Consider the following 57,671-nt stretch of genomic DNA (forward strand, 5'->3'; position numbering starts at 1 on the left):
CTCTTCTGCTGTTGCTTTTTGCTTACATGGCATGAAAAATCCCCCTATGATGACAGTTTTATTTTTTACTGTCTCTCATAGGGGGAGCATATCATTTACGCTTGCAGGGATTTTTGCTTGCCTTACTTCAGGGCAGCAATTCTTTTCAAGGTTTCAAGAATAAGGTTCACCTGAGGCTCCACGGTAGCCAGTTCCAGCCTCTCCTTGGGGCTGTGGATATCCATGGTGGTGACGCCAATGGACACCATGTCCAGCTCGGGATTCTTGCGGAAATGCCAGCCGCACTCAAGACCGGCATGGATGGTTTCAACCTTCATGGGCTGGCCATTCTGGGCTTCAAAGGTCTCAGCCATGATCTTGGCCAGACGGCTGTCCTTGTTCTCTTTCCAGCCAGGGGACTGGGTGCCAATATGAGCAGTGAAGCCCGTAAGCTCTGCCATCTGCTGAGCCAGATGACGGAACTCGTCCAGCTTCTGATCCACGGCAGAACGGGGGAAATACTGAATGGCCACTTCCTCGCCATCCATTTCCACCACGCCCAGGTTGGCAGAGGTTTCCACCAACCCCGGAATGACCGTGGACATGGCAAAGACACCCGTATGAAGGGTAGTGAGCAGGGTCAGCAGACGCTTGGCATCCCCTGCGGTCAGCACCTCGCCAGGGAGTTCTGCCTTGACTGCCTGGATCTTCCCCTGGGGATCAACGGAGCCGTAAATCCTCCCGAAGCGTTCCTCTTCTGCAGAGAGAACCTCCCTGATATATTTTTCCGGCAAATCCGTAACCACTACTGCCACAGCACTGTCAGGGATGGCGTTGCGGGCCTTGCCTCCCCTGAAGTCTGCTACTTCCACCAGACCCTTATCCTGCAGCGCCTGCAGAGCCAGGGCCAGGGTGCGGATGGCATTGCCCCGGCCGTCGCCGATGCGCTCGCCAGAGTGGCCGCCGAGAAGCCCACTGACGGTGATCTTCCAGGCAGTCTTCCCCTGAGGCGCTGCCTTTTTCAATTTCCGGGAGAAATCAAGATTCACGCTGCCAGCGCTGCCCACGGTAAGCTCATCCCAGTTTTCCGAATCGCAGTTGATGAGGAAGCTGGCATCCTTCAGATATTTTTCCTCCAGATTGATGGCACCTGTCATGCCTCTCTCCTCATCCACGGTAATGATAAGGCGCAGGGGGCCATGGTCCTTGGCATTTTTCAGCACGTATATGCCCTCAGCCACTCCGATGCCATCATCTGCGCCCAGGCTGGTGCCCTCAGCAGAAAGATATTTATCATCACGTACAAGCTTGATGGGATCCTTCTGGGGGTCAAAGCTATAGCCTTCTTCAGCTACGCAGACCATATCCATGTGCCCCTGCAGGATGGTGAGAGGGGCTTTTTCAAAACCGGGAGATGCGGGGGCATCAGCAATGATGTTGTTCACCTTATCCTGATGAACGGAAAAGCCTGCCTCCGTGAGGTATTTTTTCAAAAAGTCACTTACTGCCTGCTCGTGGCCCGACTGGCGGGGAATAGCAGCCAGCTGCTTGAACTCATCAAGCACACTTTCAAGGATTTCATTTTTCTTAGCCATTTTGAACCCTCCAAAAAACAACATAAAAACAGGCAGCCTGCATGAGACTGCCTGATCAAAACCAAATCAAAGAATCAATAGGGCAGCGCTACGGACATGGCTTCGTCCACATCCACGCCCTCGGGGACGTACAGCACAATCTGCTCTGAAATGCGTTTGGCACAGCCGTCCAGAACATAGCAGACACCGTTGACAAAATCGCAGATACGGCGCTGCTCCTCTGCCTCAATGCGCTCGTAGTTCACCACAGCAGCCTTGCCAGCCTTCAGGTCATCGGCAATGGCGGTAACCTGGTCGAAATTGGTCGGCGCATAAATGCGCACCTTGAGGCTGGGGGTCTTGGTGGTGTGCACCGTAAGCTTGGGACGCTCCTCATGGCTGCGGGCGGCAGCCTTCTCATAACGGCTCATCCTGCCTGCACTTTCCTCACTGTAGGCGGGGGCACCGTTCACCACCTTGCGGGCACTCTGCTGCAAAGGCTGCACCTTCTCCTCAGCCTTTGCCTGCACCTCTTCTTCTTCCTGTACCTCGTCCTCGACATAAGCCTCGGGAGGCATAAGGATGTTCACCAATCCGTCAAATTTCTTTTGTACGCTAGCCCATGCACTCATTGCCATCTCGTCCTTCCAACGTTTTTGTCACAGTATCCATATATGATTCCACAGATTCTCTAATTCTAAGTCTAAGTTCACCCATAAACCTTTCTTCATGATACCATAGTTATTCGCAAAAAGCAAAAAAAATCCTGCTGGAAAATCAATTTCCCTCAGGATTTTTTCAGATTCACTTATCCAAGTTCTTACTTGCGTGCATTCTTGGCAGCGCGGCCGCGGATGGTGCGGTCAAGGATAGCCTTGCGCAGGCGCACGTGCTCAGGAGTGACCTCCACCAGCTCGTCCTTGTTGATGTACTCCAGTGCCTGCTCCAGAGAAAGGATGCGGGGCGGCACCAGGCGGATAGCCTCATCGGAAGAGGAAGTACGCATGTTGGAAACGTTCTTCTTCTTGCAGGGGTTGATGTCGATATCCATCTCGCGGGAGTTCTCGCCCACAATCATGCCCTCGTAGACATTCTCGCCCGGAGAGATGAACATGGTGCCGCGATCCTGCAGGGTGAAGATACCATAGCCGGTAGTCTCGCCCTGCTCGAAGGCAACCAGGGAGCCGCGGGTACGGCCCGGGATATCCCCCTTGTAAGGCGCATAGCCGTGGAACACGTGATTCATGATGCCGTTGCCCTTGGTGCTGGTGAGCAGTTCGGAGCGGAAACCAATCAGGCCGCGGGCCGGAATGGTGAACTCAAGGCGCATATAGCCTGCCGTCTCGGTCATGTTGGAGAGCTCAGCCTTGCGGGTGCCCAGAGCTTCCATGACAGTGCCCATGTACTCCTGGGGAACCTCTACGGTGAGGTTCTCGATAGGCTCACAGAGCTGGCCGTTGATGGTCTTGTAAACAACTTCCGGCTTGCCTACCTGCAGCTCATAACCCTCACGGCGCATCTGCTCGATGAGGATGGAGAGATGGAGTTCGCCACGGCCGGAAACCTTGAACACATCAGCAGAGTCAGTCTCTTCCACACGCATGGCCACGTTGGTCTCCACTTCCTTGAAGAGGCGGTCACGCAGATGGCGTGAGGTAACGAACTGTCCCTCACGGCCAGCAAAGGGGCTGGTGTTGACACCAAAGGTCATGGAGAGGGTGGGCTCATCAATGTTGATGGTGGGCAGAGCCTCGGGGTTCTCTGCATCAGCCACGGTGTAGCCAATGCTCACATCCCCCAGGCCGGTGAGGGCAACAATCTCGCCCATGCCAGCTTCTTCAGTCTCCACGCGCTGGAGGCCCTGATAGGTGAAGACCTTGCCGATCTTGGCCTTGTACTCCTGATCGCCGTTGGTGATGACCACATTCTGGTTCACACGGGCCTTGCCGCGGATGATGCGGCCGATAGCCACGCGGCCCACGAAGGCATCAGCCTCAAGGGTGGTGATCATCATCTGCAGGGGAGCATCAGCGTTGCCCTGGGGGCAGGGAATCTCCTTGATGATGGTTTCCATCAAGGGCTCCAGATTGTCGTTGTCATCGTCCATGTTGTACTTGGCAATACCGTCACGGGCCGTAGCGTAAATGACAGGGAAATCCAGCTGCTCATCATCAGCATCCAGCTCCATGAAGAGCTCCAGCACTTCGTCATAGACATCGTCCACGCGCTGGTTGGGCTTGTCAATCTTGTTGATGACCACGATGGGCTTCAGGCCCTGCTCCAGAGCCTTGCGGAGCACGTACTTGGTCTGGGGCATGGGGCCCTCAAAGGCATCTACCAGCAGGAGCACGCCGTCCACCATGTTCAGGACACGCTCCACCTCGCCGCCGAAATCGGCATGGCCCGGGGTATCAACGATGTTGATCTTGATGTCGTTGTACATGACAGCCGTGTTCTTGGACAGGATGGTAATGCCGCGCTCACGCTCGATATCGCCAGAGTCCATGACGCGCTCCTCCACCTTCTCGTTGGAGCGGAAAACATGGCTCTGCTTCAGCATAGCGTCAACCAGGGTAGTCTTGCCGTGGTCGACGTGGGCGATGATGGCAATGTTCCTGAGTTTTTCATTCGTGCTCATTCTTGTTAATATGCCTCCTATAAAATAGCGGGTTGATCCCTCTCGTTTTCAACAATAAATACAATATTAGCTTATGCGGTTTTTCATGTCAATAACTATTTCACATATTATTGTGGATATGTTAGTATAGTAGTATTCTAATATGAAATCTTCAAGGAGGTATCCTTTTGCGCATTCTCATAGGCAATGATGACGGGGTTGAGGCACCGGGGCTGGAGGCGCTGGTGAAAGCCCTGTGCAAGGAGCATGAAGTGATCGTATCTGCCCCCCTGCACCAGCAGAGCGGCATGTCCCATGCCCTGACCATCGGTGATACCATGGAACTGGTAAGAAATGAGCGGCTTGCATCCCTTTATGGCATTGAGGCCTGGGGTGTGGGCGGCACTCCCGTGGATGGAATCAAGCTCTACGTTGAGGAGCTGGGCAAAGACAGGCAGATAGATGTGGTGCTCTCAGGCATCAACAACGGCGCCAACCTCGCCACGGATATACTTTACTCCGGCACCGTGGGAGCTGCCCGGGAGGGCTTTTTGCACGATATCCCCTCCTTTGCCGTTTCCCTTGATGTCCACAGCGAAATCACAGCTGATGAGGCCGCGGGCATCTTCAAGGCATATCTGGAAAAAACCATGGCTGGAATGACTCATCCCTTCCTTTACAATATCAACTTCCCCAAATCCTTCCGGGGACGCCAGCCACAATTTCTCTTCAGCCGCCAGGGACGCCGTGATTACCTGAACGCCTTTATCAGGGAAGAGCGTGACGGCCGGGTCTTCTACTCAGTGGCAGGAGAAATCTACGACACGGACAAGGGCGAAGCCACAGACATCTATGCTGCAGAACAGGGCTTCATTTCCGTCACGCCCCTGATCACCGATCTGACAGATTACCGGACCCTTGACGAAAGACTTTCCATATAAGAATCAGGCATAAGAAACAGGCTTGCCTCCTTTCATCCAGGAAGCAAGCCTTTTCCTTATGCAATTTCACCCAAACAGGGAAACCTGGTCGCTTTCACTCATGCCTGCCAGGCACCCGTGGTCACGCAGGATTTCGATATTGGTCTTGGAAATGCCTGAACGGCGGCGCAGATTCTCTATGGAAGTAAAGACGCCGTTCTTCCTGGCCTCCACAATGCCCTGAGCTGCCTTGGTCCCCATGCCTGCCAAAGAAGCCAGAGGAGGCAGCAGGGAATCACCCTCGATGATGAACTTTTCCGCATCGCTGCGGTAGATGTCCACCAGCTGGCAGTCAAACCCCCGGAGATAAAGTTCCCAGGCCAGCTGCAGCACAATTAGGGTGGCGTTCTGCTTGGCATCAAGCTTCTGCTCTTTGGAGATTGCCTCCAGCTCATCGATCTGCTGCTTCACAAAGTCCTTGCCCCGGGACACCACGTTGGCATCAAACTCGTCTGCGCGAATGGAGAAATACGCTGCATAGTAAGCCAGGGGATAGTGCACCTTGCAGAAAGCTATGCGGTAAGCCATCATGACGTAAGCCGTAGCATGGGCACGGGGAAAAAGGTACTTGATTTTCTGGCAGGATTCGATATACCACTCGGGTATGCCCCCTGCCCTGAGTTTTTCCACCACATCCTCTGCTATCCCCTTCCCCTTGCGCACCTTCTCCATGGTCTTGAAGGAAAGCAGGGGCTCAATGCCATTGTGAATCAGGTACATCATGATATCGTCACGGGCCGAGATGGCGTTTTTCAGCGTGCACTGGCCGCTTCTTATGAGGTCCTGGGCATTGCCCAGCCACACATCCGTACCGTGGGAGAAACCGGAGATGCGCACCAGGTCTGAGAAACAGTCCGGATGGGTATCATCTATCATCTGCCGGGTAAAGGGAGTGCGGAACTCGGGAATGCCGAAGGTACCGGAAGTGGCCCCCAGCTCCTCCGGGGTAAGCCCCAGGGCATCCGTGCAGTTGAAGAGGGACATGGTGGCCGGGTCATCGAAGGGTATGGTCTTGGGGTCCCGGTTGGTGAGATCCTCCAGCATCTTTATCACCGTGGGATCATCGTGTCCCAGTATATCCAGCTTGACCAGACGGCTGCTGATGGAGTGATAGTCGAAGTGGGTGGTGATGATGCCGCAGTTCATATCATTGGCAGGGTGCTGGATGGGTGTAAAGAAATGCACATCCATATTGCGGGGCACAACCATGATACCCGCCGGGTGCTGCCCGGTGGTGCTCTTGACACCCATGCAGCCCTTGGCCATGCGGTCAATGTAGGCGATGTGACGCCTCTCCCCCTTTTCCTCGAAGAACTTCTTCACATAGCCGAAGGCGGTCTTGTCCGCCACAGTCTGGATAGAGCCTGCCTTGTAGACATTGTCCTTGCCGAAGAGGATTTCCGTGTACTTATGGGCCACAGGCTGATATACGCCGGAGAAGTTCAGATCGATATCAGGCACCTTGTCCCCGTCAAACCCCAGGAACACCGCAAAGGGAATATCATGGCCGTCCTTCAGGAGCCTGGTGCCGCAGACAGGACACTCCTTATCAGGCAGGTCGTAACCGCAGCCTACGGAGCCGTCATTGATGAAGTGGCTGTACTGGCAGTGGGGGCAGCGGTAGTGCGGTGGCAGAGGATTGACCTCCGTGATGCCCGTCATGGTGGCTATGAAGGAAGAACCCACAGAGCCACGGGAGCCTACCAGATAGCCGTCATCATTTGACTTCTTTACCAGCCGCTGGGCAATGAGATACAGCACGGAGAAGCCGTGGCCGATGATGGGCTTGAGCTCCTGCTGCAATCTTGCTTCCACGATTTCTGGCAAATTATCCCCATACATGTATTTGGCCTTGTTGTAGGACATGGAGCGGATTTCTTCGTCCGCCCCCGGAATCATGGGAGAATAGAGGTCATCGGGGATAGGCTTGAACTTCTCTATCATCTCGCTGATCTTCCGGGGATTCTCCACCACCGCCGCATAAGCCTCTTCTTCTCCCAGATAGGAGAACTCTGCCAGCATTTCTTCCGTAGTGCGCAGGTAAAGGGGCGGCTGCATCTCCGCATCATCAAAGCCCTTGCCCTTCATGAGGATGGCACGGTAAATGGAATCATCAGGATTCAGGAAATGCACGTCGCAGGTGGCCACCAGCAGCTTGCCGGCCTTTTTCGCCAGTTCTGCCACCTTGAGGTTGATTTTCCTCAGGTCATCATCGGTATTCACATTGGCAAATTCGTCTTTGCGCTTCAGGAAGTCATTATTGTGGATGGGCTGGATTTCCAGATAATCGTAGAACTCCACAATCTCCATGAGCTCATCATCATTGTTGCCCGCCACAATGGCCCGGATCAGCTCCCCCGCCTCGCAGGCAGAGCCGATGAGCAGCCCCTGCCGGTATTCCTGGATGATGGACTTGGGCAGCCTGGGCTGACGATGGAAATATTTGAGATGGGACAGGGAAACCAGCTGATAGAGGTTGCGCAGGCCATTGGGGTCTTTGGCCAAAAGGATAATATGGTTGGCCCGCTTCTGCTCGAAGTCGTCCCCTACCAAATAACCTTCCATGCCGTAGATGACCTTGATGTCCAGCTTGTTTTCCTTCACGGTCTTGGCAGCATCAGGGAAGGCCTGCACCACGCCGTGGTCAGTGACGGCAATGGCAGGCCAACCCCAGGAGGCAGCGGTCTTGATGAGATCCTTCACGGACACCACGGCATCCATGCTGCTCATGGTAGTATGGGCATGAAGCTCCACCCGCTTCACCTCGGCATGGTCCTCACGCTTGGCCTTGTCCTTCTTCGCCAGGCTGTCCACGAAAAGGGCATACTCATTCATGTAGGTATCAAAGCGGACAGAGCCCCGGACACGCACCTCCATGCCCTCTTTCAGGGAAGAGGCAATCTGCTCGAAGTCCTCCTCCTCGCTGTTGCCCTTCTTGGGCTTGAAGAACTTCTTGCAGCTGATGCCATTGGTGTTGTCTGCCAGGGCAAAGGTCAGCATCTTGGTGCCGGTCTTGAATTCCATGGTCTTGAGAGACAGCAGCGTACCTTCCAGGATGACGTTCTTGGATTCGCCCTCCAGCTCGGCAATGGGCATGGACTCGCCCATGACACCACGGCCAAAGATGAGCTTGCCCGCCCCCTGTATGACCACAGGCTTCTGCTGCCCAGCCCTGGGTGCAGGTTTCTTGGCAGCTTCCTTCTTCTCCTGGGGCTTGGCAGCACTGACCTCAGATGCCTTGACAGGCTGGCTGTAGCCTGTGGTACTCTCATGCACGGCAGACTCCTGCCGCTCATTTCTCACCGCCTGCACATAGTCAGGGGTATTGAAGGCGCAGTCCACCTCTATATCCGGCAGCACCTCGTCGCTGGCATTGCAGATGACATGGCAGGAAAAGCCCAGCAGCTTCTTGATGGCCTTGCCCATCATCTGGGTCACCGCATGGGCCCGCATGATTTCCCCTGCCAGCTCACCGGGTACGTCCAGCACCACCTGGCTGCCGTCCACACTGTGTTTGGAGCGCTTCAGGAGCTGGAATACCGTGGCATTGCCATCGGCAGACATATTGATGAGCTTCCCCCAGACCTTGTTCAGCTCATCTTCCAGGTTTACCACATCCTGGTAGAAGATCACTTCCCCCAACTGGCACTTTTGAGCGATATGAGCCGAAGCCTCTGCCAGAAGGCCTTCAGGTATCAGGCTCTGGGAAATCATGGCAATCTCCCAGCTGGATCCTTGCACCTCTACATGCTGTATGGCACTGTTCTTGAAGAGCTCCTTCTGCTCAGGCTCCAGCCTCATTCCCTGGACCAATTCCCAAAGGAGATTCCCCTGCTTGGGCACAATCCGATACTTCTGCATGTGCTGCCTTCCTTTCCAAAAAAACTGTGCCTCTATTTTATCTCACGCGCAGGGGGATAGCAACCAATAAAATAAAAAGACTGCGCCCGGAAGGACGCAGCCCGAAAGAAGGATTTCCTGAGGAAATCACACCATATCATGCTCAATCATGTATTCAGCTATCTGCAGGGCGTTGAGTGCAGCCCCCTTGCGGATCTGGTCACCGCAGACCCAGAAGTTCAAGCCGTTTTCCACGGACTCGTCATAGCGCAGGCGGCCCACTTCCACATCGTTCTTGCCGGAAGTATCCAGGGGCATGGGATAGACCTGCTCAGCAGTATTGTCACGGAGGATCACGCCGGGGAACTTGTCGATGGCGGCCCTGGCAGCTTCCAAAGTGACCTTCTTGTCAAACTCTACCGTGATGGACTCGGCATGGCTGCGGTAAACAGGAATGCGCACGGTGGTAGCCGTCACAGGCATGTTGGGCTCGTGGAGGATCTTGCGGGTCTCGTTGACCATCTTCATCTCTTCCTTGGTATAGCCGTTCTCCAGGAACACATCCACCTGGGGAATGGCATTGAAGGCCAGCTGATAATGCTTGGGCAGCTTGCCCACGGGGAAGATCTTAGGCTCAGTGGCCTCGCCTTTGGCCAGCTGCTGGGACTCGATTTCCAGTTCCTCCATGCCTTCCTTGCCGGCACCGGAGGCTGCCTGATAAGTGGAGATGATCAGGCGCTTCACATGGCCGATATCGTGAAGGGGCTTCAGGGCCATCAGGAGGATAGCAGTGGTGCAGTTGGGGTTGGCAATGATGCCCTTGTGCTTGGCAATATCCTCAGGGTTCACCTCAGGAACTACCAGAGGCACCTCAGGATCCATGCGGAAGGCGCTGGAATTGTCAATGACCACAGCACCAGCCTTGACGGCAGCGGGTGCGAATTCCTGGCTGGCAGCACCGCCGGCAAAGAGGGCGATGTCCACCCCCTTGAAGGAATCAGCCGTGGTTTCCTCCACAGTGTAATCCTTGCCCATGAAGTTTATCACCTTGCCTGCAGAACGCTTGGAAGCCAGCATCTTCAGCTCTGCGAAAGGAAAATTGCGTTCCTCGATGAGATTCAGGAATTCCTTGCCCACGGCGCCAGTTGCGCCCAAGATTGCTACATTATACTTTTTCATGCGGTGATCCTCCCCTAAACGATGAATACACTTCCCTGACAAATACTGCTTTTCTTGCTCAGAGCAATTTATCCAGCCCTATGGTAAGCCCCTTGAGGCTCTTGACTTTCTTGGCAGCCAGTGCCACCCCGGGCATGAAAGACTCGCGGCTGGTGGTATCGTGGCGAAGAGTCAGGGTCTGGCCCAGTCCGCCAAAGATGACCTCCTGGCTGGCGATATAACCCGGCAGGCGCACACTGTGGATGTGCATGCCCTCCTGGTCAGCACCTCTGGCCCCCTCATAGCCTTCCTTTTCCTTCTCATCAGGATTGCCCTGCACATGAGCCTTCCTGACTTCGGCAATCATATTGGCCGTCTGCACAGCCGTGCCGGAAGGAGCATCAAGCTTCTTGTCATGATGCAGCTCGATGATCTCCACCTCCGGCATATACTTGGCAGCCTGGGCGGAGAGAACCATCAGCAGCACTGCACCGATGGCAAAGTTGGGAGCGATAAAGGCAGGCGTGTTCTCTTTTTCCGCTGCCTGCCTGATTGCCTCCTGCTGTTCCTTGCTGAGCCCCGTGGTGCCCACCACAGGAGACACATGATGCTTCAAAGCCGTCATCACATTGCCATACACCACATCAGGACGGGTGAAATCAATCATCACCTCAGCCCCGGAATCCTCCAGAGCCTTCTCCAGATTGTCGCTGACAGCCACACCGCATTTCCCGGCGCCAACCACTGCGCCCACATCTTCCTGGGCCTTGATGTCAACAGCCGCGACAAGTTCCATTTCCTCATCGGCCAGCACGGTCTTGACTACCATCTGCCCCATGCGCCCACAGGCGCCATTTACCAATACTTTAAGCAAAATTAACCGCCTCCACCTGAATATTTCTGGAAGTATTGTATACTATGTCCACGCTCCGTGTCAAGTTGTTTATATTTGTATAAATACTTGCTACAACTTTTTCTTTCTATAGGAAAACACCTCGACAGCCCTGGCTGGTGAGTAGTACACTATTCAGGAAGCTCATCTGGCAATTTGGGCCACAGTGGCAGCAGTAGCTGAAACCAGATCATCTGGTTTCAGGATAATCTGCTCTCCCCGCTTGCCGGCGCTGATAGCTATAGTTTCCTGAGCCCGGGCCCTCTCATCAAGGTAAACAGGGTATTCCTTCTTGGCACCCAAAGGAGAACAGCCGCCTCGGATATAGCCGGTAAGGGCAAAGACCTCCTTCAGATGCACCATCTCTACCCGCTTGTTGCCAGAGGCTGCTGCCAGAGCTTTCAGGTCAAGTTCCAGATCTCCCTGTATGACGGCCATGACAATCCCATGCTTGTCTCCCCTGGCCACCAAGGTCTTATAGACCCGCTCAATAGGCATGCCCACAGAGGCTGCCACGTGAACGGCAGAGAGGTCTGACTCGTCTACCTCGTATTCCTTCAGTTCATAGTCAATGCCCAACCTGTCCAGGATGCGGGCGGCGTTGGTCTTTTGCTGTTTTTTCTTTGCCATTTTGTCACCATGTCTTTCTAATCATATATTATCTGATATAATTATAGCACCATTGTTCAAATTTCGCCGTAAGCAAAGGAAACACTGAATTAATCAGTGTTTCCTTAAGTCTTCATATACTTTAAGGAGTGTTTTTTGTGCTGAAAATCGCCATGGCCCAGATGGAAGTCATCCCCGGACGTCCTGACCTTAACACCGGGAAGATCCTGCAGATGATGGAAGATGCCCGCCAGGAGGGCGCCGACCTTGTGATATTCCCGGAAATGTCTGTCCCCGGCTATCTCCTGGGAGATACCTGGGAACAGAGTTCCTTTCTGGCCGACTGCGAAAGTTACGGAGAAGATATCATCGCCGCCACCAAAGACACGGAGCTTACGGTCATCTTTGGCAATATCGCCGTGGACTGGAAAAAGAAGAACAACGACGGCCGGGTGCGGAAATACAATGCTCTCTTCATTGCCCAGAGCGGCAAGCTTGTCCAGCCTGACAGCATGCCCTACCCCTTTGTCATCAAAACCCTGATGCCCAACTACCGTGAGTTTGACGACACCCGCCATTTCTTCAGCCTCCAGAAGCTGGCCCGTGAGCTGGGCACCACCCCGGGCAAGCTGCTGTCTCCCATCAGCCTGAAACTCAAGGGCAGGGATTACCAGATAGGCTGCCTGCTCTGTGAGGACGGCTGGAGCGACAATTACGAAATCACGCCGCTTTCAGAACTCACCAATGGCGAAAAGGTGGATTTCCTGGTCAATATCTCCGCCTCCCCCTACACCCTGGGCAAGAACCACCGCCGCAATGTAGTCTTCGGCAAGCAGGCGGAAGAAAACCAGGCCCCTCTTTTCTATGTGAACGCCATCGGCCTGCAGAACAACGGCAAGACCATCTATACCTTTGACGGAGCAAGCACCGCCTACAATGCCGCAGGCCAGGTAGTTGCCATGACTCCCGCATACAAAGAAAAACTCACGTTGCTGGATTTCGACCAGCTTGCAGCCATGCCTGTGCAGGAAGAAGAACAACTCACGGACATGGCCCAGATTCACCGCGCCCTGAAATACGGCGTCAGCCATTTCCTGCGCAACATCCGCATGGAAAAAGTCGTCATCGGCATTTCCGGCGGCATCGACTCTGCCGTGGCCGCCGCCCTCTACACGGAAATCCTGGGACCTGACAAGGTGCTGCTGGTGAATATGCCCAGCGTTTACAATTCCGAAACCACCAAGGGACTCTCTGCCCAGCTGGCAAAGAATCTGGGGTGCCGCTACATGGTAGTCCCCATCCAGCATTCCGTGGACCATACCATCAGGCAGCTGGAAGACACTCCCATGACCTTCCTGCAGGAAGGCACGGAAGCCAGCCTGAAAGTTTCCTCCTTCACAGCCGAAAACATCCAGGCCCGTGACCGCAGCGCCAGAGTCCTGGCAGGAGCTGCAGCAGCTTTCGGGGCAGGCTTCACCTGCAATGCAAACAAGGCAGAGACCACCGTGGGCTACTCCACCCTCTACGGTGACCAGTCCGGCTTCCTGGCAGCTCTGGCCGACCTCTGGAAGCATCAGGTCTATGCTCTGGCCTATTACTTCAATGAAGAAGTCTTCCATAAGGAAGCCATCCCCCAGGGCATCATCGATATCGTGCCCAGTGCGGAGCTCTCCAGTGCCCAGAACGTAGACGAGGGCAAGGGTGATCCTATCAAGTACCCCTACCACGATTATCTCTTCCGCTCCTTCGTAGAACGCTGGCAGAAGGCTGCCCCGGAAGACATACTCACCTGGTACAGCGAAGGACGGCTGGAAGAAGAACTGGGCTGCGAAAAAGGACTGGTGGATAAATACTTCCCCACCCCGGCTGAGTTCATTGCCGACCTTGAGCGCTGGTGGAACCTCTTCACCGGCATGGCTGTGGCCAAGCGCATACAGGCTCCCCCCATCCTGGCTGTGAGCCGCCGGGCCTATGGCTTTGACCACCGGGAAGCACAGAACGGACCTTACTATACCCGCAAATACAGGGAACTGAAAGCAAGGCTCTTGTCCTTATAACCCCCTCTCATACCAGCACATCCATCACATTCAGAACTGGCATGATGATTGCCATCACCAGAAACAACAGCAGCAACCCCATAACCAGAGTCAGCGCCGGCTCAACCAGAGCTATCATTCTCTCTGCTTCCTGACCAGCTTGTTCCTGGCAGAGGGCCGCTGACTCTGATAGCATTTCCTCCAAACGGCCTGCTTCCTCGCCTGCCGCAATGAGTTCCTGGACCTGCCAGGGAACGTACTGGCAAAGAGTCAGGGAGTCCATGAAAGTCTGTCCCTGCTCCACCTTCCGCCCTATCTTATCCAGGCAGTTCCTGAGGTATGAATTCTGCGGCACTGCCCTGACCATCTTCAAGGCTGCTGCCAGTTGTATGCCGCTTTTCAACAGCACGGCCAGCGTTCCCAAGATCTGCAGCCATTCCAAATGCACAATCAGCCTGCCCAAAGCAGGCAGAGACAGCAATGTCCTGTCAATCCGCAGCCGGCAGCGCTGTTCCTTAAGCATTGCTGCCACACCACAAACCAATGCCAGCATCAGTCCCAGGAGCAGTGCCTTCCCTTGCCAGCCACCCAGGAAATTCGCAGCTTCCAACATCAAAGCAGTAGACCAGGGCAATTCCCCCTGAAGGTTTTCCAGCAGATTCGCAAAGGTAGGCAGGACAAACACTGCCACAATGGATATTGAGATAACCATCATGGCAAGCAGGATAGCCGGATATACAAGAGCTGACTTCAGCTTTCCCCTGGCCTTGAGACTCTTCTTCAAGTACCATGACAGCTGCTGGAGTATCTCTCCCAAAGAACCGCTGGCTTCACCTGCTTTCACGCAGGCGCGCACTGTTTCCGAAAACACCTGCGGATAGCGGGCCATGGATTCCCACAGGCTCCTGCCAGCTGACACATCATGCTCCAATTGCTTCTTGAGTTTCTGATATGATTCCTGCTCCCCATATCTGCCCATGGCACAAAGTGCCTTGGGCAGGGGCAGGCCGGCTTGAAGCATAGAGGAAAGCTGGCTGAGGAAAAGGGCTTCCTCCTCCCTGCCCAAACTGGCAGAAATCCCAGGTATGCTGATGTCCTGCATCAGAAAAGCCGTCACTTTTTCCCACCAGGGACGCCGGGGCACCTCCTCTTCAAGCTGAACCACCCACAAGCCCTTGCTCCGTATCTGCATAGCCGCCGCATGGATATCTTTGGCAGTGACTTCTCCTGTAAAAAGCTCTGCATGATTATTTCTGGCACGATAATGAAATATCCCCACAATATTACCTTCCTCTTAGCAATGGTATCTTCTCCAAATCTCCTGGCTGATACGGCCATCCTGCAGCAGCTTATCCAGCGCCCTGTCTTTTGTCTGCATGCCCTGTTGCTGATGGCTGAGCATGACACTGCTCAACTGAGAATATCTGCCTTGCCTGATGATATTCCTGACCGCAGGATCTCTGAGCAAGACCTCGCTGGCATTCACCCTGCTCCCTCCGGTTCCCGGCAAGAGCTGCTGACTGACTATCCCTGCCAGCACTTCAGAGAACTCCGCCCTTACGATTTCCTGTTCCGCCAAAGAGAACAGCCCCTCCACCCTCAGGGCTGTTTCCTCCGCAGAGGGCGTATGCAGGGACGCAAGCACCAAAATGCCTGTTTCAGCCGCCATCATAGCTGTTTTCATGGTCAGGGCATCGCGAATCTCTCCCACCAATATCACATCTGGTGCCTCCCGCAGTGCACTTTTCAAAGCCTGCGAAAAATCCAGAAAATCTCTGCCCAGCTCACGTTGGCTGAAAAAGCATTTCCTGGGAGTGAAAACGTACTCTATGGGGTCTTCCAAGGTGACGATATGATACGATTTCTCCCGGTTCAGCTCCTCAATAAAGGCTGCAAGCGTTGTTGTTTTGCCGCTACCTGTCCTGCCAGTCACAAGGATAAGCCCATGGTCCACTTCCTTCAGCTTCTGCCAGGCCTTGGGTGCCCCCAGCTCCGCCAGGCTCGGAATCCTCTCCGGCAGCAGGCGGATGGCCAGAGCGGGAACCCCCTGCTGGTAGTAAGCATTGACCCGGAACCGCCGCCCCGCATAGGTCCAGGAAAGGTCAATGTCCCTGTCCCTTGCCAGCCGCTCCCGCTGACTCTCGCTTAAGATGACCGCACAAAAATCCGACATAAATCCCTCAATCAGCGGGTCAGTATCCATAGCACTCAGTATCCCCTGGCACCGCATATACGGCCTCTGCCCCACTGTCATGTGTATATCTGAGGCTTCGTTTTCTATGACTCTGCCTATGAGTCCTTGCCAATCTGCATCACTACACATACACCATCACCTCTAAATTTCTAATGATGGTGTATTTTTTCTACATACACAGCTTAATACCTGCAAAAAAATAAGCACCTCCGCCGGAAGTGCTTGTCTGTTGTTATATCATGGTCGCAGTGACAAATGCCACTATCTCAAGTGCTACAGCATCTTCGTCGACCAGGTACGCAAAGATGCCGTGTTTTTCTTTATCCCCGTAGTGCCTCGTCATACATAAGTTTCGTCTGTTCATCGAACAGCACCCACAAGATTTCATCAAACGCCTCCGGGTGCTCCTTCACTACTTCCCTGACCGTCCGCACAGCAATCTCCGCTGCCTGCTGGACTGGATAGGAATACACCCCCGTGGAGATAGAAGGAAAGGCCACGCTACGAATCCCATGCTCCATGGCAAGTTCCAGAGAGTGACGGTAGCAACCTACCAGCAATTCTGCCTCGCCCTGGCTGCCTCCATGCCAGATTGGTCCGACTGTATGAATCACATAGTCGCAGGGCAGCCTGTATGCCTTGGTGATTTTCGCCTGACCTGTACTGCAGCCATGCAACGTCCGGCACTCTGCCAAAAGCTCCGGTCCAGCCGCCCGGTGTATAGCCCCATCAACACCACCGCCCCCAAGCAGGCTCTCATTAGCTGCGTTGACAATGGCATCAGCAAAGTGCCTGACTGTGATGTCACCTAATTCAGTCCTTGAACATCTCAATTCTATAATTCTCTCACCTGCGCCATTATTTCTTCCTCACAAGTATACCTATGGATCAGTTATCAAATCATATTTTTTTGACTATTTTCATCAAACTTCTTCCTGAGGAATAGCCTCTCCTTCCTCTTGCCTGAATTATACCACAAAGACTTACCTCTATAAAACACCCAGCCCATCCCTGCCCCCTTGTAAGTAAAAAGCCCTGCTCTCTTATTTTACAAGACTTCAGAGACTTCTGTACATGTTTATTAAATCTTTGCCAGTGATTTCTTCCAATTATACAAAGTCCACTACCACACAAAAAGCCCTGCAAGAAAACTCGCAGAGCCTTGTGACAAAAGTGCCGCCGAAATTTAGCGTGGCGGCGGATATTAAAAATTAGATCTGCCCGATCATCTTATGTGTCTGAGGAATAACCCTTACATCTTTTAGTTTGGTCAGAGCATAGTTCTGGCATATAAGGATTTTCTCTGGGCTGGCAGCCTTGACGCCGCCATAAGGGGTCACGGGCTGGATGATGAAGAGGTTTTCAGGGGCGGTCTCTGCCACCAGGTCGATGGCCTGACGGAATTCTGCTTCCGTGGTTTCCTCAGCCACCACCAGCTTGATATAGAGGTCTTTGGTCCTGGCTATCTCGATGAAGCGCCTGTGGGCCTCCCACTGGGGCTGGGTGACAATGCTGGGGAGCTTGATGTCCATGCTGATGATGTCCGTGATATCTATGATGCTCTCCAGCTGCTTATAGAGGGTGCCATTGGTCTCTAGGAAGACAGGCACCTCTATTTCTTTGGCAACCTCACGGATGAAGTCAGCGTGCAGCAAGGGCTCTCCCCCGGTGAAGCTCACAGCCTGATGGGGCACTTCCTGGCACAGGCGGTTGATTTCCATAGCCACCTGACTGGCAGAGCGGGGATTAGGCACCCTGGCGAATTCACGGCTGCCAGCATAGGTTTCTATATCGCAGGTCTTGTGGCTGCCCGGCTCATTTTCCGTATCGCAGTAGCGGCAGTCCAGGTTGCAGCCCTCGAAGCGCACGAAGACCTGACGGCAGCCCACGTATTTTCCCTCTCCCTGGATGGAAGAAAAAATTTCGATAAGATTTTCTTTCATGGCTCAGTCCTTTGTATAAGTGACGCTGGATTTCGGTGATTCAAAGACAGTGACAGCCGCCAGCTGGCTGTCCCGCTGGAAGACCTCGCTTTCCTCCAGCTCCTCAAAGATGATACGGGACAAATTCTCCGCTGTGGGATTAAGCCCCTCCTTGAAGGGTGCCAGTTCGTTCAGGTAACGGTGGTCGAAACGCTCCAGAGTGTTTTTCAAGGCTTTCTTGATGACCTTGAAGTCCACCAGCATCCCCAGCTCGTCCAGCTCAGTCCCCTTCACTGTGGCTTCTACCACCCAGTTGTGGCCATGGAGCCTGTCGCACTTGCCCGGATAGCCCGCCACCCGGTGGGCGGCCTCAAAAGCCCCCTCTACTTTCAGTGTATACATTCTTTATTTCCTCCTTTAGAGAGAAAAGCACCCCGCTGCTGCGAAGTGCTAGATGGTCAATTCAATTTGTCGAAGCCCTTGGTGTTCTTCACGTTGCCCACCAGGTCTGCCATGTTCATGGCCCGGGTGTGCTGAGTGTGGCTCCACTCGTGCTCATTCCTGTGGATGAAACCCAGGAAGATGATGGGAATCCAGGAGTAGATGAACACGGGATAGAGCAGCATGTAGAGCCAGGCCTTCCACTTTGCCCTGATCTTGAAGAGAATGATCATGGGCAGGATGTACTGGCCCATCATGATGGCCGTCATCATCTGCGAAGGTAGCAGAGTGTAGATATTAGTGTAGAAAGGCTCAAAGCCCAGCTGCACATAGCTGATGATGATGAAGAAGGTGGATATCATCAGGAAGTGGGGCTGCAGAAGATAGATGCAGCCATCCCAGATGCGGATATCCTTCTGCCGCCAGCCCTCAATGAGCATCTTGGGGATGAAGCGGTGCGCCACATCGAACTGTCCCTGGGCCCAGCGCTTGCGCTGATTCCAGGACTGCTTGAAGGTCAGGGGCTTCTCGTCATAGACGATAGCATCATGGGCCCAGGTGGTCTTGATGCCCTCAGCCAGGGACTTCATAGTGAACTCCATGTCCTCCGTCAGACAGGTGGCGCGCCAACCATGCTTCTTCAGCACATCCGTGGTGATGCACATGCCCGTGCCGCCCAGTACGGCAGAAAGACCGATATTGGTCTTGGCCAGATGGGAAATGTGGTCGATGACCCAGAAGGCGATGGCAAAGGTGCCTGCCACCCAGGTATCGTAGGGGTTCTTGGCATCCAGATAGCCCTGGATAATCTTGTCTCCCTTGCAAAGGCGGTTGTTCATCTCCATCAGGAACTGGGGATGAACCAGATTGTCCGCGTCAAAGATGACTACGGCATCATACTGTTTTTCCATCTCAAAGAGCTTCTCGAACATCCACTCCAGAGCAAAGCCCTTGCTCTTTTTGGTAGGATGAGTGCGCTCGCAGACGATGGCACCAGCCTTGCCGGCAATCTCAGCCGTATTGTCATTGCAGTTATCCGCAATGACGAAGACATCAAACAGCTCCTTGGGATAATTGAGGTGCTGCAGATTCTCCACCAGCTGCCCAATAACCGCCTGCTCGTTATGAGCGGCCACAATGACAGCAAAGGTCTTTTTCGGTGTCATGATTTTCTGTTCCCTGCGGCGCCAAAGACCGCAGAAGCCTATGACAAAGAAGTACAGGGTAAAGAGGAAAATCAGAATCTGCATGGGAACCATGACTATATCAAAAGGGTATGCCACTTACTATCAGCCTTTCCTTGCTATTGCAATGATTGAATTAAGTATGCCGCTGGCCGCATAGGTGCCAAAGACAGCTGCCAAAATGGCAGGCACGATAGCCCCAGACCCCAGATAGAGAATGGCGGCAAAGAACAGGGCAGCGAAAATCTTGGTGGGCAGATAGATGGGCTCGGCACCGTCTCCCTTGAAATTGGGATAGTGCACATGACTCACCATGAGATAAGCCACCACTGCCATGAGCAGAGGATAGCTATAGCCCAGTGCATGAGGGTCAAAGCCCGTCTCCACGAAGAGCAGGGTGGACATAGCCACGATATTGCCCCCGGCAGGGATAGCCAGCCCCATGAAATAGCCGTGCACCACGTCAGCGTTCACATTGAAGCGGGCCAGCCGCCACATGCCACAGATGGCAAAGAAGATAGCCACAGCCATGCCCAGGAAGCCAAAATCCTTCAGCACCAAAGACCAGGCCAGAATGGCCGGGGCTATGCCGAAAGAGCCCAGGTCGCAAAGTGAATCCATCTCCTTGCCCATCTCACTGGACACCCCGAAGAAACGGGCTGTACGTCCGTCCAAACCATCAGCCACCAGGGCCAACAGAATGAAAATGGAGCCCCAAACGAAATCATGGTTGATTGTTGCTATGATTGAACACATGCCGAACACCAGGTTCATGGATGTGCACGTATTCGGAATGATCTTGCGGTAATCCATCAGTCCTTCAGCCTCCCGATAACAGTCTGTCCCCCTGTAACCTTTTCGCCCTTCCTGACGCATACCTCCACCTCGGCAGGCATGACTATTTCCAGGCAGGAACCGAAGCGGATCATGCCGTACAGGTCACCCTGCTTCAGCTTGTCCTCCAAGGTCACCCAGGACACAATGCGCCGTGCCAGAATGCCCGCAATCTGCTTCACCGTAATGCGCAGACGATCATTTTCCAGACCGATAAGGTGATGCTCATTCACAAAGCCCACCTCATCCTTGTAGGCAGGACGAAAACGGCCACAAAAGTACTTCTGCAGCTTGATTTCCCCGTCCATAGGGCTGCGATTCACATGGACATTGAAGACAGACATGAAAATCGTGACCTTCTTGCAGGGCCCCTGCACAAAGTCATCCTCATCATGCTCCAGCTCCGCAATGTCCTGCACCGTGCCGTCGGCAGGGGAAAGGATATGCTGGGAGTCTTTCGCAATCTCCCGCCGGGGATTGCGGAAAAAGTACATGAAATACAGGGCCAGCACAGCGGGAACCACCGCCACATAAGGGCTGACCGAGAAACCCAAAATTATTGCCAGGGCCAGGCAGAAACCTATGAAAGGATAGCCTTCCCTTACGATATGGAGCAAGACTCCACCTCCTGAGCAGAATTATTGTTGTTAGTTATATGAGGAAATCCACTCCCCCATGAACCACCTTATGATTATAACGCAGTTGTTCAGATTTTACCATAGGTAAAATCTCCTATCAGCGTTTCAACGAGGCGAACGCCGAGTTATAACGCAGTTGTTCAGATTTTGCCATAGGCAAAATCTGAATAACTGCGTTTAGTTTTATTACCTTTTCGATGCGTGCACCTTGAGCACGAACTTCGGCAGGGCCATAAGCCTGCCTGCCCGCTTGGGCTGGAGCATGCCGCGGAAAAGCCACTCCAGCTTGGCCTTCTGCATCCAGCGGGGTGCCCGCTTCATGACTCCCGCCATGACATCCAGGGTGCCGCCCACGCCAATGGACACAGGTACGCCCAGCTCATCCTTGTATTTCCAGAGCCACTTCTCCTGCTTGGGCACGCCGAGAGCTGCCAGAAGGATATCCGGCTTGGCCGCCTTGATTTCTTCAATGATGGCCGGCTCGTCAGCTTCCTTGAAGTAGCCGTTCCTTACCCCGCAGATCTCGATGCCGGGATAAAGCTGCTCTGCCTTGGCCTTGGCCTTTTCCGCCACCCCCGGGGCAGAGCCGAAGAAAAACACCTTCTGCCCACGCTGGGAGGCTTCTGCCATGAGATTCTGAGCCAGGTCGTAGCCTGCCACCCGCTCAGGCATGGCAAAGCCCAGATGATGGGCAGCCCATACGGTGCCTGCCCCATCCGGGGTCACCATAGCTGCCCCGTTGAGGATTTCCTTCAGTTCCTCGTCGTAAGTAGCCCGCATGAGCATTTCCGCATTGGCAGTGGCAATAAGCACCGGCGTCCCTGCCTCAATGAATTTTTCCACCTGCTCTACTGCTTCCTGCATGGTGAGCGAATCCACGTTCACTCCCAATATATCTACCTTGTTAGGCACTTCATTCCCTCCCATAGCATACTGTCAATTATCCGTATGATTGTAACATTTTTTTATTTTGCAGGCAAGACAAAAACAAGGACAGCTCCCGATTTTAGGGAGCTGCCCGACAGTTCAGCCAATATTGTAAGAAGCCATCAGCTTCTTCATGTAGTTCCTGAGTTTCTGCAATACCTTCACCATGCCGTCCATGGTCTTGGGCTGGCGGATGACATACTGGAGCACCTTATGCCGCATCTGGCGATAATCTTCGTCGAAGGTCTTCAACACTTCCTCCATTTCCATCTCTGTAGAAACTTCCGGTATATTGGAATACTGGATTTCCGAAGCCCTGCCGCTGATCTTGGCCACATCCCCCCGGAAGGGAATATAGACCTCTTCCCCGCACTCCTTCTGTATGCGCGTCTTCAATGCCTCCTGGGCAGTAGCCTCGCCGTGGACGATAAAGACCTTGGCAGGCTTGGGATTCTGAATGGCCGCAATCCAGTTCATGAGCTGGTTGGAGTCCGCATGGGCCGAGAAGCCATTCATGATTTCAATCTTGGCCCTGACCACCACTTCCTCTCCCATGACCCTGACACGCTTCAGCCCTTCCACCAGCCGGCGGCCCAGGCTCCCTTCTGCCTGATAGCCCGCAAAGAGCACTGTGGACTCAGGGCGCCAGAGATTGTGCTTCAGATGATGGAGCACGCGGCCTGCATCGGCCATGCCCGAAGCGGAAAGTATGATGGCCGAACCTTCGGAGGAATTCAGCGCCCGTGATTCCTCCGGAGTCACGCAGAGGTGCAGCTGGGGAAACTCCGGCACACTGCCGTCCGGACCAATCAATTGCAGTGATTCCTCATCAAAGTTCTCGTAATTCTGGAAGAAAATCCTCGTGGCATTGATGGCCAGCGGACTGTCCAGCACAATGGGAATATCGCTGTCCAGCCGTCCCGCCCTCCACAGATTGTAGAGGTAATACAAAAGAGTCTGGGTACGCCCCACAGCAAAGGCAGGGATAATCAGGTTGCCTCCCCTGTCCATGGTGTCATTGATGATTTCCAGCAGCCTGGTCTCTTTGTCGTAAATGGGATGCAGCCTGTCGCCATAGGTGGATTCTACCATGAGGAAATCGGCCCCGTCTATGATAGAAGGGTCACGCAGGATAGGCTGGTCATTCTGCCCCAGATCACCGGAAAATACCAGCTTGGTGGTCTTATCCCTTTCGGTCACCCACATCTCCACCAGGGCAGAACCAATGATATGCCCAGCATCACGGAATTTCACCTTGATATTGTCTGCCAGGTCCCACTCTGCATCATAAGGACACGGAGAAAAATGCTTCAGCGCCTCTGCTGCATCATCAAGGGTATAGAGAGGTTCCATTGGCTCCAGGCCCCGCCGGGCGTTCTTGCGGTTCATGAGCAGCGAATCAGACTCCTGGATATGGGCTGAATCCGGCAGCATTATCTTGGCCAGGTCACAGGTGGCCTTGGTGGCATACACCGTGCCCTTGAAGCCCTGCCGCACCAGCTTTGGTATCAGGCCGCTGTGGTCCACATGGGCATGGGTCAGCACCACGGCATCTATGTCTGCCGGATTGAAGGCAAAATCATTGTAGTTCAGCAGCCTGACCCGCCGCGCTCCCTGGAACATGCCGCAATCAATCAGGTATCTCCTGTCATTGCTCTCCAAAAGATAGCAGGACCCCGTCACCGTATGGGCCGCTCCCCAGAATTCCAAGCGCATAGCCGCCACTCCCTTCTTTAATCAGAGTGCTTCCTATGTTGTTTTAATTCTTGGCAAACAGAAAAAGTCCTCCCACTTGGGAAGGACTTTCAACTCTAAAGGAATTAAATCCTCAATCTTCACCTATCATGCGCACCTCGGGATAAAGCTTTACCCCGTGCTTCTCAAAGACCAGGCGCTGCACTTCCTTGATGAGGTTCTGCACATCGGCAGCAGTGGCTCCGCCGGCATTCACCACGAAGCCTGCATGCTTGGTAGATACCTGGGCACCGCCTACCTGCAGGCCTTTGAGACCCGTCTGGTCTATGAGGGTGCCTGCAAAGTACCCCTCAGGGCGCTTGAAGGTGGAACCTGCGCTGGGCATTTCCAAAGGCTGCTTGGCTTCACGGCGCTGGGTGTAGTCTGCCATGACCTGGCGGATCTCCCCCTCGTCACCAGATTCCAGAGCCAGTTCCACTTCGCAGATGAGCTCCCCGTTCTCCTGGAAGACGCTGTGACGGTAGCCCAGGTCAAGCTCCTCCTTGCTATAGGTCTTCATCGTGCCATCCTTGGCCACAGCCTTGACGCTGTACGCCACATCCTTGGTCTCCCCGCCATAGGCCCCGGCGTTCATGAAGATAGCACCACCAATGCTGCCGGGAATGCCGCAGGCATACTCCAGTCCCGTGAGGCCGCTGGCGGCAGCGAACTCGCTGACATCCTTCAGATGGGCTCCGGCTCCGGCAATGATATGATTGCCTTCCAGATGCATCTCAGACATGGGACCGTTGAACTTCAGCACCACGCCGCGGATGCCCCCATCCCGCACCAGCAGGTTGGAACCGTTCCCTAAAACGGTCAACGGCAGGTCATATTCACGCACCAAGGCAACCACCCGGCAGACTTCCTCTATGGTCTGAGGAAAAATCAGGCAGTCGGCAGGGCCGCCAATCTCAAAGGTAGTCTGACGACTCATAGGTTCCTCTAAAAGCAGCTGGTCTGCCTGCAGGAAAGCGCGGCAGTCCCTGATAAATTCTTCGCTGATTCTCATTTGCTAAAACTTCCCCTTATCAAATATGAAGTCCCGGACCTGTCTCAGAAAGTCCCGGAAAACCAAGCTGGCGCAAGGCCTCATAAGCTACAATGGCGGCAGAATTACCCAAGTTCAATGAGCGGGCATCTGCTATCATGGGTATGCGCACACATTCTTCCCAATGCTCCTGCAGGATTTCCTCGGGAATCCCCGCCGTTTCCTTGCCCAGGATAATCAAATCATCCTCTGCATAGCTGGCCTCGCTATGGGCACGTGGTGCCTTGGTGGAACAGTAGTGGAAATTATGCCCCGCATATTTTTCCAGCACCTCGTCAAAGTTCTCATGGACATGGACCTTCACCAGATGCCAGTAATCAAGTCCCGCCCTTTTCAGATGCTTGTCATCTATCTCAAAGCCCAGGGGCTTCACCAGATGCAGCTCAATGCCGGTAGCGGCACAAAGGCGGGCGATATTGCCCGTATTGCCGGGAATCTCCGGCTCTATAAGTACGATATGCACAAATGTCACCTCTAGTTTTCGTCTGACTTTGTCATTATAACGCAACAGTTCAGTTTTTGCCAACAAAAAATCGGCAGCCAAATGTTGACTACCGATTTATAGTTATAAGCAGTGAACTTCTACATTTTAGAGATCTATGTTACCAGCAGGTCTTACCTCCACCGCTTGCGGGGGGCGCTTAAGCGCGGGAGCCCGGTGGGCTCCCTGGAGGGGGACCGGCGAAGCCGGTGGAAGGGGGAATCGAAGCAGTTACGTTGCTATCGCCCCTTCCACCGCCTGACGGCGGTCCCCCTTCCCCGTTTCACGGGGCAGGTATGATCTGCGATTTACTAAAGAATTCTAAAATCAGCTATACTCACGAGTATAAATATCAGTTATTCTACCACTGCCCCGGTGCTGGCGGAAGTGGTGAGCTTGGCGTAGCGTGCCAGGTAGCCGGTCTTGATCTTCGGCTCGGGCTGCTTCCACTCAGCTTTCCTCTTGGCCAGTTCTTCCTCGCTGACCTTCAGTTCCAGCTTGCGACCCGGAATATCAATGGAGATGACATCCCCGTCCTCGATGAGGGCGATGGGACCGCCTGCCATGGCTTCCGGGGAAATATGGCCGATGCAGGCCCCCTGGCTGGCGCCGCTGAAGCGGCCGTCGGTGATGAGGCCCACCTTGAGCCCCATGCCCGTGATGACTGCCGTGGGATTCAGCATTTCCTGCATGCCCGGGCCGCCCTTGGGGCCTTCGTAGCGGATAACCACCACATTGCCGTCCTTGATCTCGCCTTCCATGATGGCCTTGCAGGCAGATTCCTCGGAGTTGTAGCACTTGGCAGTGCCCTCATACACCAGCATATCCTCTGCCACAGCAGAAGCCTTCACCACTGCATAGTCGGGAGCCAGGTTGCCCTGCAGGATGGCAATGCCGCCTTCCTTGCGGTAAGGCTCCTCCACAGAATGGATCACATTCCTGTCGAGGACTTCCGCATGCCTGATGCGGTCTGCCACAGTACCCGTGACTGTAAGCGCCTCTTCATGGATAAGGCCCTTCTTGGACAGCTCATGCATGACGGCAGGAATGCCGCCAGCCTCGTTGAGGTCAGTCATGTGGTGCGTGCCTGCCGGGCTCAGCTTGGCAATATAGGGAGTGCGGCGGCTGATTTCGTCAAAGAGGGGCGCAGGAATCTCGATGCCCGCCTCATGGGCGATAGCCGTGAGGTGCAGCACCGTATTGGAAGAACCGCCGATAGCCATATCCACAGTGATGGCATTCTCAAAGGCTTCCTTGGTAAGGATATCACGGGGGCAGACATTCTTCTTGATCATTTCCATCACCGCAGCCCCGGCCCGTTTAGCCAGGAGGCGGCGCTGGCCGCTGTAGGCGGCGGGAATGGTGCCGTTGCCCGGCAGGCCCATGCCCAGCACTTCTGTCAGGCTGTTCATGGTGTTGGCGGTGAAGAGACCGGCGCAGGAACCGCAGCCAGGGCAGGCATGAGCTTCCAAATCAGTCATGGCAGCCTCATCCATTTCCCCGGCAGCGAACTTGCCTGCTGCCTCAAAGGACTGGCTGACGCTGATATCCCGTCCCTTGTAGCGTCCCGGCAGCATGGGGCCGCCAGATACCACTACGGCAGGGATGTTCAGGCGGGCAGCTGCCATCAGCATGCCCGGCACCACCTTGTCGCAGTTGGGAATGAGCACCAGGCCGTCAAAGCCCGAAGCCATAGCCACAGCCTCGATGGAGTCAGCGATAAGCTCGCGGCTGGCCAGAGAATACTTCATGCCGGTGTGGCCCATGGCAATGCCGTCACAGACACCGATAGCCGGGAATTCCATGGGAGTGCCGCCAGCAGCAGCCACTCCCAGCTTGGCTGCCTCAGTGATCTCCTTCAGCCCCATGTGACCGGGAATCACCTCATTGAAGGAATTGCAGACACCAATCAAAGGTTTCTGCAGGTCCTCAGGACCGAAGCCCAAAGCATTGAACAGGGAACGGTGGGCACAACGGGTGGCCCCTTTCTTGACAACGTCGCTTCTCATAAAGTATCAGCTCTCCTAACCGGGCAGGAACTCATGGTTCCTCCTTCTGAAATAGTACACAAATGTACAGCAAGATGTTACAAGTTTACAACTTTATGGACAAAAATGCAAGGGCAAAAGCCCCTGCTCAGAACTCAATGCCCTTCTGAGCCTTCACCCCCTGGTCATAAGGATGCTTCACCAGATGCATCTCCGTCACCAGATCAGCCCGCTCGATAAGTTTCTCGCAGGCATCCCGGCCCGTCAGCACCACATGGAGGTCGGCTGGCTTCTTGTCCAGGAGAGACATCATCTCCTCTTCCGTCACCAACTCATACTTCACCGCATAATTCATCTCATCGAGGATGACCAGATCCCACTGGCCATTGGTCAAGGCTTCCTCAGCCTTTGCCAGGGCTTCATGGGCAGCAGCCTTATGCTCCTCCATACTGACCTTGCCCGTATTGGTGAAGCCCTTGCCGCACTGTTCCACCCGGATGCGGCCCTCGGAGAGTTTGCCAAGTTCCTCGATAGTCTTCAGCTCCCCGTAGTTCCAGCCACCCTTGATGAACTGCAGGATAAGGACTCTCAGCCCATCCCCCCAGGCTCTCATGGCCAGCCCCAGAGCCGCCGTAGTCTTGCCCTTGCCATCACCGGTATGTACCATTATCAAACCATGCTTTTCCATTTCGCAACACCTCTGTTTTATGATATACTATTAACTATTCCCTACAATTCAGGGAAAATCCTTTAAGAGCCGGTAGGTTTATGAAGAAATTTTTGCTTTTTGCCATCATTATACTCTCATTTACCCTTTTGTCTATTTTCGTAGCGGAAAAGACTGACGTTTTGGGACTGCAGCAGAAGACCCTTGTTGCTGCCTTCAAGGAGACGGACGGACATCTGGTGCTGTCCTGGGAACGCCTGCCTTATCCCTGCTTCTACCGCATCGAGACATATTCCAAGACCACGGGACTGGTAGCCAATGAGCCTGACCTGCACTTTTTCCTGAGAGAATTCACCTTCAATGATTCCTACGAAGTGCCACGCTCTGCTATCCCCATGTACTACCGTGTGACGGCTTACGGCATGTTCGGCCAGCTGACAGAGCCTTCCGCTCCCATTGCCAACCCTAACTATGCCGCCACCCGTCCGGAGTCTGCCCCCGTCCCCATCTTCCATTATACCAAGGAAAAACCAGCCAGCCTCATGCCCTTCCTGGTCTGGCACACAGTCCCGGATGCGGTGTGCTACGAGGTAGAGCTGCTGTCTGCCCCTCCCGCTCAGGAAGGAGGCATACAGCCGGACAAAGCTTCCCAGCTTTACATAACACGCAAGGTCTATACCAATGGCTGGCAGGCAGACCTGCGCCCCTATGCAAACAGGCAGGTGGTCTACTGGCGGGCCAGGGCTCTGGACCTCCATCTGCAGCCCATCGGAGTCTTTTCCAAGGCAGAACCCATCTATATCGACTCCTCCCTGCCCATGCCCCAGGCACCTCTCTTGAATACCTTTGACCAGATGCCCGACTTCCAGCAGCCCATCTACCCCGTGTACCAGTGGATTCCCCTCCACGACATCATGCACTATGAGGTGGAGCTTATGACCGCCCCGCCAGCAGAAGAGCATGGCACCCAGCCGGACAAAGGGCGGGTCTGGAGCCGCATTGTGGACTCTGCCAACACCTGCTATGATGAGTACGCCCGCCCCTATGCAGGAGAATACTACTGGCGGGTGCGGGCCCTGGATGCCAACAACAATATCATCGGCACCTGGTCAGACACCGCCAAATTCACCATGCCCCAGCGTGATAAGCGGGTACAGACCGCTGTCCTGGGTGACAGCATCACCCACGGGGGCGGGGCCATCTCCTACTCCCCCGCTTCCCTGGAGTACAGCTACACCACCTATCTGGACTTCCCCTGCCTGAACCTTGGCAGAAGCGGAGACACCTCCACTACCACCAAGGAGCGTTTCGACATTGACGTATTGCCCCTGCATCCCCTGAATCTCCTGGTACTCACCGGCTCCAACAGCCTGAGGGCCCCTGAGATCTCACCGCAGGATATTATCACTGACCTTGAGGAAATCAAGCGGAAATGCCGCTCCCACGACATCCGTCCCATCTTCATGACCCTCATGCCCATCAATCCCGGCAACATCAAGTACGCCTTCCACACGGACACCGACCCCCAATGGCGCATGAAGCTCACCCAGGTCAACAGCTGGATTCGCCAGCAGGATTACTACATAGACCTGGAGCCATACTTCTACGATGCCGCAGGCCAGCAAATGGACACCGGCTTCGCCATAGACGGGCTGCACCCGGATATACGGGGTAAGATGCTCATGGGTGAGATTATCAATATGAATAAGAAATTATTCCGCTAAAAATCCGGTGCTATTTGATAACTTATATCAGATAGCACCGGATTTTTTGTTTAGATAGTTATGCTCGCCCTGCTTGTCAGGTAGAAGATATCCTTCTCAGGCTTATACACATTGAGTTTCACTACGCCAAAATCATCATACACTGCCCCTTTCAGGTTAAGTGTATTACGATAAAAATCTTGGAATTCCGCAGCGTTATCCGTAGTAACTTCATCTGCCGGCATTGTTATTTCATTGCCAGCTCCATCTACCAAGGACTTGGCAATGATGATGCCTTGAAATTTCCTATATTCCCGATCTTCACCTGTGACGTTGATCCGTACAGAACTATTGGGGGCAAAGATGATCCCTCTGAAATCTGCCCCAAGATTAACAACAACTGTATTAGACTTCCGCCCCTCCCCGCGCTTGCCTTCTACATCTACAGGCCCTTCGTAGGCGAAAACAATGGGACGGAAATCATATTTCCCATCTGTCATTCCTGTATTGTCTGCTGTTATATTGATATTGATGTCGTGGATAGTATTATTTACCCCGGTTTCATTGAACTCCTCACTCTCTATCATTACATAAAGTGGATCTTGCAGGTTCCGCTCCCCTTCGGTGTTCAAGGAAACGTCTTTATCAGGTAACGCAGCCACATCCCTCATCGGAAATGGCTCCGTCACATTTATGGTGGCGGTTACACTGGAAGTAAGGGCCTTCCAGACGATTTCACGCTGCTCAGGGTCGATTGCATCCCATGTCAAATATCCATTTGTGAGATTCCACCAAGTTTTATCGTTACTGTAAGTGATCTGGGGTCCTAACTCCCTTATGAGCGTATCCCATGTCACCGGTCCCTTTAATACTTTACCATTTGGCAGTATTATGTTTACAAATTTTTTTCCATCATTATAGAAAAGACTTCTTGCCTCTTCATAGCTCATCCCCTGCAAATCAGTGACATCAAAATTCTCTACCAAAGTTGTATCATAATGTATATCCTGCTTGAAGTTTATGAAAAGATTTTTTCTGACATTCTTATCCTCTTCCGTGCCATCCATGTTAAAAATTTCACTGCGACTGCCATCTGCACCAATTTGTACTCCCGTATTGGTATAACTGAGTTGCTGCGCTGTTTCCATGGTGTTGCCTCCAACCTCTTTTTTCCACCATTCATTAAAAGTCGAAGGCAGTTCAAGTCCTACCACTTCATTCATCTGGGTTAATAGGTCTACACCATCATTGCCACCATTATTACCACCATCGCCAGCCTTAGCCCAAGCTCTGGCAACTACTTTGATATTCCAGCCATCAGGCAGGAGACTGTCTGGCAGAAAAAGCCGGGCAAAGACCATCCTTACCTCATCGGTCAGTTCTACCATGTAATAGTAGGTATTCTTTTGATGTTCGCCATCTTCCGCCTCTTGGGACTCGGTACGTAGCTTTGTATTGGCATCATTTGCACCATTTCTCCCAATATCCTTGACGAGAATCGCATTGGCTGCACTTGCTGCCTTGTTCTTAAGAGCAGTATCCGAAGAAATTTCTGCATTTGCAGGAACATTAGCATCATTTATCAGACGAGCCTTGCCGTTTGTTGATGCCACTGCAGCCACCCCTGCCAGGGCTGCCGCATCTGCTGCATTCTGAAGGTCTGATTTATACAGATAAGCCCGTCCGAAATCTATGGCCATGCCCCCAAAGAAAACCAGCATAGGCAACAGGAGGGCCACAAAGACCAGGACGGCCCCCTTCTGTGAACTGTTTCCCAGTCTTCTCATTACTCACACCTCCCTCATTTGCTTACAACAACATCAGTCAACCCCTCACAATTTGTACGCTTCCATGCTCCAGAATTTCCGTTTTCTTGATAGCTCCTGCTCATACTTAACTTAACAGATGTTACATCCCCACCACTATCAAAAGTAAAAGCAGCCCACAATGTAGCTGACTGTTCTCCCTTTGTTAAATGTGCTTGCGGTCTAGGATCTATGGCATCATTCGAATAAAAGAAGCGATTAGAAACAATCTCGCTTTTATTACCTTTATAGGGCTCCGTATTTTTATCATAATTACCTTGCAGCCACTGTATCGCTTGCTGATTACTAAGGTATCCCGCATCATTGTGACGGAGCTTGACCTTCAATGCTTCACCATTATCACCTGCATTTTCAATGCAGTAGTCAAACAAGGCTACACCAGGCTTACCACTGCCATCTGTACCTGTCCAGCGAGACTCCTTAGTTCCAGGAAACAGATTCGCAATATCACTTTTGTTCAATGTCAGCAGAAACTCTCCCAAAGCAGTCATGGTAGCCTTGTCAGCAGCAATACGCTCTGCATTGTCTATCTGTCTCAGTTCAGACGTAGGCATAGTGGCATAAGCAGAAATATCTACAGGGTTTGTAGTAGAAGTATTCATCCCTACACGTTTTGCCATCCTCAGATAAGGGATTCCCATACTTTCTTTGAAGCTATCCCAATTTACCCCCACCACCACTGCCACTGCAAAGCACATAAGGAGAGCCATCTCCACCATGCCCTGCCCCCGCTGATGATTCAACAGATGTTGGAGTTTACGTATAGACAACATTGCCTGCACCCCCTCACTTGCCCAAGGATTTCACCAATGCTAAAATCGCCGGCATAATCACCATGACGAAAATCGAAGGAAAAATGAAGACAATCATGGGGAAAATAATCTTGATAGGAGCTTTCAGAGCCGCCGCCTTCACAGCCTGACGATGCCTGTCCCTCATATTCTCTGCCTGCACCTGCAAAGTCTTTGACATACTGGTGCCCAGATGCTCCGCCTGTATTACGGAAGAAGTAAAAAGATACATCTCCTCCACATCACATCTTTTGCCCAACTGGGTCAGGGATCTCCGCTTGGTCATGCCCAGGCTCGTATCCCTCAGCATCCTGCGGAATTCATCTGTCAATGGCCCCTTCATACGGCTGACGATTTTTGCCACAGCACCATCAAAGGAAAGGCCAGCCTGCACGCTGACACAGAGGAAGTCCAGAAAATCCGGCAGCTGTCTCTTAATAGCGGCCTGACGCCGCTTGATGGCCGACTGCAAAAGCATAAAGGGCAGAACCGCTCCCGCCACCATTCCCAAAATCACAAAGGTTATCTTCTGAATCAGTGCCAGGCCGGTAATGACATATCCTGCCAGAAAGGCTAAAGCTCCCCCCAGCAGCACGGAAAGCACCCAGCCTGCTGCCAGATGATTAACCGTCCATCTCTCCTGCCCTCCCAGGCGAAAGAGCATCATTTCCATCATGTTCTTTAGCTCCCGGGGAGCAAACTGATTAAGATTATCTTCTATGGTTTTCAGAAAGGGCAGTATGACACGCTCGCTGAAGGGCATTTCTGCCAGACTACGGACAGGTGATTTGTCTTCCGCTTCTTCTGCACCCTTTTGTTTTTTGCGCTTAAGAATTTTACGCTCCTGCTCTGCTTCTGCAATCATCTTGGACATACGGTGCTGGATTCGCACTTGGGACATATGCCCGGAACAAAATATCAAAAGTAACATCAGCATGAAAAGCGCTGTCACTACTAAAGCCGTCAAGAATACCATGGTCAATGTCCTCCGGCAAACAAATTTCTGGGAAGTGTCACGCCATTCATGCGGAATTTTTCCATGAAGGCTGGCTGCATCCCTGTGGATTCGAAATGCCCCACTGACTTCCCGCTTTCGTCAATGTAATCCTGCACATAACGGAAAAGTTCCTGCAGGATAATGGTATCCCCCTCCATCCCCTGCACCTCTGTAATGTGGGTAATCTTGCGCGTACCATCCTTGATGCGGGACTGTTGCAGGATAAGATCTATAGCTGAGGAAATCTGGGTACGCACAGCCCTCACAGGCAGTTCCATGCCTGCCATCAAGGTCATAGTCTCCAAACGTGACAATACATCGCGGGGACTGTTGGCATGAGCCGTGGTAAGTGAGCCATCGTGGCCCGTGTTCATGGCCTGAAGCATATCCAGGGCCTCACCAGAGCGAACCTCACCTACGATGATGCGGTCAGGACGCATGCGCAGGGCATTGCGTACCAGGTCACGGATGGTAATGGCACCTGTGCCCTCGATATTGGCAGGCCGGGATTCCAAAGTCACTACATGGCGCTGCTGCAGCCTTAGCTCGGCTGCATCTTCGATAGTAACGATGCGGTCAGTGGCAGGGATAAAGGAAGACAGCACATTCAGCGTGGTTGTCTTGCCGGAGCCTGTACCTCCGGATACCAGAATGTTCAGCCGCGCCCTGACACAGGCCTCCAAAAAGTCTGCCATATCCTCATTCAAAGTGCCATAGTTCATCAAATCTTCCACCGATAATGCCTTCTGTGAGAACTTGCGGATGGTCACCGCTGGTCCCACCAGAGACAGGGGAGGAATGATGATATTCACGCGGGAGCCATCAGCCAGACGAGCATCCACCAGAGGAGACGACTCATCCACTCGCCTGCCCAGAGGAGCCAGAATGCGCTCAATGATATTCATCAGGTGGGCTTCATCATAAAAACGCGACTCCGTAAGGAGCAGCTTGCCTGCCCGCTCCACGAAGATATCGCGCGGACCATTGACCATGATTTCTGTGATGGTGTTATCTTTCAGCAAGGGTTCCAAAGGACCAAGACCAAGGATTTCGTCACAGATATCCTCTATCAGCGCCAGTCTGTCTGCCCGGGACAGGGCATAGGAATGATTGGCCATCTCCCTGTCAAAATAAGTGGAAATCAGATTCTGAATCTGCTCCTTGGCCACTGAGCCTTGCAATAGCAGCTGATGCTCTGCCACCGTCATTTCATCCACAATGCGACGATGGACGGCCAGTCTCAGTTCCTGAATCTGGTCTACCTCCACAGCAGCATTTCGCCTGGCTGCGAAGGCAGAAGCCATCTGCGGACGCGCCTGATGGCTATTGTCAGTCAGATGAGGATAGGCCTGCTTTTCCACCTCTCTGCCTGCAGGAGCTTTCTCCCTGGCAGTTTGTTTCCCAAATTCTCCCAGAGGATTCTCCCGTTTCCCCACTTCCTCTATGGCATTTTCTTTCGTCTTTCCCAAGCGCTTTAAGAGTGACATCTTCCCACCGCCTCATCTACATACCGTCGCAAGCCTCATCATATTATGGCTGATTTTGCTGCTGCACATTATCTTTTTCCACAGGCATAGTGCATTGCACAGCCTTGAGTGTCGCAGGCAGGACACTTATGTTTGTATTATTCAGAACAAATTCCGCCTTCACCGTCACGAATTGTGCGCTGTTGATATCTGTCACAGTTTCAGATCCATCCTGATTGCGCTTAAAAGGACGCACGGAAAAAGTGGCTTTATACAGCTTTGTCAGAGGGTCAGCATACTCCTTCACTGTAGCGGCATTGTTACTGTTAAGCCCTGCCACAGTGGCACTGCGCTTTGCACTGTCCTTAACTGAAATATCCCTGGCAGCCTCCCGCACCGCTGTACTGTATTGCAGATAATCTGCATAGGCCAAACCGCCATACACCACGCCTAATATTATCAGGAGGAATATCGGCAATACCAGAGCAAATTCCACCACTGACTGCCCTTTTTGTCCTTTCATTACCGTCACCTCCTGTAAGATTAACAAAACGAAATAGGTAAGAAAGAGCCTCCCGAAAACAGGAAGCTCTTTCCTCAGATACAAACTGAATCTAATTCTTTTACGAATTAACCATTACCACCGCCATTAACCACCCTGGGTGGTGGTACCTCCCTGGGTGTTCAGCTGCTGCTGTGTATTATTGAAAATATTCTGTACGGCAGTTCTTATTCCGCCAGCATTCCCCAACACTGCAGCAACAGCCACAACGAAGGCCAGAATCAGGGCGTACTCCACTATGCCCTGCCCAATCTGAGACTTCCTGAAAAAATTGTTGATACGCTGTAACATGACATCCACTCCCCTCTCAAATATTAAATTCTAAACAGTAAATATTATACATCTACATGGACAATCCGCTGGATTACCACATAGCCGATAATCTCAAGGAAGAACGACACCAACAGAGCCATACGTCCTAGCGGTTCTGTTATAAGCAACATCAGACTTTCCCTATTAATCAGGTACATAATAAAGGCCAAACCAAAAGGCATCAGTATCAGCACCCAGGCCGAAAGCCTGCCCTGTGCTGTCAGAGCGTAAATCTCACGCTTCATGCGGATACGCTCATGGATAGTATCGCTGATGGTATCGAGAATCTGAGCCAGATTGCCACCTACCTCTCGCTGAATCAGCACCGCTGTCACCACCAGGTCGAAATCAGCACTGCCTACCCGATTGTTCATGCCTTCCAAAGCTGATTCCAGGGGCACGCTCATGGCAACTTCTCGGGTGACCTGGGCAAACTCATCGCTGATGGGAGGCTCCATCTCCTTGGCCACCACCTCCATAGCCTGCTGGAAGCTGTAGCCAGCCCTAAGGGCGTTGGCCACGGTAATCAGACAGTCACCCAACTGCTCGGTAAAAGCAGTGCGGCGACGGCTGATCCTTATGGTCACCATGCCCCAGATAAGGCCTGCCGTCAAAAGACCAATGAGGAATGCGTTACTGCCATCCAGGGTCAATAGCCAGGTGACCAGAGCAGCTATGCCTGTACTGCCAAAGAGGAAAACCATGAACTCCCCTCCCAGCAGGGGAATGCCTGCCTGGCGCATCTTCAAGTCGAGAGCCTGTATGGGACGCAACTCCGACAAGGGAGCCGCCGCCCTTTTCAGCCAAAACCTGATTCTGTCCCCGAGAGGAGTCTGCTCGTCAATTGTCACTCCGGCTTCCACTATGTTGTAGCGACGCAGGCGGTAGAAGATATTCATACGCCTTTGCTGCCGTACATAGATGATGAGCAATGTCATCAGCAAGAACGTCAGCATCGCTGCCATCAAAGCTACAATAGCAACAACCACATTCTCACCTCCTGCCCACGACAATGTCATTGGCCAGGCTCGCGACGGTACTCACATAAGGCATGTCTTCCGGCAAATCCTTCATCAGTCGTCCGCTGCCTGTGATAGAGGTAAGTCTTTTCTCCTCTGGTAATATTTTCGTCACATGCCGGCCAAATTCCTCCTCAATTTTTCTTTTTTGCTCAGAAGTGCAATTTTTCACTCCGGCAAACAGAGGATAGATTCTCTTGCCATAGGCATCCCAGGTATGGAACATCTTCATGGAACGCTTCATATGACGGACTTCCTGACCGCTGCTGATCATGGACACCAGAATATCCGTATCTGCAAACTCCGCCAGGGCCAGAGAGATGGGATTGAAGCCAGAGGGAAGATCCAGCAGCACATAGCGGAAAAGGCTCCCCGCCATGCGAACCACATCTATCAGCTGATTGGCCTCTACCAATTCTGCATGCTCAGGCCGGGTGGGCCCGCCCATGATCCAAATGCCATTTCCTACGGGCTGGAAGTAAGGCTCCAGCGCGGCAGGAGTCAGCAGCCGTATATCATGGGACGCCTCCACCACGTTATGCTGAGGCACTGCATCGAAGAAGATAGACACATCTCCGAACTGCAAATCCGCATCTATGATGGCCACTGCCTCCCCGCTCTTTTTAGCCAACTCAATGGCCATCACCGATGCGAGGGTAGTCCGGCCTGAATGTCCCTTGGGACTGAAGAACGCCATGGTGCGGGTGGGACGCTTCTGCCCCCGCCGTGTATATAGTCTTATGGCTTCCAGGATATCCCTGGCACGGAAAGGCTTCAGTACGCAGCCCAGGGCACCTGACTGGATTACTCTCTCAGCCCTGTCTGCCTTCCACGCTTCCATGGTTCCCAGAAAAGCAGCATTGGGGAACAAGCTGATGAAATTCGGCAACATACTCAGAGCCTCATTGTCATCCACATCAATGATGAAGAGGTTTGGCAAAAATACACTGCTCTGTCCCAAAGCCTGGCTGGCAGAGTGATAAGTCGATGCCAGGTCAAAAGTGCTGTCTGCCTTCAGGGCACCTGCCAATTGAGAAAGCATGCTTGATTCATGCTCAACCAGCACTGTACGATATTTCATAGCACCTCACCCCCCCCTTCACTTGCTGCCGTGAGCCGCAAAGCCGCCCAAATCCAGCAGCCAGGACAAGCCACGGGACTTCTTGCCCTCTTGGGCAGAAGCTGGATGATTCTTGCTCTGAGCCTGCGCAGAATCATCACGGTTGGTATAGCGTCCCACCAGCTGCCAGTAGCTCTGGGTGAGAGGAGACAAGGGAGCGGCGAACATCAGGGGCCTGCCCATGCGGATGGACTGAGTCACAGCCGCCGTGTCACTGGGGAGCCTGTGATAGAATTTCGCTCCCAGGAGACGCTCAACATCCCTTGAGCTGATGTATTTCTCCTCATCTGCCTTGTTTTCCACCAGGCGAATCTTTCGTTCCTCATACTCGAAACGCAGGAGAGTATCATAGCCCACCTTGTAGTTTTTCACCGCTGGCAGGAAATCCACCACGCCCACAAAATTGATGACTGTGCTCATATCCAGCATTACGAGGTTCAAGGCACTGAAGACCGACGTCATATCCAGCACGATGAAATTGAAGCTGCCCATGCGGCGGATGATTTCTGCCACTGTGTCTACATTCACCATGTAGGCATCGTTTATCTCTCTGGGAGGGGGCAGCACCGAAAAGGAAACGCCGCCACAGCTGTATTCCGTCAGGTAATCCTCCACCCGAAAGGAAGCTGCATTCCGCTCCAAAGCCTTTTGGGCATCTGCCAAGGTCGTATCACTGACCATGTCCAGATAACCCATCACATCACCGAATTGCAAATCAAGATCCACCAGGCAGGTCTGGTATCCTTCTTTGGCCAGACCTGCCGCCAGATTGATGGCTGTTATGGTTTTGCCGCTGCCGGCAGAGGTGCTGAAGACAGCAATGACGATACTTCTATGTCCCTCCATATAAGTATCACTCCTTCTGCTTGCTGTCCTGCTCTGTGCCTTTGTGCAGCACATCTTTGTTCAGATATTTATCGAGGATGGAACCATTTTCCGAGGAATTATCTTCTCTGGTTTCCACTTTGCCCTCAAGTACCGCTTCCCCACTTTCCCGGGATGAAGCATTTTCTTCCTGAGGATCTGGCAGAGGAGCATCCAGGTCAACATCCTTCCTGGCTGCTTCCACACGCCTGCCTCGATTGTAGAATTCTTCCATCTCAGAAGTCATCCTGGCCTGAGAAGCCTCATACTCATTCACCAGATGCGGCGTTACCAGAATAATGAGTTCCTGCTTGTCCTTGGTATGGGAGGTGTATTTGAAGAACTCTCCAATCACAGGAATATCTCCCAGGAAAGGGAACTTCCGCACAGTCTTGTATTCACGGGAATCCATGAGCCCACCGATAACCATGGTGGTATCCGAAGCTACCGTTACAACCGCATCTGCGCCCCTGCGATCAAGAACAGGCTGACCGTCTACTGATTCTCCATTTGGCATACTCACTTCCGTGTGCACAGCAGTGACAATTCGGCTCTCCGCATCCACTACAGGCTTAAACTGAAGAATAATACCATATTCCTTAAACTCCGTATGAGGCGTGCCGTTGCTGTCTCGTGTAGTATAGGGAATCTCACCGCCCACTTGGATAACTGCTTCCTCGCCGCTCATGGTGGTAATGCTGGGACGGGAAAGAATCTTTGCCCTACCTTGAGTCACCAGAGCACTGATGCCCATATTGATGCCTCCCCACCTGTCCGTCGCCCATTTCCAAGGATTATGAGCGAAGGTGGTATCCCCTGAGCCATAGGAATCACCCACATAGAAAACTCCCGGCGAACTGAACAGATTAGACCCTGATTCAGATCCGTAAACAATACCCAGGTTCTTAGTATCCGAAGGCTTAATAGCAATGACTTGTGCTTCCAAACGTATCTGTGAAGGATGCGTCATATGCAAGAGATCTATGATATAACCTGCTGTCCTCGCCTCACTAACTCCAATATTTCTGCTTTCCGACTGGTTAGCAGATTTAGAAGTCATAACGTTTATGTTGGCATCACTACCCACAGTTAGGTTTGTATTCTTTTCATTCTCCTTCACAAAAAGCTGGGCTGTCCTCACAGCGTAATTACGCTCATACTGATTCTCTACAGTCCCAGTAAGCATAATCTTACCCTTAACCATCTTCACATGAACATCTGGCAGATTGATAGCATGCTCTATTATCTTGGCCTGTCCTGCATCCTCAGGAGACACACCCACTATATACTCATAACGATTGCCGGAAGCTGTCCAAACAAATAGTGAGGTAGTTCCCTCATTATGAGCCACCAGTAAGAATTCATTGTCTGTAGCAGGCACCTCCACCACCGTGGCAATCTCCGGGTCACCTATGGCAATCTGCGTGATGCTGTCAGGCATGGAGATGCAACGTGAACTGTGCGCATCTATAGAAATAAGTTCAGAAGCAAATACAGGTGACGGTGCCATGAGGCAGCAACTGGCTGCCATTATTCCCAAACTGCTAAATATTCCCTTCTTCAAGACAGATACCCTCACTTCCCAAGTATTTTATCGCCCTGTATGATCCGAATGCCAGAAGAGGCTACAGGGGCCTCAGGCTGCGGTGCAGCTGCCACAGGCGGCTGATACGCCGGAGCAGCCTGGGCAGGCATCGTGCTGGCAGCAGGCGCTACCGTCTCCACTTGTGAGGATTTCAAGTTGAACTCCCCAAAGCCTGTGTAAATATCTTTGGAGTGGAAAGGCCTGAGGGCCAGATATATCTCCCCAACTGCCGAAGCAGATACCAGCTCCAGCATATCATCAGGCGTGAGTGCCAGGGTAGCGATAGCAGGCTTGTATTCTGCTTTTTTGCCTGTAGCTTCATCCAAGACATTTCCCTTTGGTGCCGCATTCTGATTCACTGCCAGCAACAATACATTCTGCAACAGGAAACGGCTGGAAGCCCCCGTCTTGCTCTTTTCTACCAGGATTACGTCCACATAATCCCCGGGCTTGGCAAAGCCTGCCACCCCGGTAATCTCGCTTACTCCCACGGACACTGCCCGGCAGTTGTCCGGGATGGAGCCGGAGAAGCCTGTATGGCTCTTGTCCATGAAGACCTTGGACATGGTGAGGATATCACCAGCGTAGATAGTGGAGGCAGCCGGCTGTCCCAGGATGTCCTTCATGACCATGATGGAACCCTTGGGTACAACGTTGGCCGGCATCTCTTTTATCTCCAGCATATCCTCCTGAATGAGGGTATTGGGCTGTATGTCATCCCTGGCCACCACTACGGAGCGGGTAATCCCCTGGGGTGCAACAGGCGTTACAGGAGCCGCCCCCTTCTCCGTGAGTCCCGATAAAGCAAAATAGACCACTGCAAATATAAGCAACGCCGTGGTCCCCGCCAGCATCAATAAGTGCTTTGGTTTCAAATCGTTCAAAACATCCAATATCTTGGAAAACATTGGCATCCCCTCGATTTTCATTTTATTTCCATCTTATGTGCTTATTATAACGCAATTATTCTGATTTTTCCAGTAGGAAATCTCCCAAGTGTAAACTATTTTTTTACCTTCCCTTTACCATTTTCTCTATATTATTATTATAACATAAGAGTCCCCCCCCCCGCAATATTTCTGTATATCAGTAGTGTACTTATGTATGCGTACCTCTCCCTTATTATCACTATTTGCTTTTTCCTTACAAATTAGATTCCCTCGTGGAAAATATCTGAAATTTGTTTTATTAAGGCAGGAGATTTGCTTTATAAACAGAATTGAAACAAATAAAATGGCTCGCCTATAAGACAAAGGAAAAGTGTCGAATTTTTTTGAGAGGTGTACACGGATGAGCACTAAACGCGTCAAAACCAAACTATTTTTGATCCTGGCTCTTCTGGGAGCTATCCCCTTCGTTGCCGCCATTGCCTTCATCGGCTGGCGCGGTGTGATCCACATGGAGCAGCACACCATGACAGACAACTGGAACAAGAACCTTGCCATCAAGGAACACTTGAGCCAGGAACTGGACAAAAATTTCTATGTACTCCGCTCCTTGTCAGTATCTCCTGCCATGAAGATATATCTCACCGACCCTGCCAACCATCACGTTGAGGAAATCCTGACCAAACTGCTCAAGAGCTCCAACTACGCTTTCCAGGACACCAATCCCATAGCCGTCACGGACCTCAATGGCTTGCAGCTTATCCGCACCGATGACGCCCCCCATGTGAACACCTCCTCGCGCAAGTATTTCCAGGAGGCTGCAGCCGGGCACGAATACGTTTCAGATGCCATGATTGCCATGTCCACCGGTGAACAAATCTTTGTGCAGATAGTCCCTGTCTACAATGACAGCCATCGTGTCATAGGCACGGTTCAAAGGAATTTAAGCCTTGAAAGGATACAGAATTTCCTCGATACTCAAAATACCGATGAGCTCGATATCATCATCATGGACCGTGAAGACAATGTCATCATCAGCACTGAGGACGAAACCTACGCCAAGGGCAAGAGCATGTCCGGGGAAGTCAGGCAGATTTCCGAAACCCTGAACTGGGAAGATGGCATGACCAGACTCAATCTGAACGGAGAAGACTGCGTAGCCACCTTCTCCCGCGGTCAGCGCACAGGCTGGAGCATCGTCACGATCTCACCCTACAGCCGCATCTTTTCGACCATCAATGATGTCATAGCCAGAGGTGCCATCCTGGGACTCCTGCTCATGCTATTGGTAAACCTGGTTGCTTATATGCTGGCCAGCCGCATCACCAGGCCCTTGCAGAATATTAACAAAGTAGTCAGCAATATGGCCACTGGCGATGCCCACGCCCATACGAGCCAGACCCACGATTACTCCGATGACGAGCTGGGAGAGATTTCCCAGGCCATCAATGAAATGCGCCAGATACACGAATCCCTTAGCAGAGAAGCGAAAACAGACAAGCTCACAGGCCTTTTCAATCAGTACGCCGTAGAGGAGATTTGCCGCAGGAAACTCAGGGAATATGAAGAAGTTGCAAATCCCGGGCTCATAGCTATCTGCATCGTGGACATCGACCACTTCAAGCGAGCCAACCGTGAGGAAGGTCATAATTACGGTGACAGGATTTTGCAGGAATTCGCCAGATGTCTCAAGTCCAGTTTCTCCGCGAATGACTGCATCGGCCGTCTGGAGGCTGACGAATTTATCGTTGTCCTCGCCAACCAGCCAGATAAGGAAACTATCATGAAGAAAGCGGCGCAAATCAACGAACTCGCCCGCAATGTCATCATAAACGGAGAAAAAGCAGGCCTTACGGCCAGCATAGGCGTAGCCATCGCTCCCTATAATGGCAAGACCTACAACCACCTCTTCCACGCAGCTGACCTGGCCCTGTACGATGTGAAGGAAAATGCCCGGGACAGCTACAAACTTGCCGACGAATAATAACAACTCAACTTTGCCACGAAATACAGAATCTTTTTTGCGAGGTGTACGCGAATGAGCGCAAGAAGCGTCAAGACCAAACTATTCTTTATACTAGCCCTGCTGGGAGCCATCCCTTTCATTGTCACCATCGCCTTCATTGGCTGGCGCAATGTGATTCATTTGGAACAGTACGCCAGGATAGACAACTGGAACAAGAATATTGCCATCAAGGAGCATCTGGCGCAGGAACTGGACAAGAATTTCTACGTACTGCGTTCCCTGTCAGTGGCCCCTGCTCTGAAACAATATCTTGAAACCAGGGACCCCATGATGGAAGGCATCTTGAAAGAGTTGATGAGCAATTCCAGCGAAGTCTTCCATGACCCCAATCCCCTGGCCGTCACGGATGATAACGGCATCCAGCTTATCCGCACCGATGGAGCTCCCAAGGTGAATATCTCACAACACAAGCATTTCCAGGAGGCCATGGCAGGTCACGAGTACATCTCCGATGCCATGACCAGCATGTCCACTGGCGGCACCATGATGACCATGGTAGTCCCCGTCTTCAATCGCCAGCATAAGGTCATGGGCCTGGTGCAGCGCAATTTCGACCTGGATACGGTGCAGAGCTTTATCCAGACCCAGAAAACCGAACAGACATCCATCATCATCGCAGACCGGGAAAACAACATCATCTCCCATACCGAAGACGAAAGATACACCAAGGGCATGGATGTTTCTCTGGAAGTCCGGCAAATCTCCGAAGCCCTGGACTGGGGCGATGGCGTCATCCGCATGAATCTCAACGGAGAGGACTGCCTGGCCACTCTCTCCCGGGGCCAGCGCTCAGGCTGGAGCATTATCACCATCACGCCTTACAAATACATCTGGTCAGATGTGCATGAAGCCATCTCCAGAGGAATCATCCTGGGCCTGCTGCTCCTGCTGCTGGTGACCACCATAGCCTATCTGATTGCCTCCCGCATCACCAGACCCCTGCAGGAAATCAACAACGTTGTTTCCAACCTTGCCAGCGGCAATGCCGACATAGACAGGGTCCATCTCTACTCCGACGACGAGCTGGGCGATATTTCCCAGGCCATCAACGAAATGCGCAACAGACACGAAATACTGAACAAAGAAGCCAAGACCGACAAGCTCACAGGCCTGCTCAATCAGATGTCCATAGAGGAGATATGCCGCAGGAAACTGCACAACTACGAAGAAGCCGTCAACCCTGGCCTGATAGCTATCTGCATCGTGGATATCGACCATTTCCAGAAGGCCAACCGCGAGGAGGGACGTCAGTACGGTGACAAGATCCTGCAGGAATTTGCCAGAGGGCTCAAGGATACCTTCTCTGAGAGAGATTCCATCGGACGCCTGGAGGCTGACGAGTTCGTCGTCGTCCTGGACAATCAGCCCGACAAGGAAACCATCAAGAAAAAGGTCGCCCGCATCAATGAGGTCGCCCGAAACATTGTTGTCAACGGAGAGAATGCAGGCCTCACCGCCAGCATCGGCGTAGCCGTCGCCCCCCACAATGGCAAAACCTACAACCACCTCTTCCACGCTGCTGACCTGGCCCTCTTCGATGTAAAAGAGCATGGCAGGGACAGCTACAAGCTGGCAGATGAGATGGAAGGATAACCCTAAAAGCGCTAAAAGGCAGATAACGCGAGGTGCAGAGTAATGAGCAGCAAGAGCATCAAGAACAAGTTATTCCTGCTTCTGGCAATGATGGGGGCTATCCCCTTCATTGCCACCATCATCTTCATCGGCTGGCTTAATATCATGGACCTTGACCAGCGTGCTCGGGAGGATAACTGGTCAAGGAATGTGACCATAGGCGAACACCTGACCCAGCTGGAAGACAAGAATCTCTATGTGCTGCGCACCCTGGCCAGCACTCCCGTGGTAAAGAGATACCTGCAGAATCCCAACCCCGAAGACGAAGCCACTATCCGAAAGATACTGGACAACATCAATGATATCTTCCAGGACAACAACCTCACCGCCGTAACCGATGGCAACGGCCAGCAACGCATACGCACGGACAACAATACCAAGATCAATATGTCCAGCCGCAAGCACTTCCAGGAAGTCATGGCAGGACATGACTACATTTCCGATATCATGGTCAGCATGTCCAACGGCCAGCTGGTAGTAGTCATAGCCACGCCTGTCCTGGATGACCAGAACCGCCCCATCGGTCTGGTACACAGGAATTTTTACCTGAACAAGGTGCAGAAGTTCATCCATGACCAGAATACCAACGGCAGCACCCTCATCCTCACAGACCGTGACAACCATGTCATCGCCAGCACGGACGAAGACGGCGCTTATGCCAGCGGTACGGACCTTTCACAGGAGGTAGCGCAGATTTCCGAGAAACTGGACGGCGACAGAGGCATAGTCCGCCTTGACCTCAAAGACGAAGACTGCATAGCTGCTTATTCCAGGGATAAAGTCACCGGCTGGGGCATCCTCACCATCACCCCTTACAGTGTCATCAATTCTGCCGTGAGCAGCGTCCTGTCCAAGGGCTTCATCCTGGGACTGGTCATCATGCTCTTCGTGAATCTGATAGCCTATATGCTGGCTGCCAGGATTTCCCGCCCCCTGCTGGAAATCAACAAGATGGCCTCCAACATCGTCAAGGGCAAGACAAATAACGATATCCTCCCTGAGATTTCCAATGATGAACTGGGAGATATCTCCCAGGCCCTCACGGAAATCCAGAGCATCCATGAGAGCCTGCGCAACGAGGGCAAGAGAGATGACCTGACGGGGCTTTACAACCGGATTTCCATGGAGGAGTTCTGCCGCAGGAAGCTCAGGGAATACGACGAACCCGAATCTCTGGGGCTCATCTCCATCTACCTTGTCGACCTGGATAACTTCCATGAAGTCAATAAGGATAAAGGACAGGAATACGGTGACAGGCTCCTGCATGAATATGCCAGGAAGCTCAAAGGCTGCTTCCGCTCCAATGACTGCGTGGGCCGCCTGGAAGCAGATAAATTCATCGTCATCCTCGACCAGCAGCCGGGCATGGACATCATCGTCAAAAAGGCCAAGCTCATCAACGAGATGACGAGGAACTTCACTATGGACGACAAAAACATAGGCCTCACCGCCAGCGTGGGCGTAGCTGTAGCCCCCCACAACGGCAAGACCTACAACCACCTCTTCCACGCCGCCGGCCTGGCCCTCCGCAGTGTAAAAGAACAAGGCAGAGACGGGTACAAACTGGCTGATGAATTAGAAGCATAATCAAAAAGCCTTCCCAACATGCGGGAAGGCTTTTCAATTCAACAGCAGCGCCAGGGCCATCAAAGAGAAGTACGGACTGTAGGCGAAGCGCTCATCGCGCTTCCACCGCCTTGAGAGCAGCATTGCCATAGCCACAAGGCCAGATAACAGGAATCCACCTATGGCAATCCTCGTCAAATTTTCGGTTCCCAGCCAAAGTCCCAGCACAGACATCAGCTTTATATCTCCCCCGCCTATGGCTCCTTTGGTTATCAGCGATAAAATGAGAAAACTCCCGCCGCCTGCCAGAGCCGCCAGCAAATGGTCAGTAACCTGCCCCCCCAGGAAAATAAAGGGCAGGGCAAGAACTGCAAAGGGCATCTGCATCCTGTCAAAGATAAGATGCTGCTCAAAATCCGTTACCATGGTCATCAACAGGAACCAAGCAAGGAGCAATCGCTTGGCAGCTTCAGTCAGCTGCATAGCTTCACCCGAGAGAATGATTGCCATCCCTCCCAATCCCAGGACAAGCAGCGGCAGGCGAAAAGCAGACGCCCTCACCTTCTCCGGGAATGTCAGTATTTCCCTCTCGCGCTGATATAATGAATCTATCCACTCTGAAGCCCAGAGGGACAATACCAGAGCCAGACACATGATTGCTGCATACATATACCCACCCGCCTTTCTCCTGCTGAACAACTATCTCACATACCTGGAGGAACCTTCTATGAAAAACCTGATACTCTCTGCAGAAAACAACTCTATAGAAGCCAAAGTGGCAGATAATTTCCTCGCCAGATTCCTGGGGCTGATGGGAAAAAAATCCCTGCCAGAGGGACAAGGCCTGCTCCTTTCCCCTTGCAGCAGCATTCACATGATGTTCATGAACTTTCCCATAGATGCTGTTTTCCTTGACAATGACTACCAAATCATAAAGATTGTCCCCCACCTCAGACCCTGGCTGGGCTTCACCTATTGCTTCACCGCCCAAGCCTGCCTGGAACTCCCCTCAGGTACCGCCAACATGCTGGGCTGGCGGGAAGGAATGAAGCTCACCCCGCTATACAACAACAGCTGAATAGCCCATGCCGTAAAATACCCCCGACAGAGCCCACTGCTCCAATCGGGGGTTTTGACTGCGATAGGATCACATATCCTCATGTACCTCGGTAAAATAAATAACCGTCACTGTATCTTCAGGCAGTATGCGGCGTTTGTAGATGCGCTCGAAGTCAGCTATCAGTTCTTCCCTGGAATTTATCTCCGGGTTTTGATGCCCCAGGTCATTGGAAGTCAGGGTGCCCATGGTCTTGACTCTGACCTTGTCAAGATAAGCCGAGTAGAGCTTATGCTTGGGTTCGCCCTTCTTGCCCACGGTAATCCAGACCACGGCTCCCTCAGGGTAAAGGTTGCTAACATCTCCAAGACGAACGGTACAGGTCTTGGTGCGTTCCATCAGCATCTTCTTGTGCTTTGATGCCTGGAAGTTGAGTGCCATCATAATTATGCAGCTCCATTCTAAATACAGTACTGTGTCATTCTTCCTTGCAGCCATAGTTAGTTTCAGGTCTATATACCTGCCCGCCGCCCCTCCTTGGTCAGCTCACATGTATACTTGTTACATTCTATTTTACACCACAAAGCCCTTCTAGTGAAGCTATTTGTCTTCATTTATTCCTTCTCCCGGCAATTTATGATAGAATTAGCAGGTATCACATATAGATGGGAGTTTTATTTCATGCAAGAAAATAATCCTGCCGCGGCTGCCAGGAAGCCGCGGCTGCCGGCCATCGAGTATATCCGGGGCATTTCCATGATGGGAGTCATAGGCATTCATGTGGGCTCGCAGTATATAGGAAATCCTGCCTCCAATGCACATCTGACGGCCCTTTTTGAGATTTTCACCCGCTTCAGCGTGCCAATCTTCTTCTTCATCTCCGCCTTCGGGCTGTTCTACAACCTTGACCTTGACAACTGGAGCTACAGCCAGTTCCTCAAGAAGCGCTGGAAAACCGTACTCATACCTTATCTGGTCTGGTCAGTCTTTTACCTTGTCCATGACAGCTGGCTTTACGGCTCGGCACTGCCCAGCCCCCTGTATTTCTGCGGCATCCTTTTCTTCGGGGTGGCAAAGTACCAGCTTTACTTCCTGGTGCTGCTCTTATGGTTCTACCTGCTCATGCCCCTTTGGGTAAAAATGGTGAAGAAGCTTGACATGCTCTGGCTGATCTTCCTCCTGGGCTTGCAGGTGATGTTCGACTACTGGTCCAGCTTCTCGGAGCCTTTGAACCTCTTTGTCTACAGTCTGCCCGATGACTCGCTCCTGAAGCCCTTCTTCATGTACCGGCTCAATTACTGGGTCATGCACTACATCTTCATCTTTGTGCTGGGCGGCTGGCTGGCTGTGCATATAGAAGCCTTCCAATCCTTCATGCAGAGGCGCCGCGCCCTGGTGACAGCGGGATTCTTCCTCAGCATGGCTTCCCTGCTGGCCTATTATTACTATCTGCTTGGCCCTCAGGGCTATACCCAGCTTGAGGCCATCAACACCGCCCATCAGCTGTGCCCGGCAGGCATTGCCTACACCATCTGCGCCTCCCTGTTCTTCTTCACCATCTTCACTTACAACAATTATCCCCAGTGGCTGAAGAACCTGCTGCACATTTTAGGAAAACATTCCTACTTTGCCTATCTGGTCCACCCCCTCTTTATTGGGTACCTGGCACTTGTCCTGTCAAAGAGCGGGCACCTCATGACAGCAGGCATTGCCCTGGCCTTCTACTGTGCAGTCCTTTGCCTTTCTGTTGCCACAGCAGCCATCATGCGCAAAGCAGGCGATAAACTGCCTTTCATCAATGCCCTGACTATTGGCGTATACAAAAAAAATAAATGAACTGACTGGTGACTCAAAAAGCCCCAAGGCTGCCGCACATAATAGATGCGGCCTCCTTGGGGCCTTGCTTTATCTATTTTCCCTGCCAGGGCACGAATCTGCCGTAGCTAAGACCGAATCTTGCCAGCACTTTGCCCACAATATGATCCATCTGCCGTTCCAGAGTATCTGCCCCATTGTAAAAAGTCAGCATGGGCGGAACTATTGTGCAGCCGTAGTCTGCCGCCTCCTTGAGGTTGCGCAGGTGGATGCGGGACAGGGGCATTTCCCGTGGCACCAGCACCAGCTTGCGCTCCTCCTTGAGGCACACATCTGCGGCTCTTAGCAGCAGATTATCTGCAAAGCCTGCCACGATACCAGCCACGGTCTTCATGCTGCAGGGCACGATGATCATGCCGTCCGTGGGATAGGAACCGCTGGAAATGCTGGCGGCCAGATTTTTATTATCGTAGACCACGTCGGCCAAAGCCGTGAAGTCCTCCACCTTGAGGTTCGTTTCCCAGGCCAGGGTTTCCCTGGCACCTTCCGTGATGATGAGCTGGGTTTCCACTTGAGGAAACTCCCTGAGAGACTTGAGCAGATGATAGCCCAACAACGAGCCGCTGGCTCCGGAAATGCCTACAACCAGACGCATAGAATCAGTTTTCTCCATTCCAATCAACTAAGATACGGGTTATGCACACGTTCCCAGCCTACCGTGGTAGCAGGGCCGTGTCCCGGATAGACCTTGGTCTCCTCCGGCAGGGGCAGGATTTTTTCCTTGAGACTGCCCACCAGGCTTCTGAGGGAGCCGCCGGGGAAGTCACAGCGTCCGATTTCCTCAGCAAAGAGGGAGTCCCCGGAAAAGAGCACTCCCGCCTCCTCAGAGTAGAAACAACAGCCGCCAGGGGTGTGTCCCGGGGTATGGATAACCTTGAAGCTGAAGCTGCCACAGGGGAAAACCGCTCCCTCACGGAACACCTTGTCCGCAGGCTCTCCCTCCATAGTGCCCCCTGCCATGTAGGCAAAGAGGTTCTGACGGCTGTCCGTCAGCATGGCGGCATCATCACCGTGGATATGCACCTGCACTCCCAGCTTCTGCCGCAACTCCTCCACAGCGCCGATATGGTCCCAATGACCGTGGGTGAGCAGGATGGCCTGCACCTTGATGCCTTCCCCTTGAATGCGGGAAAAAATCTTCTCTGCCTCATTGCCAGGGTCCACTATGAAGCCCTCTTTGCTGTCCTCATCGAAAGCCACGTAGCAGTTTTCTTCAATGGGTGCCGTAGGAATGGTATATATCTTCAGAGCCACTTACTCTCCTCCTTTATTTGCCCCGCCAATCTTGCGGGTGACGCTGTAGACGTCTTTCACCCGGCGCAGGCGGGTCATGATCTGCCCCACCTGGCTGGAGTTCTTCACATCCAGCCCCAGAATCACCGTGGACGTCTTGTTGTTGCGGTTGGGGTTGGCATTGACGCTGCGGATATTCATGCGCATCTCAGAGGGCACAGCCAGCAGCTCAGCCAGCATGCCGCTGCGGTCATTGCAGATAATCTCCAGCTCTACTGTGTAGACCTTGTCAAGGCCAATATCCCAGGCCACCTCGATCATGCGGGAAAAATCCGCATCATTCATGACGTTGGGACAATCTGAGCGGTGTACGGATACGCCACGGCCGCGGGTGATATAGCCCGTGATGGGGTCGCCGGGAATGGGGTTGCAGCAACGGGCCAGACGCACCAGGAGGCCGCTTTCCCCCTCCACCAGCACTCCGTGGCTGGATTTCCTGTGCCTGTCTCCACTGCCGGGCGGCTGCTTGAGCTCAGACAGCAGCTTGGACACATCAGGCGAAGTGGCCTCCTTCACATCTTTCTTATAAAGCTCGATGAGCTTCATCATGATGCCGTGGAGAGCCACCCCGCCGTAGCCCAAAGCCGCCAGCAGGTCATCTTCCGTCAGGATATTGAGCTTCTGGGCCACCTGCTCCAGCCGGTCTTCCTTCATGAGCTCCTTGGGCACATAGCCCAGACGCTTGGCCTCTTCCTTCACCAGTTCCCGGCCACGCTCGATATTCTCCTCCCGCTTCTCCTTCTTGAAGAAGGTGCGGATCTTGCTGCGGGTCTCAGAGGAGGCCACGATGTTCAGCCAGTCGCGGCTGGGACCGCCATTGGCCTTGTTGGTAAGGACGGAAACAATATCGCCGTTGCGAAGCTTCGTTTCCAAAGGCACCAGCTTGCCATTGATCTTGGCCCCCACGCAGTGATGGCCCACTTCCGTATGGATGCGGTAGGCAAAGTCAATGGGAATGGAACCCTTGGGCAGGTCAATGACGTCGCCTTTAGGCGTAAAGACAAACACCTCGTCGGAGAAGATGTCAACCTTCATGGCCTCGAAGTATTCCTTGGGGTCTGTATACTCCTGCTGCAGGTTCACCATCTGCCTGAGCCAGGACATCTTCTGGTCAGTCTCGCTGCCGGCCCCCACACTCTTGCCGGTTTCCTTATACTTCCAGTGAGCCGCTACACCGAACTCCGACACCTGATGCATGGCAAAGGTGCGGATCTGGATTTCCAACGGATACCCCCTGGTCATCACCGTAGTATGCAGGGACTGGTAGCCGTTGGACTTGGGCATGGCTATGTAGTCCTTGAAACGGCCCGGAATAGGCTTCCACATGGCATGGATAACCCCCAGGACGCCATAGCAGTCCTTGACGCTCTCTACCAGTACGCGCACGGCGGAAAGGTCGTAGATTTCGCTGATATCCTTGCGGTCACGCTTCATCTTCTTGTAGATGCTGTAGAAATGCTTGGCACGGCCGCTGATATCCGCCTTGATATTGCTCTCTGAAAGCTTTTCCTTGATCTGCTCAATGGAGTCATCAATGAAGGTCTGGCGCTCCTTGCGCTTCTGCTTGACGCTTTCCACCAGGTCATAATAGGTCTCCGGGTCAAGGTAGCGCAGGCAAAGGTCCTCCAGCTCCCACTTCACATTGGAAATGCCCAGGCGGTTGGCCAGAGGCGCGTAGATCTCTATGGTCTCCTTGGCAATGCGCTTCTGCTTGTCCTCCCGCATGTACTTGAGAGTGCGCATATTGTGCAGGCGGTCCGCCAGCTTTATCATGATGACCCGGATATCCTTGGCCATGGCCAGGAACATCTTGCGATAGTTCTCCAGCTGCACCTCTTCCTTGGACTTGTACTGGATGCGTCCCAGCTTGGTCACGCCGTCTATGAGCATGGCCACTTCCTCGCCAAACATTTCCTGCATTTGCTCGTTGGTATAGATGGTGTCCTCCACCACATCATGCAGAAGAGCCGCACTGACAGTCTCATCATCAAGGTGCAATTCCGTGAGAATCTGGGCTACATGCAGGGGGTGGATAATATAGGCCTCACCGGAAACGCGGGTCTGGCCCCGATGGGCAGACTCTGCCAGTTCATAAGCCCGCTGGATGAGGTCAATATCCGCCTGGGGCTGGTATTCCTGAACAGAGGCAATGATGCCCTCTATGGTTACGGGTTTCTTCCCTTTATCGTTCATCCTTGCTCACTCCTCTCAGCGGTGACGCCTGAAGGTGGGCGACGCCTCCAGATCCATCTTCCCTGCCACCGGGGGCAGATAATAGCCCTTTTCCTCTAAATCCTGATGCAGTATGCCCAATTCCTGGAAAATCCGCAAGGCCCGTTCAAAGGTATAAAGGGAGATATGCTCTCCTCTGGCAGCAAAGCCCGCAGCCAGCACCTCAGCCCCGCCGGGAATCCTGCCCTGCTGCTTCTGCAGCCCCATGAGATAGCGGTAAATCCCCGCCAAAGTCTCCCTTTCCGGGAAGCGGCGTTCTTTTTGGGCCGGAGCCAGTGACTCTACGAAGCACTGAAGGCTCCTGCGCCCGTTCCACTCATTGATGGCAGGGGTGTAGACCATGTCCAGCTCCTCGGCGTTGACAATGGGAGCCAGGTCACTGTGGTTCCAGTAAAGGGCCGTGACGGGCTGCCCCTCAATCCCCGCCTGGAAGCGCAAATGCTGCTTCTGGGTGCCGATAGCCTGAGCCTCGGTGCCGCGCATATCCCGGCAGCCAAAGGCAGGCTTGGGATTGCCCATGCCGTAGGGCTCCAAAAGGGACAGTTCCTCTATCATCTGGAAGGTCACTTCATGGGGAGGCATCTCAAATTCCACTGTGACCTTGGGCACGTAGTCCTCTTCCCTTAAAGTCCTGCCTGCATAAGCCTGCAGGGCGCGGCGGAAATCATCTATCTTTTCCTCCTTGAGGGAAAGGCCAGCCGCCATCTCGTGACCGCCAAACTGCAGCAGCTCCTCCTTGCAGGCAGTGAGGGCTTCATACATGTGAAGCCCCTCAATGCTGCGGCAGGAGCCCTTGCAGACTCCATCCTCCTGAATGGAAAGCACCACTGTGGGCTTGTAATAAGCCTCCACTAGCCGGGAAGCCACAATGCCTATGACACCGGGATTCCACCCCCTGCCTGCCACCACAATGGCAGCCATATCCTCCGGGTCTTCCTCACCTGCCTTAAGTTCTGCCATGGCAGCTGACAGGATCTCTGCCTCAATGGACTGGCGTTGACCGTTGAGGGCATCCAGTTCCTGAGCTAATTTCTCCGACATCTCCACATCTCTGGACAGAAGCAGCCGCACTCCATCCAGACCGCTGCCCAGCCGTCCGGCTGCATTGAGCCGGGGGGCCAGCATGAAGCCAATATGGCCAGCAGTTATTTCCTTGTCCTCAAGACCTGCTACGTCCACCAAAGCCCGCACGCCTAAGAAATCCGAATCCTGCAGCTTGGCCAGGCCTGCTTTGACAATCTTGCGGTTCTCCCCTACCAGTGGCACTATATCCGCCACGGTTCCCAGGGCAGCCAGTTCCAGGTCCCCCTGAAAATCTTCCCCCTTCAGCCTCTGCCATAGTCCCTGACAGAGCTTGAAGGCCACACCTACCCCGGCCAGATTCTTGTCAGGATAGGGACAGTCAGCCCTATGGGGATTGACCACCGCCAAAGCCGGAGGCAGGACTTCCCCTGGCAGATGGTGGTCAGTGATGACAATATCCAGTATGCCTCCCATAGCCTTCACATCTTCCACGGAAGCAATGCCGCAATCCACAGAGACCAGGAGACCTGCCCCATTGTCAGCAATTTTCTCCAGGGCTTTCAGATTGAAGCCATAGCCTTCCTTTTTCCTGTCCGGTATATAATAGGCTGTCACAGCCCCCAGAGCACGAAGATTGTGCACCAAAAGAGAAGTGGCGGTCATACCATCCACATCATAGTCCCCATAAACCACGATTTTCTCTCTATCCCTGATAGCCCTGGCAATGCGCTCCACTGCCGCCTCCATGTCCTTCATCAGGAAGGGGTCGTGAAAGGGCATCTTCTCCGGGTGCAGGAAGGTCTCTGCCTCCGCCGCCGTCCTGAAGCCTCTGTGCCAGAGGGCCTGAGCAGTGAGCTCTGTCACATCCAGCTCCCGGGCCAGTTTTTGGGCCTCAGGCACCGCCTCATATCTTTTCCATTCTTTCAGCATATCTTACTCCTAAATTTTTCTTTACCAGTATAAAATTCGTGAGAAATGCAAAAAAACCTTTTCTTTCCCTGGGCTGAAACCAAAGAAAATGAAAATTAGTTTCAGCCTATGGAAAGAAAAGGAGCCCGCCCTCAAGGGCATGGGCTCCGTGGATAACTTATTATTTAGCCTCGGCAGGCTGGGCTACGCGCTTCTTCTCAGCCCTGTTGCGCAGGGTGATCCAGATGGGGCTGGCAATGAAGATGGAAGAATAGCAGCCGGAAGCAAAGCCCACCAGCAGGGCAAAAGCAAAGTCCTTGGTGGTCTCGCCGCCGAAGAAATACAGAGCCGCCGTGGTGAACATGACCGTGAACACGGTATAAAGGGAACGGGTCAGGGTCTGGTAGACAGAGGTGTTCACCAGCTGGTTCACATCCCCGCCCCGGCGGAAGTGCAGGCGCAGGTTCTCGCGGATACGGTCGAAGATAACGATGGTATCGTTGATGGAATAACCCACGATGGTCAAAAGCGCCGCAATGAAGGAAGAGTCAATCTGCCGCTGGGTGAAGGAGAACACCGCCAGCACGATGAGGATATCATGCACCAGGGCCAGCACCGCGGCAATGCCGAAGCGGAACTCGAAGCGGTAAGCCACATAGGCAATGATCAGGGCCCAGGAAACCACCAGAGCCATGACAGCGTTGGTGATGAGCTCGCCACCGATGGTGGCGCCCACCTTTTCCTCCCGGAGCACCGTATAGGAACCAACCTGCTCCTTGACGCTGGCCATGACAGCCTTGCGCTCCTCTTCCTCCATGTCGGAGGTGCGGATCATGACATTCTCACCCTCGGTGACACCGCTCTCAGCCCCGGAGAGCTGGATGGTGCTGCCCTCCAGGCCGTAGGGCGTCAGGCTCTGACGCACCTGGGCGATGGTCACGGGCTGGTCGAATTTCAGGTCGATGATGGTACCGCCAGTGAAGTCGATACCGAAGTTGAAGCCTCTCACAGCCATGCAGAAGAGGCCGGGGATGATTACCAGGGCAGAGAGGAGGAACCAGATTTTCCTATGCCCTGCAATATCAAACTTAGGCATTGGCAGTATCCTCCTTCTGTCCTGGACGTTTATCCATCAGCATGTAGCCGTTGGCGCCATAGGCGTTGGCATTGGTGGAAATCTTGGAATCAATCATGAGCTTCAGCATGTAGCGGGTCAGGGTAATGGCCGTCAGCATGGACAGCAGGGTACCAAGGCCCAAAGTGATGGCGAAGCCGCGAATGGTGCCTGTGCCAAGGAAGAACAGCACCATGGCTGCAATGATCGTGGTGATATTGGAGTCGAAGATGGTGGTGAAGGCACGCTCAAAACCAGCCTGCATGGACAGGCGCAGGGTCTTGCCGTTCAGCCTGTACTCTTCCTTGAAATGCTCGAAAATCAGCACGTTGGCGTCAACTGCCATACCAATGGAGAGAATGATACCAGCCACACCGGGCAGGGTGAGGGTTGCATCCAAAAGATAGAGCAGGCCCAGCAGCATCATGGTATAAGCCATCAGGGCAATGTCGGCAATGAAGCCGGAAAGACGATAGAAGATAATCATGAACACCAGCACTGCTCCCAGGCCTACGGCAAAGGCGAAGGCGGACTTGTCCTTGGAATCCTGTCCCAGGGACGGGCCCACCGTGCGGGTCTCTATGATATTGACCTTCACGGGCAGGGCACCGCTGCGGAGCACCACAGCCAGGTTCTGGGCTTCTTCCAGGGTCTTCTGGCCGGTGATCTCGGCCTTGCCCCCCAGGATGGGCTCACGGACATTGGGCGCCGTCAGCACTTCGCCGTCCAGCAGGATGGCAATGGTGCGGCCCACGTTCTTCATGGTGAGGTCAGCGAACTTCTTGGCACCCTCGTCAGAGAAGGTGAGGTTGACCACATTCTGCCCCGTCTGCTGGTTGGTGGCAGCCTGGGCATCCTGCAGATCGGTACCGTTCAGCACCGTATTGCCTTCCTCATCCTTGAATTCCAGCATGGCGGTCTTGCCGATGGTCTTGATGGCCGCATCCGGGTCATTGACGCCGGGCAGCTCGATGATGACGCGGCGCTCGCCCTCACGCTGGATGATGGGCTCAGTGAGGCCCAGCGCATTGACGCGCTTCTCCATAATGGTGATGACGCGGTTCATGGCATCGTCATTTACCTGGGCAATGTCTGTGTCCTCAGCCTCCAGCACCACATGGGTGCCGCCCTGGAGGTCAAGGCCCTGGCGGATGGAGAAGGCCAGGGGCTTCACGAAAGCCAGGAACAGCGCCACAATAGCTATGACGCAGCCCAAGAGCTTCATAAGGCTTTCTTTCTGCAAAAGATTTCAATCCCTTCTAAGTTATTAGGCCGAAGCCTTGCAGGAAGCGTGTTCCTGCTGGTAGTTCTCGACAAACTCTATAACCTTCTGCCTGACGGCAGCGGCATCAAGTTCATCGGTCTGTATGTAAAGGTCCGCATGGGCCTTGGCATCAGCCAGGCGCTTGTGCTGGGTGACCAGGCGATCCTCCCCCCAGTAAACCAGCCGCCGCTTGTGAATGGCAGGCAGGGTGGCATCGATCATGACCAGGATATCAGGATTCTTCTTGGCCCAGAAGTTATGGACACAGGAATGCTCCTGAGCTACGTTGTAAGCATCGTAACCAGCCTCTTTAAGTCCCGCCACCAGAGTGGTCTTGCCGCTGGCACATACTCCGACAATGGCAATCTTCATATCCGGCACCTCTTTCAAAAAGGAGAACTCAATACGGATAGGTCACTTCAAACTGCTCAATCTTCGGCTCACTTGGAGAGCCGCCTGTAATGCCCATGACCACCACGGTCATATCGTCCGAGGCCTTTTCCTGATCCAGGGACAGGGCGTATTCCATGATGCTCTTGGCAATGTAGGCTGCGTCCTCTGGTCCGTTCTTGCGGACAATCTCCAGGATCTTCTCAAAGTCAGCCGCCTGGCCTGTGCGCTTGCGGCCCGCATGGGCAATGCCATCGGTGTAGCTCACTACCACCAGCCCCGGAGTCAGGGGAAGCTCGTACATGAGAGGCTTCATGTGGCGGTTCACGCCAATGGGGCTCACATCCTCATCATACACCGTCTCATATTCCTCAGTCTTTACGATGACAGGACAGTTGGAGTTCCGGCTGAT

The 57,671-nt window shown here is 53.2% G+C and carries 50 protein-coding genes (1 of these 50 running past the window's edge); 8 read left to right on the forward strand and 42 right to left on the reverse strand.

Annotated features, from left to right (window positions below):
- Positions 1-122: 122 nt before the first annotated feature.
- The 3 genes from pepD to typA form a co-directional block, all read right to left on the reverse strand.
- Positions 123-1,574: a beta-Ala-His dipeptidase gene (gene pepD, locus BLW59_RS11210; protein ID WP_074697860.1), complete on the reverse strand. Its 1,452-nt coding sequence runs from the start codon at positions 1,572-1,574 to the stop codon at positions 123-125.
- Between the two features lie 74 nt (positions 1,575-1,648).
- On the reverse strand, positions 1,649-2,185 hold the full coding sequence (locus BLW59_RS11215) for a cell division protein SepF (protein ID WP_051650483.1): 537 nt from the start codon (positions 2,183-2,185) through the stop codon (positions 1,649-1,651).
- Between the two features lie 188 nt (positions 2,186-2,373).
- Complete coding sequence (typA, locus tag BLW59_RS11220; RefSeq protein ID WP_074697861.1) at positions 2,374-4,191, reverse strand: translational GTPase TypA; 1,818 nt, start codon at positions 4,189-4,191, stop codon at positions 2,374-2,376.
- A 167-nt stretch (positions 4,192-4,358) separates the two neighbouring features.
- Here typA and surE point away from each other — a divergent pair, with 167 nt between their 5' ends.
- Positions 4,359-5,111: a 5'/3'-nucleotidase SurE gene (gene surE / locus BLW59_RS11225; RefSeq protein ID WP_074697862.1), complete on the forward strand. Its 753-nt coding sequence runs from the start codon at positions 4,359-4,361 to the stop codon at positions 5,109-5,111.
- Positions 5,112-5,177: 66 nt separating this feature from the next.
- On the opposite strand, the gene BLW59_RS11230 is transcribed toward surE, so the two are convergent.
- The 4 genes from BLW59_RS11230 to ybaK form a co-directional block, all read right to left on the reverse strand.
- On the reverse strand, positions 5,178-9,011 hold the full coding sequence (locus BLW59_RS11230; RefSeq protein ID WP_074697863.1) for a PolC-type DNA polymerase III: 3,834 nt from the start codon (positions 9,009-9,011) through the stop codon (positions 5,178-5,180).
- A 126-nt stretch (positions 9,012-9,137) separates the two neighbouring features.
- The gene (locus BLW59_RS11235; RefSeq protein WP_074697864.1) at positions 9,138-10,169 is read right to left on the reverse strand and encodes an aspartate-semialdehyde dehydrogenase; all 1,032 of its coding nucleotides are present in this window, start codon (positions 10,167-10,169) and stop codon (positions 9,138-9,140) included.
- 58 nt (positions 10,170-10,227) lie between these two features.
- Positions 10,228-11,022 carry a 4-hydroxy-tetrahydrodipicolinate reductase gene (dapB, locus tag BLW59_RS11240; protein WP_074697865.1) on the reverse strand — a complete coding sequence of 265 codons (795 nt, stop codon included), beginning with the start codon at positions 11,020-11,022 and terminating at the stop codon, positions 10,228-10,230.
- A 162-nt stretch (positions 11,023-11,184) separates the two neighbouring features.
- Positions 11,185-11,670, reverse strand: a complete 486-nt coding sequence (ybaK, locus tag BLW59_RS11245) for a Cys-tRNA(Pro) deacylase (protein WP_074697866.1) — start codon at positions 11,668-11,670, stop codon at positions 11,185-11,187.
- Between the two features lie 137 nt (positions 11,671-11,807).
- Here ybaK and nadE point away from each other — a divergent pair, with 137 nt between their 5' ends.
- Positions 11,808-13,706, forward strand: coding sequence for an NAD(+) synthase (gene nadE / locus BLW59_RS11250; protein ID WP_074697867.1), 1,899 nt, complete (start codon positions 11,808-11,810; stop codon positions 13,704-13,706).
- 7 nt (positions 13,707-13,713) lie between these two features.
- Here the strand turns inward: nadE and BLW59_RS11255 are convergent, their stop codons facing one another.
- The 14 genes from BLW59_RS11255 to cobO all read right to left on the reverse strand — a co-directional run bounded on the left by BLW59_RS11255 (position 13,714) and on the right by cobO (position 27,767).
- Positions 13,714-14,964, reverse strand: a complete 1,251-nt coding sequence (locus tag BLW59_RS11255; RefSeq protein ID WP_029544476.1) for a type II secretion system F family protein — start codon at positions 14,962-14,964, stop codon at positions 13,714-13,716.
- 15 nt (positions 14,965-14,979) lie between these two features.
- Positions 14,980-16,008 carry a type IV pilus twitching motility protein PilT gene (locus tag BLW59_RS11260; protein WP_074697868.1) on the reverse strand — a complete coding sequence of 343 codons (1,029 nt, stop codon included), beginning with the start codon at positions 16,006-16,008 and terminating at the stop codon, positions 14,980-14,982.
- A 191-nt stretch (positions 16,009-16,199) separates the two neighbouring features.
- Positions 16,200-16,712, reverse strand: a complete 513-nt coding sequence (locus BLW59_RS11265) for an O-acetyl-ADP-ribose deacetylase (protein WP_074697869.1) — start codon at positions 16,710-16,712, stop codon at positions 16,200-16,202.
- 378 nt (positions 16,713-17,090) lie between these two features.
- On the reverse strand, positions 17,091-17,822 hold the full coding sequence (locus tag BLW59_RS11270) for a 7-carboxy-7-deazaguanine synthase QueE (RefSeq protein ID WP_074697870.1): 732 nt from the start codon (positions 17,820-17,822) through the stop codon (positions 17,091-17,093).
- Positions 17,823-17,825: 3 nt separating this feature from the next.
- The gene (gene queD, locus BLW59_RS11275; protein ID WP_029543428.1) at positions 17,826-18,203 is read right to left on the reverse strand and encodes a 6-carboxytetrahydropterin synthase QueD; all 378 of its coding nucleotides are present in this window, start codon (positions 18,201-18,203) and stop codon (positions 17,826-17,828) included.
- A 56-nt stretch (positions 18,204-18,259) separates the two neighbouring features.
- Positions 18,260-19,501 carry a glycosyltransferase family 2 protein gene (locus tag BLW59_RS11280; RefSeq protein ID WP_051650470.1) on the reverse strand — a complete coding sequence of 414 codons (1,242 nt, stop codon included), beginning with the start codon at positions 19,499-19,501 and terminating at the stop codon, positions 18,260-18,262.
- Positions 19,502-19,531: 30 nt separating this feature from the next.
- The gene (gene pssA / locus BLW59_RS11285) at positions 19,532-20,239 is read right to left on the reverse strand and encodes a CDP-diacylglycerol--serine O-phosphatidyltransferase (protein ID WP_029543425.1); all 708 of its coding nucleotides are present in this window, start codon (positions 20,237-20,239) and stop codon (positions 19,532-19,534) included.
- On the reverse strand, positions 20,239-20,877 hold the full coding sequence (locus BLW59_RS11290) for a phosphatidylserine decarboxylase family protein (protein WP_074697871.1): 639 nt from the start codon (positions 20,875-20,877) through the stop codon (positions 20,239-20,241). The genes pssA and BLW59_RS11290 overlap by 1 nt, the downstream gene beginning before the upstream one ends.
- A gap of 207 nt (positions 20,878-21,084) precedes the next feature.
- Entirely contained in the window at positions 21,085-21,825 is a 741-nt protein-coding gene (locus BLW59_RS11295; RefSeq protein ID WP_074697872.1) for a WecB/TagA/CpsF family glycosyltransferase, read from the reverse strand.
- A gap of 99 nt (positions 21,826-21,924) precedes the next feature.
- Positions 21,925-23,541, reverse strand: a complete 1,617-nt coding sequence (locus tag BLW59_RS11300) for an MBL fold metallo-hydrolase (RefSeq protein ID WP_074697873.1) — start codon at positions 23,539-23,541, stop codon at positions 21,925-21,927.
- A gap of 112 nt (positions 23,542-23,653) precedes the next feature.
- On the reverse strand, positions 23,654-24,571 hold the full coding sequence (gene murB / locus BLW59_RS11305; protein ID WP_074697874.1) for a UDP-N-acetylmuramate dehydrogenase: 918 nt from the start codon (positions 24,569-24,571) through the stop codon (positions 23,654-23,656).
- Between the two features lie 19 nt (positions 24,572-24,590).
- The gene (locus tag BLW59_RS11310; RefSeq protein ID WP_029543419.1) at positions 24,591-25,073 is read right to left on the reverse strand and encodes a tRNA (cytidine(34)-2'-O)-methyltransferase; all 483 of its coding nucleotides are present in this window, start codon (positions 25,071-25,073) and stop codon (positions 24,591-24,593) included.
- Positions 25,074-25,447: 374 nt separating this feature from the next.
- Positions 25,448-27,100 (reverse strand): dihydroxy-acid dehydratase, encoded by a 1,653-nt coding sequence (gene ilvD, locus BLW59_RS11315; protein ID WP_074697875.1) that lies wholly within the window; start codon positions 27,098-27,100, stop codon positions 25,448-25,450.
- 127 nt (positions 27,101-27,227) lie between these two features.
- Positions 27,228-27,767 (reverse strand): cob(I)yrinic acid a,c-diamide adenosyltransferase, encoded by a 540-nt coding sequence (cobO, locus tag BLW59_RS11320; RefSeq protein ID WP_074697876.1) that lies wholly within the window; start codon positions 27,765-27,767, stop codon positions 27,228-27,230.
- 80 nt (positions 27,768-27,847) lie between these two features.
- On the opposite strand from cobO, the gene BLW59_RS11325 reads away from it, so the two are divergent.
- Positions 27,848-29,470 (forward strand): SGNH/GDSL hydrolase family protein, encoded by a 1,623-nt coding sequence (locus BLW59_RS11325; protein WP_074697877.1) that lies wholly within the window; start codon positions 27,848-27,850, stop codon positions 29,468-29,470.
- A gap of 50 nt (positions 29,471-29,520) precedes the next feature.
- On the opposite strand, the gene BLW59_RS11330 is transcribed toward BLW59_RS11325, so the two are convergent.
- The 11 genes from BLW59_RS11330 to cpaB all read right to left on the reverse strand — a co-directional run bounded on the left by BLW59_RS11330 (position 29,521) and on the right by cpaB (position 40,899).
- Positions 29,521-31,236 (reverse strand): TadE/TadG family type IV pilus assembly protein, encoded by a 1,716-nt coding sequence (locus BLW59_RS11330; protein WP_074697878.1) that lies wholly within the window; start codon positions 31,234-31,236, stop codon positions 29,521-29,523.
- A 14-nt stretch (positions 31,237-31,250) separates the two neighbouring features.
- Positions 31,251-32,048 (reverse strand): hypothetical protein, encoded by a 798-nt coding sequence (locus BLW59_RS11335; RefSeq protein WP_074697879.1) that lies wholly within the window; start codon positions 32,046-32,048, stop codon positions 31,251-31,253.
- Positions 32,049-32,061: 13 nt separating this feature from the next.
- Positions 32,062-33,042, reverse strand: a complete 981-nt coding sequence (locus BLW59_RS11340) for a type II secretion system F family protein (protein WP_074697880.1) — start codon at positions 33,040-33,042, stop codon at positions 32,062-32,064.
- A gap of 2 nt (positions 33,043-33,044) precedes the next feature.
- A complete protein-coding gene (locus BLW59_RS11345; protein ID WP_074697897.1) occupies positions 33,045-34,367 on the reverse strand; it encodes a CpaF family protein in 1,323 nt (440 codons plus the stop codon).
- A 226-nt stretch (positions 34,368-34,593) separates the two neighbouring features.
- On the reverse strand, positions 34,594-35,052 hold the full coding sequence (locus tag BLW59_RS11350) for a TadE family protein (RefSeq protein WP_074697881.1): 459 nt from the start codon (positions 35,050-35,052) through the stop codon (positions 34,594-34,596).
- A gap of 126 nt (positions 35,053-35,178) precedes the next feature.
- Positions 35,179-35,382, reverse strand: coding sequence for a hypothetical protein (locus BLW59_RS11355; protein WP_074697882.1), 204 nt, complete (start codon positions 35,380-35,382; stop codon positions 35,179-35,181).
- A gap of 44 nt (positions 35,383-35,426) precedes the next feature.
- Positions 35,427-36,392, reverse strand: a complete 966-nt coding sequence (locus tag BLW59_RS11360; protein WP_175463417.1) for a type II secretion system F family protein — start codon at positions 36,390-36,392, stop codon at positions 35,427-35,429.
- 4 nt (positions 36,393-36,396) lie between these two features.
- Positions 36,397-37,503, reverse strand: coding sequence for a MinD/ParA family protein (locus BLW59_RS11365; protein WP_074697884.1), 1,107 nt, complete (start codon positions 37,501-37,503; stop codon positions 36,397-36,399).
- Positions 37,504-37,521: 18 nt separating this feature from the next.
- Positions 37,522-38,388 (reverse strand): AAA family ATPase, encoded by an 867-nt coding sequence (locus tag BLW59_RS11370; protein WP_074697885.1) that lies wholly within the window; start codon positions 38,386-38,388, stop codon positions 37,522-37,524.
- A 7-nt stretch (positions 38,389-38,395) separates the two neighbouring features.
- The gene (locus tag BLW59_RS11375) at positions 38,396-39,937 is read right to left on the reverse strand and encodes a pilus assembly protein N-terminal domain-containing protein (protein ID WP_074697886.1); all 1,542 of its coding nucleotides are present in this window, start codon (positions 39,935-39,937) and stop codon (positions 38,396-38,398) included.
- Between the two features lie 44 nt (positions 39,938-39,981).
- Complete coding sequence (gene cpaB, locus BLW59_RS11380) at positions 39,982-40,899, reverse strand: Flp pilus assembly protein CpaB (RefSeq protein ID WP_175463418.1); 918 nt, start codon at positions 40,897-40,899, stop codon at positions 39,982-39,984.
- Positions 40,900-41,281: 382 nt separating this feature from the next.
- Between cpaB and BLW59_RS11385 the strand changes: the two genes are divergently transcribed.
- The 3 genes from BLW59_RS11385 to BLW59_RS11395 are packed head-to-tail and all read left to right on the forward strand — an operon-like array spanning position 41,282 to position 46,123.
- Positions 41,282-42,862, forward strand: coding sequence for a GGDEF domain-containing protein (locus BLW59_RS11385; protein WP_074697887.1), 1,581 nt, complete (start codon positions 41,282-41,284; stop codon positions 42,860-42,862).
- 54 nt (positions 42,863-42,916) lie between these two features.
- Positions 42,917-44,497 (forward strand): GGDEF domain-containing protein, encoded by a 1,581-nt coding sequence (locus BLW59_RS11390; protein WP_074697888.1) that lies wholly within the window; start codon positions 42,917-42,919, stop codon positions 44,495-44,497.
- A gap of 42 nt (positions 44,498-44,539) precedes the next feature.
- Positions 44,540-46,123, forward strand: coding sequence for a sensor domain-containing diguanylate cyclase (locus tag BLW59_RS11395; protein ID WP_074697889.1), 1,584 nt, complete (start codon positions 44,540-44,542; stop codon positions 46,121-46,123).
- Between the two features lie 33 nt (positions 46,124-46,156).
- Here the strand turns inward: BLW59_RS11395 and BLW59_RS11400 are convergent, their stop codons facing one another.
- Positions 46,157-46,771, reverse strand: coding sequence for an A24 family peptidase (locus BLW59_RS11400; RefSeq protein WP_074697890.1), 615 nt, complete (start codon positions 46,769-46,771; stop codon positions 46,157-46,159).
- 58 nt (positions 46,772-46,829) lie between these two features.
- On the opposite strand from BLW59_RS11400, the gene BLW59_RS11405 reads away from it, so the two are divergent.
- A complete protein-coding gene (locus tag BLW59_RS11405) occupies positions 46,830-47,180 on the forward strand; it encodes a DUF192 domain-containing protein (protein WP_074697891.1) in 351 nt (116 codons plus the stop codon).
- A gap of 69 nt (positions 47,181-47,249) precedes the next feature.
- Here BLW59_RS11405 and BLW59_RS11410 read toward each other — a convergent pair whose 3' ends face one another.
- Entirely contained in the window at positions 47,250-47,603 is a 354-nt protein-coding gene (locus BLW59_RS11410; RefSeq protein WP_029543371.1) for an ASCH domain-containing protein, read from the reverse strand.
- 237 nt (positions 47,604-47,840) lie between these two features.
- On the opposite strand from BLW59_RS11410, the gene BLW59_RS11415 reads away from it, so the two are divergent.
- Positions 47,841-48,995, forward strand: coding sequence for an acyltransferase (locus tag BLW59_RS11415; protein WP_074697892.1), 1,155 nt, complete (start codon positions 47,841-47,843; stop codon positions 48,993-48,995).
- Between the two features lie 73 nt (positions 48,996-49,068).
- Here the strand turns inward: BLW59_RS11415 and BLW59_RS11420 are convergent, their stop codons facing one another.
- From BLW59_RS11420 to BLW59_RS11455, 8 genes are all read right to left on the reverse strand, one after another.
- Positions 49,069-49,629, reverse strand: coding sequence for a UbiX family flavin prenyltransferase (locus tag BLW59_RS11420; RefSeq protein WP_029543366.1), 561 nt, complete (start codon positions 49,627-49,629; stop codon positions 49,069-49,071).
- Between the two features lie 23 nt (positions 49,630-49,652).
- The gene (locus tag BLW59_RS11425) at positions 49,653-50,288 is read right to left on the reverse strand and encodes an MBL fold metallo-hydrolase (RefSeq protein ID WP_318258529.1); all 636 of its coding nucleotides are present in this window, start codon (positions 50,286-50,288) and stop codon (positions 49,653-49,655) included.
- Entirely contained in the window at positions 50,289-52,520 is a 2,232-nt protein-coding gene (locus tag BLW59_RS11430) for a RelA/SpoT family protein (protein WP_074697893.1), read from the reverse strand.
- Between the two features lie 15 nt (positions 52,521-52,535).
- Positions 52,536-54,512, reverse strand: a complete 1,977-nt coding sequence (gene recJ / locus BLW59_RS11435; protein ID WP_074697894.1) for a single-stranded-DNA-specific exonuclease RecJ — start codon at positions 54,510-54,512, stop codon at positions 52,536-52,538.
- 160 nt (positions 54,513-54,672) lie between these two features.
- Positions 54,673-55,587, reverse strand: coding sequence for a protein translocase subunit SecF (gene secF / locus BLW59_RS11440; protein ID WP_074697895.1), 915 nt, complete (start codon positions 55,585-55,587; stop codon positions 54,673-54,675).
- Positions 55,580-56,830: a protein translocase subunit SecD gene (secD, locus tag BLW59_RS11445; protein WP_074697900.1), complete on the reverse strand. Its 1,251-nt coding sequence runs from the start codon at positions 56,828-56,830 to the stop codon at positions 55,580-55,582. The genes secF and secD overlap by 8 nt, the downstream gene beginning before the upstream one ends.
- A 42-nt stretch (positions 56,831-56,872) precedes the next feature.
- The gene (locus BLW59_RS11450) at positions 56,873-57,241 is read right to left on the reverse strand and encodes a hypothetical protein (protein WP_029543355.1); all 369 of its coding nucleotides are present in this window, start codon (positions 57,239-57,241) and stop codon (positions 56,873-56,875) included.
- A 28-nt stretch (positions 57,242-57,269) separates the two neighbouring features.
- Positions 57,270-57,671, reverse strand: the 3' portion of a protein-coding gene (locus BLW59_RS11455; protein ID WP_029543351.1) for a PP2C family protein-serine/threonine phosphatase. 309 nt of this gene lie beyond the right edge of the window; only the last 402 of its 711 coding nucleotides appear in the window; its start codon lies off the right edge, out of view; it ends in the stop codon at positions 57,270-57,272.

Origin of the sequence: Selenomonas sp. KH1T6 (assembly GCF_900108415.1) — a bacterium.
In the GTDB taxonomy this organism is placed as follows: Bacteria; Bacillota; Negativicutes; order Selenomonadales; family Selenomonadaceae; genus Selenomonas_B; species Selenomonas_B ruminantium_A.

Coding starts and splice junctions, on each gene's coding strand:
- BLW59_RS11385 (WP_074697887.1), top strand. CDS start 41,282: ATGAGCACTAAACGCGTCAAAACCAAACTATTTTTGATCCTGGCTCTT.
- cpaB (WP_175463418.1), bottom strand. CDS start 40,899: ATGTTTTCCAAGATATTGGATGTTTTGAACGATTTGAAACCAAAGCAC.
- BLW59_RS11390 (WP_074697888.1), top strand. CDS start 42,917: ATGAGCGCAAGAAGCGTCAAGACCAAACTATTCTTTATACTAGCCCTG.
- BLW59_RS11415 (WP_074697892.1), top strand. CDS start 47,841: ATGCAAGAAAATAATCCTGCCGCGGCTGCCAGGAAGCCGCGGCTGCCG.
- BLW59_RS11350 (WP_074697881.1), bottom strand. CDS start 35,052: ATGAAAGGACAAAAAGGGCAGTCAGTGGTGGAATTTGCTCTGGTATTG.
- BLW59_RS11300 (WP_074697873.1), bottom strand. CDS start 23,541: ATGCGCTTGGAATTCTGGGGAGCGGCCCATACGGTGACGGGGTCCTGC.
- cobO (WP_074697876.1), bottom strand. CDS start 27,767: ATGGAAAAGCATGGTTTGATAATGGTACATACCGGTGATGGCAAGGGC.
- ybaK (WP_074697866.1), bottom strand. CDS start 11,670: ATGGCAAAGAAAAAACAGCAAAAGACCAACGCCGCCCGCATCCTGGAC.
- recJ (WP_074697894.1), bottom strand. CDS start 54,512: ATGCTGAAAGAATGGAAAAGATATGAGGCGGTGCCTGAGGCCCAAAAA.
- BLW59_RS11260 (WP_074697868.1), bottom strand. CDS start 16,008: ATGTGTAGTGATGCAGATTGGCAAGGACTCATAGGCAGAGTCATAGAA.
- BLW59_RS11325 (WP_074697877.1), top strand. CDS start 27,848: ATGAAGAAATTTTTGCTTTTTGCCATCATTATACTCTCATTTACCCTT.
- BLW59_RS11355 (WP_074697882.1), bottom strand. CDS start 35,382: ATGTTACAGCGTATCAACAATTTTTTCAGGAAGTCTCAGATTGGGCAG.
- BLW59_RS11430 (WP_074697893.1), bottom strand. CDS start 52,520: ATGAACGATAAAGGGAAGAAACCCGTAACCATAGAGGGCATCATTGCC.
- queD (WP_029543428.1), bottom strand. CDS start 18,203: ATGTATACACTGAAAGTAGAGGGGGCTTTTGAGGCCGCCCACCGGGTG.
- BLW59_RS11270 (WP_074697870.1), bottom strand. CDS start 17,822: ATGAAAGAAAATCTTATCGAAATTTTTTCTTCCATCCAGGGAGAGGGA.
- BLW59_RS11335 (WP_074697879.1), bottom strand. CDS start 32,048: ATGTTGTCTATACGTAAACTCCAACATCTGTTGAATCATCAGCGGGGG.
- BLW59_RS11295 (WP_074697872.1), bottom strand. CDS start 21,825: ATGGGAGGGAATGAAGTGCCTAACAAGGTAGATATATTGGGAGTGAAC.
- pssA (WP_029543425.1), bottom strand. CDS start 20,239: ATGGATTACCGCAAGATCATTCCGAATACGTGCACATCCATGAACCTG.
- BLW59_RS11215 (WP_051650483.1), bottom strand. CDS start 2,185: ATGAGTGCATGGGCTAGCGTACAAAAGAAATTTGACGGATTGGTGAAC.
- ilvD (WP_074697875.1), bottom strand. CDS start 27,100: ATGAGAAGCGACGTTGTCAAGAAAGGGGCCACCCGTTGTGCCCACCGT.
- BLW59_RS11375 (WP_074697886.1), bottom strand. CDS start 39,937: ATGGCAGCCAGTTGCTGCCTCATGGCACCGTCACCTGTATTTGCTTCT.
- typA (WP_074697861.1), bottom strand. CDS start 4,191: ATGAGCACGAATGAAAAACTCAGGAACATTGCCATCATCGCCCACGTC.
- BLW59_RS11405 (WP_074697891.1), top strand. CDS start 46,830: ATGAAAAACCTGATACTCTCTGCAGAAAACAACTCTATAGAAGCCAAA.
- secF (WP_074697895.1), bottom strand. CDS start 55,587: ATGCCTAAGTTTGATATTGCAGGGCATAGGAAAATCTGGTTCCTCCTC.
- BLW59_RS11450 (WP_029543355.1), bottom strand. CDS start 57,241: ATGAAGATTGCCATTGTCGGAGTATGTGCCAGCGGCAAGACCACTCTG.
- BLW59_RS11235 (WP_074697864.1), bottom strand. CDS start 10,169: ATGAAAAAGTATAATGTAGCAATCTTGGGCGCAACTGGCGCCGTGGGC.
- BLW59_RS11340 (WP_074697880.1), bottom strand. CDS start 33,042: ATGGTATTCTTGACGGCTTTAGTAGTGACAGCGCTTTTCATGCTGATG.
- BLW59_RS11230 (WP_074697863.1), bottom strand. CDS start 9,011: ATGCAGAAGTATCGGATTGTGCCCAAGCAGGGGAATCTCCTTTGGGAA.
- BLW59_RS11330 (WP_074697878.1), bottom strand. CDS start 31,236: ATGAGAAGACTGGGAAACAGTTCACAGAAGGGGGCCGTCCTGGTCTTT.
- BLW59_RS11395 (WP_074697889.1), top strand. CDS start 44,540: ATGAGCAGCAAGAGCATCAAGAACAAGTTATTCCTGCTTCTGGCAATG.
- BLW59_RS11280 (WP_051650470.1), bottom strand. CDS start 19,501: ATGGTTCCCATGCAGATTCTGATTTTCCTCTTTACCCTGTACTTCTTT.
- BLW59_RS11345 (WP_074697897.1), bottom strand. CDS start 34,367: ATGGCTTCTGCCTTCGCAGCCAGGCGAAATGCTGCTGTGGAGGTAGAC.
- BLW59_RS11420 (WP_029543366.1), bottom strand. CDS start 49,629: ATGCGTCTGGTTGTAGGCATTTCCGGAGCCAGCGGCTCGTTGTTGGGC.
- BLW59_RS11370 (WP_074697885.1), bottom strand. CDS start 38,388: ATGGAGGGACATAGAAGTATCGTCATTGCTGTCTTCAGCACCTCTGCC.
- pepD (WP_074697860.1), bottom strand. CDS start 1,574: ATGGCTAAGAAAAATGAAATCCTTGAAAGTGTGCTTGATGAGTTCAAG.
- BLW59_RS11410 (WP_029543371.1), bottom strand. CDS start 47,603: ATGATGGCACTCAACTTCCAGGCATCAAAGCACAAGAAGATGCTGATG.
- murB (WP_074697874.1), bottom strand. CDS start 24,571: ATGAGAATCAGCGAAGAATTTATCAGGGACTGCCGCGCTTTCCTGCAG.
- BLW59_RS11365 (WP_074697884.1), bottom strand. CDS start 37,503: ATGAAATATCGTACAGTGCTGGTTGAGCATGAATCAAGCATGCTTTCT.
- secD (WP_074697900.1), bottom strand. CDS start 56,830: ATGAAGCTCTTGGGCTGCGTCATAGCTATTGTGGCGCTGTTCCTGGCT.
- BLW59_RS11400 (WP_074697890.1), bottom strand. CDS start 46,771: ATGTATGCAGCAATCATGTGTCTGGCTCTGGTATTGTCCCTCTGGGCT.